This window comes from Aeribacillus sp. JST-2, assembly GCF_056032925.1.
The window spans coordinates 56,876-114,546 of the sequence record NZ_JBVVUU010000006.1; the positions used below are offsets into that span (position 1 = coordinate 56,876).

The window sequence follows — 57,671 nt, forward strand, 5'->3', positions numbered from 1 at the left end:
AAACGCATCCATCATGCCGCTTAAAATGCTTAAATAAACCTCTGCCATTTCAATGGCCTGTTTATTTTCAATGATGACATCTTGAAGAAGATCTTGGTCATCCTCGTACATTTTTAAATAATTTAACCTTAACAGCCGCTCCATCACAATGTTGTTCGCTTTTAAAGAAGTTGTAAAATAAACTAAGCTTTTCTCCAAGCTGAGCAATGAAAAAAGTTCTTTATTTTTCATTGACTGATGGAGTTCTTTTTCGACTTCCCCTGTTTTTCGATTAATTTGTTTTAAATATCTTAAATAATAAGATGATGTCAAATACAAAATTTGGAAAGCAAATCTTGTTTTCATAAAGGTGTAAAAACCTTTTACTTTGTTTCTGGCAAACTGCTCAAAAATCGGGTTTTTCTCCAAGCATACGGTAATAAAACAATGCTCCGTTATAATCATGCCGATCGGGATCGTTTCATAAATTGCATGGTCAAATTCGTCTATTGTCACGATTGGAATATCGACAATAATCAATACATGGCTGTCTTCTTTTTCAATCCGCGATCTTTCTTCATCGTCCAATGCGTCTTTAAAAAAATCAATCGGGACTTGCAATTGATCAGAAACAAAACGGATTTCTTCCTCCGTCGGCGCAACCATGTTGATCCAACAACCATTTTGAATGTCAGTCAGTTCCTCCAGCTGGCCGTCAGGTTTTGAAACATAGATGTTCAGCATGCTCTAACCTCCTTTATTAGAGGCATATTGGCATACTTTAAAGAGCGCATCGCTTACGAACAGCGCCCGTTAAAGCATGCAATATGCCCGTCATTCGCCTATTCCCGTCAGGATCTATAAAGGCACCGCTATTCATAAACGATTTTCACGCTCCTTTTCCGCAAATGATCAATCCCAATCTATCATACTAATTTTGGCTAAGCGTGTATATAGGATTGCAGCAATTTTATATAAAATTAATATTAGACGGACGCGTTTTTGCGAAACGTTCCTGCATTAAGAGGGATCAAACATATTGTCTTGATGATAAACTTATCAAGGAAAAAAGCATTGGCTCCGTTTTGTCATTTAACGCTCATTCTTTGCCGTACTTGACAAAATGAACATTTTTTCAAAAAAAATCGAGCACCCAAACTGGGGCCCGATGAGGATGGAATAGTCAATTTTTCCTCGCTCTAACATAAAAACGGGGCTTTTAGAAGCTAGTCGCGATGGGGAGTTTCTCCTTTTTCAAACAACACTTTATATTCACCATATCCTTCTTCTTCCAATTTATCTTTCGGAATAAACTTTAAAGCGGCCGAATTTATACAATAGCGAAGTCCTGTCGGTTCCGGACCGTCTGGAAACACATGGCCTAAATGAGAATCCGCCGTCTTGCTTCTCACTTCCGTACGTATCATTCCGTGCGAAGTGTCCAATTTCTCCACAATTTCAGCATGATGAAGCGGTTTGGTGAAGCTCGGCCATCCGCATCCTGAATCAAATTTGTCTAAAGAACTGAAAAGCGGTTTTCCGGAAACAATGTCGACATAAATCCCTTCTTCTTGATGATTCCAATATTCATTTTGAAAAGGCGGTTCCGTCGCGTTGTTTTGCGTGACTTCAAATTGTATCGGGCTCAGCCGTTTGCGAAGTTCTTCCCGGTTCCACCTTCCCCAATGTTTTCGGATAAAATCGTCCCGTCCGGAAGCTTGCCGATATCGTTTATAATGATAAGGATTTTTTTTGTAATAATCTTGATGATACTCTTCAGCAGGATAAAATGGTTTGGCAGGCAATATTTTGGTGACAATCGGTTTTTGGAAGCGACCGCTTTTTTCTAAGTTTTCTTTCGATTGCTCCGCCAGCTTTCGCTGTTCTTCTGAATGATAGAAAATCGCAGTTTGATAAGATTCACCGCGATCATAAAACTGCCCTCCGGGATCTGTAGGATCTATTTGCTGCCAGAAAATTTCCAAAAGCTTCTCATACGGAAAAATGCTTGGATCAAACGTAATTTGCACAGCCTCGACATGTCCTGTTGTATGTGCACAAACTTCTTCATAGGACGGATTTTCTTTATCGCCGCCAGTGTACCCAGACACCACTTTTTTGATGCCCGGCAATTCGTCAAAAGGCTGAACCATGCACCAAAAGCATCCACCGGCAAAAGTCGCTAATTCATAACGGCCGTTTTGTTCCATCATTCAATGCCTCCTTATCATAAAGATCCACCAAGTCAATCAATGCAAATACGGAAAACTTGACAGCAAATGAAAAATATTTTAATTTAAAAGTTAACTTAGTAAAATGTTAACCAAACGTAATTTTGGAGGTTCTTTTTATGGATGAACGAACACAATTAATGTTTCAAATGGAAATGCTGCTGCGAAACGTTTACCGAAAATTGAAAAACGAAGTGAATAAGCTCTATGGAGATGAAATTACCCGAAATGAGTTTCTCATTTTAAAAATTCTCGGCGAACAAGGCCAAAAAAAGACAACCGATTTATCAAAATATTTGGAAGTATCCGCCAGCCACATTACCGCTGTGACCGATTCATTGCTGAAAAAAAAGTGGATTACCCGCACCCGTTCCAGGGAAGACCGGCGAATGATTATGATCGATATTACCCCTTTAGGAAAAGAAATGTTAAAAAAGTATGAACAAAAAAAATCAGCATATATTCAAAAGCGTTTACAACATTTATCAAACGAGGAATTAGAAAAAATCATCGTGTTGATGAAGAAAATGTTAAAAGATTAACTTTCCTCCCCTTTCAGTGCATGTTCCGTAAACAGAATCGACAAAACGATGCGAAGAGGCCAATGCAGACGATAAACCTTTGCATCGTTTCTTTCTTCTAAAGATTGCCCAATATCGTGTATGTTTACACAAAGATTCTCCGCCTCGCCTTTTTCATACATGCTGCCGGCAAGGATGCGCAGGGTCAGCAAGACACCGAAAAAAAGGGACGCCATTTACTTCGCCGAACAACCACTTTCGTCCCCCAGCCATTTTCTTTCATTTTCTTTTCCTTGCAAACATGAAAAGCCACTACTTCCTTATTATGAGCTTTTGCCAGCGATATTTCAATCATTGCACCTAAAATGGGAAGTTTTCCAGCTGTTGAGGAAAGCGGAGCCGTCAAACCGATTTTCCAAAAACGAACCGGAAAATGCCGAGCCCTTAAAAAACACCAAGGCGAATGCCGGTCAATCAACAAAAAAGCAGGTAGAAGGATATAAAAAGGGCAACCCTTTTTTTTGAAGTTTGGATCACCCCGGTAGAAACATTTCAATTTTTTTGTTCGCGCAGATGAAGAGTATATACAGCAACACTGAGAAACAAGGCGCAATAGCCAACATTTATATAAACTTTATCTAAATTATAATCCAAATTCCCGCCAAGGTATTGTTTATATGCCATCCCGCCAAAATAGACAGCAAGAAGGAACATGACAATGCTGGCAATGGAATAAATCTTTTTCAAGAAAATCACCCCTACTCCAATTTCCCTAGCTTTTAAAAGGCTTTTCTCTATCAAATAATTTTCTCTTATTTTATCATTCCAGTCAAGTTCTTAAGCCGGAATGGAAGTTTTTCTCCCAATAGAATTTTCGCCAACATCTTTGCCAATCCGCTATAATGAAAAGTGAAAGGAGACGAAATATGCACATACCTGAAGAATTTCATCGAAAAATGAAACATCTTTTAGGGGAAGAAGCTGAAAAATTTTTGGCTGCTTTACAAAAGCATCCCGTTAAAGGGCTTAGGATTAATCAGCTCAAGACAAAGAAGGAGTCTTTTTGGCCAAACGCCCCATTTTCGCTTTCCCAAGTCCCTTTTTGTCAAGATGGATTCTACTTTGATGAAACAAAGGATGAACCCGGAAAACATCCGTATCATGCGGCAGGTCTTTATTACATTCAAGAGCCAAGTGCAATGCTTCCAGCACAAATCCTTGGGGCAAAACCCGGGGAAGCGGTTTTAGATTTATGCGCGGCTCCGGGAGGAAAAACGACGCAAATTGCTGCCATGATGAACAATAAAGGCATCTTGGTTTCTAATGAAATCAATGCGAAGCGGGCAAAAGTTTTGTCAGAAAATATCGAGCGGCTAGCGATTACGAATGCAATCGTGATGAATGAACGCCCGGAAAAACTTCCCCAACAATTTCCAAACTATTTTGACCGAATCTTGGTCGACGCGCCTTGCTCCGGTGAAGGAATGTTCCGCAAAGATGAAACGGCCGCTCAGTTTTGGAGCAGTGAACATGTCAAAAAATGCTCGTTTACCCAAAAAGAGCTGCTCCACATCGCTTACAGAATGTTAAAACCGGGCGGGACAATCGTTTATTCCACCTGCACGTTTTCACCGGAAGAAAATGAGCAGGTAATTGAATCGTTTATTCAAACACATTCCGATATGATGATTGCCGAGATTCCAAAAGAGGCCGGTTTTGATAGCGGAAGGGTGGAATGGACAACATCCGGGATGACCGAAATCAGCAAGACGGTGAGGCTTTGGCCCCATAAAATAAAAGGGGAAGGCCATTTTGCCGCCAAATTGATAAAAAAAGGGGTACCCGAAGCCATTCGCATCCCTCTCGCCAAATCGAATGTCAAAAAGAAACATTTGCCCGAATTTGATCAATTTGTTCAATCTTTTCTCAAAACAAAATTAACCGGCACACTCTATTTACGAAAACAACAACTTTATTTATTGCCTGAAAACTGCCCAGATTTTTCTGCCATGAAAGTTCTAAGAGCAGGATTGCATCTCGGCGAGTTGAAAAAGAACCGTTTTGAACCGAACCATCACCTAGCGTTATTGCTTAAACCGGAAGAGGCTCAATTCAGCTACTCACTTTCCTCCAAGGAGAATGAATGGCAAAAATATTTAAAAGGAGAGGCCATTTCCACATCGAAACACCAAAACAGGGGCTGGCTGCTCATGACGATTGACGGCTATTCAATCGGCTGGGGGAAAGAGGTGCAAGGAACGATTAAAAATTTTTATCCGAAAGGACTTCGCAAGCATTTTCCGTAATCAAGCGGCCTTTTAGAGCCGCTTGCTTTTATTGCAGAGGCAGACGGACAAATAATGTTGCCGAAATCACTCCTTTCTTTAAATCTATTGTTTCCGCACGGATTTTCGAACCGTTTTGTAATGTCAACTCATTTAAATCGACGATTACCCGTCTTTTTTGTGAATCAATCACTACTTCCTTCGGCAATTGGTATTGCGACTTAATGTATTTTAAAACATATGCTACAGGAACGGAAAGTTTGCCGACCGATAAATTTTTCACGAGCAAAATGACGTTTCCGTCTTTTGTAACATGCGGTTCAAAAGCCATTATCATATCCAATTCCCTGCCAAAGGCAATAAGTGATCCGTAAAGTTTAACATCTTCATCCGTTATATTCACTTGATATGTGAGGGGCTGATTGTCCGCTTCTTTTTTCAAATAATCATTGATCAATTTTGTCAGCGATTGTTTATTCGTCTCCACTTTGAAAGCAGCAAAATGTTGATCGTCCCATTCCATCTTTTTTTCACTCGGCTTTTCACCCGGCAAAAACAAAAGTGCGGCTGCCGTCAAAAAAAATAAAAAATTAGCACTCAATAAGATGAAAAATGATAATTTCCATTTCTCCATTTCTTTCATTCCTTTGCAGACACATTTTCCAACGTTTCAAACACCTTTTCCGCAATCATTGTATATCCCGTTTCGTTTGGGTGAAAGTCGTCTTTGTACAGCAAGTCCGGGCCGCCTTGTTTTTGAAAAACGTCTTGAACCGGGACAAATATGGCTCCCCCGTCTTCTGCTAAAATATTTTTTGTTCCTTCATTCCACTCTGAAATAATCGTATCGATTTCCGGAAAATCAGGCAGTCCCTCTGCAAACGGATTGTACAGGCCGATAACGGCAATAAGAGCTTTTTTATTGGTAGATCGGATAATGTTCAAAATGTCGCGCATTCGATTTTCATAATTTTGCTGTTCCGACCGGAACGGCTCCAATGTTAATTGAAAAATATTTTCCTGCACGACCTTCATCAAATCGTTTGCCCCGATTGACATCATAATGAGATCGGCATCTTTCAATTCCGTTAAAACTTCTTCCTTATGAAGCGTTTTTAGCAAATTTGTTGTTTTATCCCCCACTACTGCTAAATTTAGAACAGAAACTTTTGATATATTCTCTCTTTTTTCCAACAACGCGCGGACACGGCCAACATAGCCTTCCTTTTTCTTGTCTCCAAACCCTTTTGTCAACGAATCACCGATTGCGACAATTTTGATGTTCCCGCTAAGTTGAAATAACGCTGGATCATGTTTTACGACAGCAACTGCTTTCTTCCGGCTTTCTTCAGGCGTTTCCTTCCGTTCCGCCTTGTTTTCCGCCGGTGCGGCGGCCTTTTGGACACAAGCCGTTAACAGCAAAAATGAAAGGATGATCATCAACATTTTTCTCATGATGCCAATCACCTGTTTATCTTTTCTTTTTATCATATCATAAAAAAAGTTAAGGCTGGCGAAAACCGTTTTGTTTCATAAAATGCCTTTGAAAACAAAATGTTTCCGCCAACCTTAAACATCATTGAATCGCTTTTATATCGTTGATAATCTCTTCATACGGAGGATCTGATACACCGCTGTAACTCTTTAACACAACACCATTTTGATCCACCAGATAAAAGCTCGTTCCGTGTGCGACTTGATCATCGTTTTGAACTTTTTGCACCAAAGTTTTGAAACTGTTTTTTGCAAATTCTTCGATCGTTTTCTGGCTATAACCGGTCAAAAATTTCCAATTATCAAATGAGACCGAAAAATTGCCGGCAAACTGTTTTAATTTTTCTGGAGTATCCACTTCAGGATCTACGCTGAATGAAACAAACTGCACTTCCACACCCGCTTCATCCGCTTTTTCTTGAAGCTGTTTCATGTGAGCCGTCATCGGCGGACAAACTGTTTCACAACTTGTGAAAATAAAATCCGCAACCCAAACTTTCCCTTTTAAATCTTTTAATGAAAACGGCTTCCCATCTTGATCGGTAAATTCAAAGTTTTCCACTTTATAATTTAAAGGGTCTTCAATTTTGCTTCCACTGCATGCCGCTAAAAAAAAGAAACAGATGATAAGTCCAAAAAAGAGTGTTTTTTTCATCGATCGATTCACCTTTCCTAAGTTTCTATCGAGAAGTTTATCAAAAATTTGCACAAGATCAAAGCAAATTCAAAATGGGTTCATAAAAGTTTCAACTTTATCACATTTCTTTACAGCTTGATAGCTTATCAGTCTAATAAAATGCAGCCAGATTATACAAATAAAGCATCGGCTCTTTCCTAATTGTTTTTATAAAATTGAAAAACCCCATACGGTTGGCTGATTCATCTAGTCAACCGTATGGGGAGTATTTAATTATTAAGCATTATGTTTTAATCTGTCTGTTTGATAAACCGCTTCATAATCAGACCATTTTAACACCCGTTTTAAATAGGCGCGAAAGGAGTAGACGGCCTTCGGTTTTTCATCTTGACAAATCATGGTTAAAAACATGTTCAGACGAAGATTTAACATGAAACGGTAAGAGTTATCATCCTCCAATACAGGGATTTCCACAATTTTTACTTTCTGCCCATTTTTCAGCTTGAACTCTAAGCTTTTCAGCAGCAAACTATCAATCCTCTTTTTTACCCGTTTCTTTTATTTTACATCAAAATGGCGGAGAAAAATGTCAAAATATGTTTTCCGCCATTTTTTCCGATTAGATTAACAAATTGAACAAATTGCTGTCTTTATTCACCTCTGTAAATGGAAAACCTTTCTTTTTCATTCTTTCCACAAGACCATGGTAGTCTTCCCGATGTTTCACCTCAATGCCAACGAGCGCCGGTCCGCTTTCTTTATTGTTTTTCTTTGTATATTCAAACCGTGTGATATCATCCGTAGGACCTAGAACTTCATCTAAAAATTCTCTCAAAGCGCCGGCTCTTTGAGGAAAATTGACGATAAAATAATGCTGCAATCCTTCATAAAGCAAAGATCTTTCTTTAATTTCCTGCATTCGTCCGATGTCGTTATTTCCGCCGCTGACAACGCAAACAACCGTTTTTCCTTTTATTTGTTCTTTATAAAAATCAAGAGCAGCGATTGACATCGCCCCCGCAGGTTCTGCAACAATTGCATTTTCGTTGTATAAATTCAAGATCGTCGTGCAAATTTTCCCTTCTGGCACTAACAATAGATCATCTAAAATCGTTTGGCAAATGGAGTAGGTATGATCACCGACCCTTTGCACCGCAGCTCCGTCTACAAATTTGTCGATTTCCGGCAATTCGATCACTTTTCCCGCTTCCAACGATTTGGCCATGGCAGGCGCTCCTGACGGTTCAACGCCAATCAGTTTTGTGTTCGGGGACACACCTTGAAAATAAGTTCCGATTCCGGAAAACAAGCCGCCGCCGCCAATAGAGGCAAATAGAAAATCAATCGGTTCATCGCTGTCATTTAAAATTTCCACTGCAACCGTTCCTTGCCCGGCAATCACGTCTTTATCATCGAATGGATGAATGAATGTCCGTTTTTCTTTCTCAGCGCATTCCATCGCTTTTTTATAGGAATCATCGAACGTATCCCCGACCAAAATAATTTCAATGTATCCCCGTCCGTGCAGTTCCACTTGCGAAATTTTTTGTTTTGGCGTCGTTGAAGGCATAAAAATTTTTCCGTGCACCTTTAAAGCTCTGCAAGAATAAGCGACACCTTGCGCATGGTTCCCCGCACTGGCGCAAACAACCCCGTTTTTCGTTTCCTCAGGAGCCAAATGCTTCATTTTGTTATATGCCCCTCTAATTTTAAAGGATCGCACAACTTGTAAATCTTCCCTTTTCAAATACACTTTACAACCATATTTTTCTGACAATCTTTGATTGTATTCCAATGGAGTATGAACAACCACATCTTTTAATGATTGATGAGCTTTTAATATATCCTCTACTTGGACGAATGCTTCAACTTTTGTCATATTCGCCATTGTACACCCCTGCCCTTTAAAAAATTCTTAATTTTAATATTATACCATCGTTTTAAGAATTTTTAAATGCTTCGTTCCATTATGGAAATTTCACCGGCTTTTTCTTTCATAAATAAGAAATCGATGCGGGTACACGTTTTTCGCATCAAGGGTTCCCTCTTTCTCGGAAATAAGTTCCCATTCGGAATAATCGATTTCGGGAAAAAAAACATCTCCTGAAAATTCCGCTTCAATTTCTGTTATGTAAAGCCGATCCGCATATGGCAGCATTTTGTTGAATATATCCGCCCCGCCGATGACGAAAATTTCTTCATGTTCGTTTTCAGCAAACCGCACAAATTCCTCAATCGAATGAAAAACAAGACAGCCTTCGCATGAAAAATGCTCATCTCTTGTTAAAACAATCGTTTTCCGCCCTGGAAGAGGCCGTCCGATGGATTCAAACGTTTTTCGTCCCATTGCAATTTTTTTCTGCATAGTCATCTCTTTAAAATATTTCAAATCGTTCGGAAGATGCCACGGAAGCTTGTTTTCCTTCCCGATCAGCCGATTTTTGTCCATGGCAAACAAAAAGGAAATCATACGCTGACTTCCCCTTTTATGTGTGGATGAGGGTCATACCCTTCAAGCGTAAAATCTTCATATTGGAAATCGAAAATCGATTGAACCTTTCTGTTCAATTTCATTGTTGGGAGCGGTCTCGGCTCTCTTGTCAATTGCAGTTTTACTTGATCGATATGATTGGAATAAATATGGACATCTCCGAACGTATGGATAAATTCCCCGGGAGCGAGATCGCAAACTTGGGCGATCATCATGGTCAAAAGGGCATACGAAGCGATATTGAACGGAACCCCTAAAAAAAGGTCAGCAGACCGTTGGTAAAGCTGACATGAAAGCTTTCCTTCCGCCACGTAAAATTGAAAAAGGGTATGGCAAGGAGGCAAAGCCATTTTCTCAAGATCAGCCACATTCCAAGCACTGACAATCAGCCTGCGGGAGTCAGGATTTGTTTTAATTTGTTCAATGACATTGGATATTTGGTCGATTGTTTGGCCGTCAGCCCCTGTCCAAGAGCGCCACTGATAACCGTAAATCGGCCCGAGTTCCCCGTTTTCATCCGCCCATTCGTTCCAAATGCGAACCCCATGATCCTGCAGATATTTCACATTTGTGTCTCCTTTTAAAAACCAGAGAAGCTCATATATAACCGATTTCAGATGAATTTTTTTTGTGGTAACGAGCGGGAAGCCTTCCGCTAAATCAAATCGCATCTGATAGCCAAACGTGCTGATCGTACCGGTTCCGGTGCGATCTTGCTTTTTGACTCCGTTTTCCAAAACGTATTTACACAATTCCAAATATTGCTTCAAATACGACACTTCCTTTAAATTGTATTCTTGTTGCTGTCTTTTCATTATAATAAAATAAATAGGTCGGGTTGTTAAACATTTTCAACTTGATCTCCCAAATCGCGGTGCTGGTGTGCAATGCGGCTTGCAGCACTTGCTGCGATGGCAGCAATAATATCATCTAAAAACGTGTTGACTTTTCCGCCCTTGCAATTGTTCAGTTCCCGAATAATTCCGAATTTTTCTTTATCCAAATAGCCAAAATTGGTAAAGCCAATGGAACCGTATACGTTGACAATGGATAATGATAATATTTCATCGATGCCGTAAAGAGATTCATCAGTTTCAACGATTTGCTGCAAAGGGTCTGGAAGCAATTTTTTTTCGGCAAGTTGGTCGATCGCAATCCCAGTTAGCACAGCATGGATGATTTCTCTTTTTCTTAAAACTTGTTCAACATGAACTAAACAATCCTCAAGAGTAATTCCGGGGATATATTTTTGCTGGAGGGAAAGAACAATTTCCGCAATGTCTTTCAGTGCAACTCCCCGTTCTTCCAAAAGTTCTATTGCTTTTTTCTGAAGTTTTTCTAACGGAAAACTCATGATTAATTTCACATCCTTTATTATGACATCCAATTTGGTGGAGTATTTGTATCCCAATAAATTCTTCCTAAAGTATAATGGTTTTGAAAATTGTCGTGATAGGTGTGATAGTGAAAATCAAACCAATAGCCTTCTAGCGGCGGATGATCTGTGCGAACATGAAAACGAAGGACATCCTCCCCTGTTGATTGGTCAAAAATGTGAAAAATTTTCTCGCCCTTTCCCGATGATGGCTGCTGGGAAATGGCCAAGTTCTCAAAACGATCATGTTCAGTTTCAAGAAAACCGGATATTACTTCCTCCATCCTTGGCAAAATGAAAGTGCGGAATTCATGCTCAATGACATTCCCAATTTTTCCACCGAATTTTTGAAATGATTGCTTTTCTGCTTCTGACAACAATTGATCAATGAAGCTGATTTCAACGTCTTCAATTGTCGAATCTGCAATTTCCACTTCACCAAATGCAGCTTCAACAGCTTCTTTTTCCGGTGTCGGCGTTTCTTCGGGCGCGTGCTTATTAACCGTCAACACTGCAGGTGGCGTTACGAGTCCAAATGTGGCGATCGTAAAAAGCACTATGAGCGATTTCCTAACCCATTGCTTCATTTCGCTTCTTCCTTCCCGCAAGTTCGAATCATAACTATTATTCTATCATATTTTCGCGAAATGGAAAATCATAGAATTCTTTTTGCGAAATGGGTTTGAAAAATCAATAAAAAGAGGTAAAATAAAATAAGTTATAAAAGTGAAAACGATAGACGGAGGGGAAGCACCAATGTATGAAACATTCTTTATCATCGGCAGCTTTATTACGCTCGCTTATCTAATCGTCATGGAACTTGCGGACTAACAGAAGAAAGGAAAGCGAAGGATCGGGTCAGAGAATTCTGAACCCGTTTTTATTTTTGCTGTTTTTATTACACCGTGTATTTCAACCTTTTTTCACCGCTTCATTTAAAAAAGTCGGCGAACCGGCTTTCGTTTTGTTTTTCAACATGTTCTTTTTCTTTATTTAAAAGAACTATATCGGCAGGAAATGAACAAAACGGATATGGCTGCTGCAAAAAGCAATTGTAGTTTTACCAGCTTCTATTTTGTAAAAATTTGTGCGCACTCGCTGCGGAACGAAGCGCTAAAATTGCGCTTTCATTTAGACGACTGACGGATAAAAAATAAAAAAGGATGCAACATCGCATCCTTAACAATGCTGTTCAAATGCTTGAAGAAGGTTTTCCATCACACCTTCCAGCGTGTTTCCTTCTATATCATGCCTTGGAATGAAATGAACAACCTCTTTCCCTTTTAAGAGCGCAATGGACGGCGAAGAAGGCTCATAACCTGTAAAATACTCCCTCATTTTGGCGGTCGCTTCACGATCCTGCCCGGCAAACACCGTCACAAGATGGTCGGGTGTTTTTTCAGTAACGGCCAAAGCTTGGGTAGCAGCGGGTCGTGCAAGGCCGGCCGCGCAGCCGCAAACAGAATTGACGAACACAAGTGTCGTTCCTTCGGCAGATTCCATAAATTTTTCTACTTCTTCAACTGTTGTTAATTCACGGAACCCTGCATTTATCAATTCATCCCGCATCGGTTGAACGAGTTGGCGCATATATTCTTCATAAGCCATTGACATTAAACATTCCTCCTCAAAAAATTTATACGGAATTTCGGTTCATTTTTGCCGGCTTTCCGTCATTTGCTTCCAAACAGAACCCTTCGCTTCTTCTCCTTTTTCTATCCGTTCGATTGCCATTTTAATTTGCATCTTCACCTCAAATTCAGGATCATCTTCCGCTTCCTTCAAGGCCTCTAATGCAGTTTCATCCCCAACCTCATACAAAAACATCGCCGCCCGCCAGCGCACAAGTTTATTTTTATCTTTCAGTGCCTCTATCATAGCGGGGATTGCTGCCTTATCGCCAATGTCGGATAAGGCATCGCCAGCAGTTCTCCGCACCGTCACGCTTTTGTCTTTCAGAGCTTTATACAAGAAAGGAAGAACAATCGGATCATTCAGCATTCCTAAATAGACGGTCGCAAGCCTTCGAATGGAAGGTTTTTCATCATGCAACGCCTTTTCCAGCACAGGAAGATCCTCTAAAGTCGGATCCATTTGTTCGAGATGGGCAAACCGTTTTTGCCAATCAGGATCATCCAACATGTCGGAAGTGACTTTATAGCTTGGGCGTTTGTACTTTCCTTTCTCATCATCATGATGAATGATCCGATCTTTTATACGTTCCAAACGTTCGGGAGGGTACGCAGCTGAAATTTCCTCGACAACTTCTTTTCCAATGGCATCCAAGTCTCCGTAGCGAACACCTTGTTCTTTCCATTCCCGTTCAAGCACGACGTTTTTCGCATGCATTTGAACTTCCATTACAACCTCCCGAAAACGATCGGGCAAACCGTATCGCCGTTCTTCTTGGCCGTCGGTAAGCTTCACCTGCATCGGCAATCCGCGAAACATTTGGATAAATACTTTTACTTCCCCGTATCCTTCCCGAGGGTGATAAACACCATCCCTTTCTTCCACGGCTTCTCCGAATGAAGCTCGTACTTCCGATAGAATGTTTTGCCAATCATATTTGGCATTGCGTTCAATCGCCAAAAAATCTGCGACATGGTAGACGTTTTTGACACCTTCGATCGCTAAAATGGACTGAATTTCTTCAGGAGCTTCATGAGCATTCATTTTATTGTAATTATTTCTTTTCCCCGCCGGCAATTCTTCATCTAAAATGACTTTCATCGTGTTCGGACTAGGGGTAGGTTCAATTGACTTGATTTTCACATGGTGTCACTCCCTCTTTCCTATCTGCAGTATCATTTTAACATACATCCCGTAAAATATTCTCGTCAAAGAGCTTGAAGTTCACAAAAGCTTTTCGATATATGTAGCAATATCTTTCGGATTTGTTTGCGGAACAAAACGTTCTACCGGATTTCCTTCTTTATCAATCAAAAATTTCGTAAAATTCCATTTAATCACTTTTGTTCCAAACACCCCAGGAAGCTGTTCCGCCAAATATTGAAACAAAGGATGGGCATTGGCTCCTTTGACGTCAACTTTCGCAAAGACCGGGAACGTCACTCCGTAGTTTGTTTGACAAAATTGTTGTATCTCTTCATCGCTTCCAGGTTCTTGCTTGCCAAACTGATTGCAGGGAAAAGCCAATACAACAAACCCTTTTTCTTTATATGTACGATACAAATTTTCCAGTCCTTCATATTGAGGAGTAAAACCGCATTTGCTTGCTGTATTGACAATCAGCATTACTTTTCCTTTATACTGTAGTAGTGAAGTCATTTGCCCGGTGGCTGTTTTCACTTGGAAATCATAAATGGACATACCGTTTTCCCCCTTTTATTTTTTGAATGGACGATTTCTTTACATAATAATCATAGCAAAACTTCAATTGAAATATCATGATAAACTCTCTATAATATTAGCAAAACTTGGTTTGATCCTTTTTTATCCTATTACATAAGCGATCGACTCTCGGAGGTGCAATGAAATGCCGATTAATATTCCTTCCAATTTGCCGGCAAAAGAAATATTAGAGAAAGAAAACATTTTCGTGATGGATGAAAAACGGGCATATACACAAGATATCCGCCCTTTAAATATTGTAATCCTAAATTTAATGCCGGAAAAAGAAAAAACGGAAACACAGCTTTTAAGGCTGCTTGGCAATTCCCCTTTGCAAGTGAACATTACCTTTTTGCGTCCAAAAACGCATACGCCGAAAACGACTGCTAAACAACATTTGGAGCAATTTTATACAACATTTGATCAAATTCATCATCGAAAATACGACGGGATGATTGTCACAGGGGCTCCGGTGGAAAAAATGCCGTATCAAGAAGTGACATATTGGAAAGAACTTACCGATATTTTCCAATGGTCGAAGGAACACGTAACATCGACATTGCATATTTGCTGGGGAGCTCAGGCAGGACTTTATTATCATTACGGGATTAATAAATACATGCTGCCGAAAAAATGCTTCGGTGTTTTTGAACATAAAATTTCCGATCCATCCGTAAAGCTTTTACGCGGTTTTGATGAAATTTATTATGTTCCCCATTCCCGCCATACCGATATTGACACGGAGGCGCTGAAAAAAGAGAAAGATTTGCAGATTTTATCATATTCCGATGAAGCAGGTGTATGTCTTGTCGCTTCTAAAGACGGAAAGTTCATCTTTTTGACAGGGCATCCGGAGTATGATGCAACGACTTTAAAAGAGGAGTATGAACGGGATTTGGCGAAAGGTCTTGACATTGACATGCCGAAAAATTATTTTCCGAATGATGATCCGACGAAAACGCCATATCATCGCTGGCGATCCCATGCGAATTTATTGTTCGTCAATTGGCTTAATTATTATGTATATCAAGAAACACCTTATATTTGGGAATAATAGATATCGATCAACCGGAACAAGACGCGACGTTCTTTCAATGAGGTGATGAAAACATTTATGAGAAAACCGAAAATTTTAATTTTGACTGCGAAATACGGAAATGGTCATATTCAAGTGGCGTCAACATTGGAAAAAAACTGTGCTGAACGCGGGTTGCAAGTGATTGTTTGCGATCTTTACCGCGAATCGCATCCGTTGATCACAGAAATTACAAAATATCTTTATTTAAAAAGCTTTTCGTTTGGAAAACAATTTTACCGTCTTTTTTATTACGGCGTTGATAAAATGTATAACAAAAGAGTGATGAACGTTTACTATACAATGGGGAGAAAGCGTCTGGCAGAAATCATTGATAAGGAAAGACCTGATATTATTATCAACACATTTCCAATGATTGTCGTTCCTGAATATCGAAGACGAACAGGGCATGTCATTCCAACCTTTAACGTCATGACCGATTTTTGCCTTCATAAAATTTGGGTTCACCAAAATATTGATAAATATTACGTTGCCAGTGAAAATGTTAAGGAAAAGCTCGTCAATATTGGTGTGAGCGACGATGACATAAAGGTGACGGGTATTCCCATCCGCAAACAGTTTGAAGAACAAATCGAAAAAAAATCTTTATACCGCAAATATCAATTAGATGAAAACAAGCATATATTGCTGATTATGGCGGGCGCTCACGGTGTATTAAAACATGTGAAAGAAATTTGTGAATCCATGATCGATTCGCAAAATGTTCAAACAATTGTTGTTTGCGGAAACAATCACACATTAAAAGAACGTTTATCCCCTCTCGCAGAACAGCACGGGGATCGCCTGAAAGTGTTCGGATATGTTGAAAGAGTGGACGAACTGTTTCGAGTTGCATCACTGCTTGTGACAAAACCAGGCGGCATAACATTGTCTGAAGCGACTGCCCTTTCAGTTCCCTTAATATTGTACAACCCTGTTCCCGGCCAAGAAAAAGAAAATGCCGAATTTTTTGCCAAACATCATGCAGCCGTCATTGCCAACAATATTGAAGAAATGATTAATGAAATGAACCGGCTGTTGAATGCACCTGACATCATGGCAAAAATGCGGGAAAATATTCACCGGTTGTATCATCCAAATGCAGTCGACACGATTATAGACGATATTTTACAAGAAAGCGAACGAATGATGAAATATCGTCAGGAACAAATTAGTTGACCGTGCCACATTTTCCCATGGCAAAGGAGAAGCTCATATGGCCAAAACCGTTCAATATTCCGCCATTCAAACGCCAGCCTCCCACTCAAAATGATCTGATGGCGGAATTGAAGCGCGGGAATTAAACCCTTTCAATCAATAGCATCCTCTTCCTTTAGGAAAAATGGACTAAAAATGATCATCATCCTAGGAAGGAAATGACTTGACTTACTATATTTTGTTCGTGTATAGTAAATATATCATTTAGCAGAATATATGGCAGCTTTAAGGTTTTGAAACCTTGCTTGTTGCATTATATTCCAGTTAAATGATAAAAATTTTGTAAGCACGGCTTTGTGCGGAAAGTATTAGGAGGAAATTGAATTATGCAACAAAACGGAAAAGTAAAATGGTTTAACAATGAGAAAGGCTACGGTTTTATTGAAGTGGAAGGCGGAGACGATGTTTTCGTTCATTTCACTGCCATCCAAGGAGAAGGTTTCAAAACTTTAGAAGAAGGTCAAGCGGTTTCATTTGAAATCGTTCAAGGAAATAGAGGACCTCAAGCTGCTAACGTTGTTAAATTATAATTGCTGATCGCCATGATCTTCCGATATAAAAAGAGGCTAAAAAAGCCTCTTTTTATTTTTTATACAATTTTTTCCTGATCTGAAAAGCGCCGGTATTTGGTTAAAAACAGGCTCTACTTTTCCGACAGCTGACTGCCCAATTTTTTTATTTTTTCGCCAACCGTGCATTTGTTGATGCAAAAAGAATGGGCGTACGTTTTTCCATATTCTTTTCGAAAATGTGCTTTTAAAAAACAGTTTACGCAATACGTATCCATTAATTCCGTCACTTTTTCAATGATTATTGTGCGATTTTCCATGATCATTCCATCTCCAATGACAAACAGTCGTGTTGCTTTGGGTAAAAATAGGTTGGATGAAAAACAAAAACACTAAACCTCATTTTTTATATCACATTTTTTTCAAACGATCAATCATACAAAACCGGCCGATATGGTATAATTGTGAATTGTTTCATGTTTTTTCAAAAGGATGAGCCTTTCAAATATATCTTCATCCTAATTTTATGTTATATTCGTCTTTTCGCGGAATAATTCCTGCAACAACCGATCATCTTTCGTTCTTTCAAAAAGGAGTGTTGTCAATTTGCTGGAAGTATATATAGACGGGGCGTCAAAAGGCGGAGCAGGTCCGTCCGGTGCAGGCATATACATTAAGGGAGCCGATTTTCAAGAAAAACATTCCATCTTTCTCGGCAACATGGATAATCATGAAGCGGAATTTGCAGCACTTGTCGAAGGACTGAAGATTTGTATAAATAAAAATTACAAATCCGCCTCCTTCCGAACGGATTCGCAGGCTGTCGATCACGCTGTACAAAAGCGATTTGTAAAACATAACCGGTATAAACCGCATCTTCAACAAGCGCTGGCACTAATGGAACAAATGGACCTGTTTTTTCTGAAATGGATTCCGGAAAAACAAAACAAAATCGCTGACGAATTGGCAAAAAAAGCTATTTGGAATCATGAAAAGAGGGAGAAAAAAACATGAAAAAACAACATCTTGCCGATTTGGTGCTGCTCAGCATCGCATTTATTTGGGGATCAACCTTTGTGATCGTTCAGCGAGCCATTGAATTTATTCCCCCAAATTTTTTTAACGGAATCCGCTTTTTGATCGGCAGCCTTTGCTTATCATTGCTGCTCATCGGCCAAAAAAAAGACTCGCTTTTCAACGGTGCATTAATGAAAAACGGAATATTGCTTGGCACTTTTTTATTTTGCGGCTATTCCTTTCAAACCGTCGGCTTAATGTCGACAACCTCATCAAAAGCCGGTTTTATCACCGGTTTAAACGTCATGATCGTTCCATTTCTTGCCTCCTTGATTTTAAAGGAAAAATTAAGAGCAACCTCTATTTTTTGCGCCATCATCGGTACGATCGGTTTATATTTATTGGCCGGAGGAAGCTTCCATTCATTTCAAACGGGAGATTTCCTCGTGTTATTATGCGCATTTGCTTTTGCTGTTCATATTGTTTTAACAGGCGCACTGTCTAAGCAGTTTCCGGTGCTGCCGCTCACGATCATTCAATTGCTGACGGTTTCTTTGTTAAGCTTTTTATCAGCAATGGCTTTTGAACCAACGATTTTTACGATCAGCATTCGCCGACTTTTCACGTTCGATGTTGCATTTGCCTTGCTCATGACATCGTTGTTGGCAACAGCCTATGCTTATGTGGCACAAACGAAATATCAAGCTTTTACTTCCCCTTCCCGGGTTGCGATGATATTTGCGACAGAACCGGTTTTTGCGGCCATCACGGCGTTTTTCTGGCAAGGTGAAAGGCTTTCTGCTACAAGCGCCATCGGCTGTCTTTTCATTTTCATTGCCATGATTTTATCGGAAGCTTTCAAGAACCCTTTTTCGAGATGGAAAAAATCGAAGAGCGAGGCTGCGTAATTTTCCTATTGCATTTTGCTAACAGGGGCTGTCCGAAAAGCGGTTTTTCAGACGAATGTATGAAAAAAGCAAGACCCAGGAATGCAATTATATCAACATTCTTGGGTCTTTTACTTGGAAACATATGACACTAAATGGACTTTTTAGACAGTCCCTGTTTACGGGCAACGTATTCCTTGACCATTTCAACTGTGACAAACTTTCTGACTGGAACAATCCCGGTAGTTCTCGCTAATTCATTGATTTGTTCTGTCACTTGGTTAACAGCATTTACAGAAAAATCCAATCCTTTTTCACACAAGGCAACCGCTTCGTCAATGGCCGCCTCCCGTTTTGTTTCAAGTTGAACAAATTGTTTCACGATTTCATGCTGACGGTTTGCATGTTTTGTGATTTCATGATGGACTTCCGCCATTCATTCTCTCCCCTTTTTTGTTCACGTTATTTCCTTTAGGATAAGTTTTGCAGTTGCTGCAATTTTTCGGTCAACCCATTCATATCGTGCGGTGCTTTTAACGTTTTGATCCTCGCTGTGACAAATTTTTCCGCTTCTTTCATCATCTTTTCCTTTTCTTTGGAAAATTCCCGCTCCATCAATGATTTAAAATGGTGAATCATTTCATTTTCTCCAGCTTTTACCGCTTTTTCAATTCCCTTTTCGAGTTCGTGTTCCAATAGATTGAACAGCTTTTGTTTTTCATTTTGTTCAAAAAACGATTTTGTGTTGCGAAACACTTTGTGCGCTTTTGCGGCATCAATGTGTAAAAAAGCTGACACAGACAAGTTGACATCCAATTCTTCAAGCTTCCGTTCTACTGTTTGGGCAAATGGCACCGAAACATATTTTCCGGAAATCAAGCCAGAGAGTTTTTCATTCATTTGCTGCAAAAGATGGTTGACATGCTTGTCTAGACGCAATGTCGTCGCATTGAGTTCTTGCCGCAAGTAAATTTCCAAACTGTTGATCAATTCTTGAAAACATTCCATCAACACTTTTTTTTCATTGCCTCTGGCATTCATAAACCGGCTCGGTTCATATGCTTGTTTGAACAGCTCAGGCAGTTTGTAAACAATCCGCTGCTTAACATAATAGTTCAGTTCTTCCGCTTCCTGCTGAAGCGATTTGATATATTCATCTATTGGATATGAACGGATCGTTTTTCCTATTTCGATGAGTTGTCTGTTCAATTCATTTCCTTTGGCTTCCCGTTCATTTTCATCAAGCCGCATTAACTTGACCATTTCCGCCATTTCGTTAACAGCTGCTTGAAACTCATATTCTGCTGCCTGTATAAAAACCGTCATCAGTTCATGTTGAATAAAATGATCGAACGACTCTAGGAAAAGGGAAAACTCATCGGCCGCCGCCTTTGCTGTTTTTCCTTCCATCGCATATAGACTTGAAACTTGGAAAAGCTTCGGATTCCTGATTGAATGACGATTCAGCATTTCTTCCACATAGTTTCTGACGTCTCTTGCATCTTGTTCATTTTCGGCCAGATCAATCGCATTAATAATAAAAAACATTTTATCGAATGTAAAAGCGTCTTTGACAAGGCCGAGCTGGTTCAAAAATTGTTGATCCCCTTTCGAAAATGGATGGTTGAAATACGTTAAAAAGATAATTGCGTCCGCATGTTTTATATATTGAAAGTCAAGATCCGTGTGACGCCCGTGAAAAGAGTTGGCGCCCGGCGTGTCGACGAGGGTTATGCCCTTCCTTGTCAAATGGCAATCATAATAGATCACCACTTCTTCAATTAAGCAAGCGATCTCTTCCTTGGCGACAAACCTTTCAAGGTCATCAATGGAAATCGTTTTGCTCTCCGGCTTGTTTTCCCGTTCATAATAGCGGATCCCCTCAAGAAATGTTTTCAGCCGCCTTTCCGTCATGACATTTCCGGTTTGTTCTAAAGACGTGATGAGCGCTTTTTGTAAGTCGGCGAAATGATCCGCTCGGATGGAAAATGGTTTTAATAATTCATTAATTTCTTGTAAAATTTTTTGTTCCGTTTTAAAAGCAACTTCAACACATCCGTGTTTTTTTTCAGCCGTTACGCCGGTCAATTTGTTGATGACAGCTGTCGTAGGCGTTGGCGAAGCCGGGAAAATTTTCTCCCCGATCATTGCATTCAGAAAACTTGATTTCCCCGCGCTGAACGCTCCGAAAATGGCGATTTGGAATGTGCGGTTTTCCAATTGCAAAAGTTTATCCTTTAGTCGGCCGGCTGAATGGTCAAGGCCAGCTTCCGTCAAAATGATGACGCTTTTTTTCAATTTTTCAATGACTTTTTCCCGGTTATGCTGCCTTTCTTTTTCAATGTTATTTAGCTTCTCAACAGAAATTTCCTTTTCTTCATGAAAAGCTAATCGTGCTGTCAGTTCATCTTCCTTTAACATCCGCTTTGTCAGATTGGCTGAGATCCATTGATCGACATCAATGTCGGATACATCGCTCGGATGATTCAATATTCTTTCCAATTCTTCAAATGCTTTGTTTAGTTTTTCCTGTTCTTCAAGCGCTTTAGACCATTTGATCATTCTTGCGGTAAGCTCTTCTTTCTTTTGCAGCGCCCGTTCTTTTTCTTCCTGATTTTTTAAAACCAATGCTTCTTTCAAACGTTCTCGCAAAGAGAGCGCTTCTTTTTTGCAAAATTGCTGGATGGCGTTCGTAACTTCTTTTCCGTATTGGAGCACATACTGTCCATTTAATTCCGCTTGCGGTTTGATGACAGAAAGGAGCATTTCTTCGCTTATTGGAAGTTTTAATGCAAAAATTTGCTTTAGAAGCGCTTCATCTTCAAGTTTCAGTTGTTCATAATACGTCTTGAGCATATTCGATAAATGCCAGCCAATTTGCGTTTCGACGTTTTTATTAATTTCTTCATGAAATTCGGATAATGTTTTTTGTTTTATTTCTTCTGTTTTTCTTTTGGCAAAAAACCAGCCTGCTTTAAAATCTTTCTTTTGCGTTTCAATCACTTTTTCAGCTTTCTCTCTTGTAGAAAAAGGCATAAGATTTGCGTTTTTCAACAAAGATTCCAGTTCTTTGTCAAATGCAGTTTCAAATTGGCCTATTTCTTTTTGAAATGCACGGAGTTTTTGTTCGGTCTCTGCAATCTTTTCCTGGCCGCTTGACAACAAATGTTCTACGTTTCGCCAATCTTCAAGAGAAAGACCGAACTGATTGGCCTTTTTATCAGAAAGTCCCTCTTTCATTTCCTTAAAAAGGATTTTGGCTTGTTCCACCATATTTTCCTGAATGAGTCTCGTTCGGTCAAAAACCATCTCCATGAATCGTTTTTCAAGTTGGCCATATTGATTGAAAGGATGATTCGCAAATTTTAAGGATGTATAAAAAATGTCGTCTTTTCTGATGCCAAGAGCTGTCAACGATGCTTCTATATTGTCCTGATATGCTGAAAATGCAACTTCCTTTTCGTTATGTTTATCAATTTGGTTTATGACAACGATCAGCGGCTTATTCATCTCTAGCAATTTTTTTAAAAAGGAAAAGTTCAATTCGGACTGAACGTGGTGATAATCGGCTACGTAAACGATGCAATCTGCCAAATGTAGGGCCGATTCCGTCCTTTTGCGATGGTCGTCGTCCGTTGAATCTATCCCCGGAGAATCGATGAAAAGCAGATGATCATGGATGGTGAAATGAGGGCGCTGAATCAACACTCTTTCAATATTTGCGCCTTGCTTGCAGAGCTTTCGGATAAACTCATCGGTTAACTCCTCTTTCCACTCATATATTTTTCCGTCCATAAAATAAGCGGCAGTGGCTGTTTCACCTTTTGCGAGCATGACAATATTGGAGCTTGTCGGCAGCGGGCTTGACGGCAATACAGCACCGTTAACAAGCTTATTCAATAATGTTGATTTTCCTGCGGAAAAATGGCCAACGAACGCTATGTGCAATTGCTGATTCAGTTCTTTTTCAATCAATTCTTTCCATTTTCGTTTATACGAGACATTTATTTCTTCAGGAAGAAGCTGAAAAATGTGAATAAAACTTTTAACGAAATCTTGTTGTTTGATCGTTCCCATATCGATTTCTCCTTTTCCCAACCATTCCATTTATGATTTTACCACACCCTTGGTCCGGAAAGGGAGGAAAAATAAAAGAGGACCGCGATGCCGCCAGCCCCTTGGATATGTAACATTTCTATATGCTCGCTTCGATTTTTTTTAACACATAACCGATGATAGCCCCATAAATAATGACGGTGCAGCCTACAAATACCATCGTCATGATTTTCCACAATCCCTTCATGAGAATGATTTTCATCCTTAATGAAAGATTACCATAATTGAAAATCATTTTCAATCATTTTTTTGGAATTTTACAACAAAATCAATGTTTAGCGGCATCCTAATGCCACCTCTTGAACAAGCCTGTTCAAATAAGCGCTAAAAGGCCCACAGAATTCGAAAATTCTGTGGGCCTTTCGCAAACCGCATTCCAAGATTATTTTGTTAGTTCGATTAACAAATCGCCTGTTTGAATCGTTTCCCCGCTTGCCACATGAATTTCTTTTACAACACCGGAAAATGGCGCTTGAACCGTCGTTTCCATTTTCATTGATTCAGTTATCATTAAATGGTCTCCCTTGTTGACTTTTTCGCCTTTTTCGACCAAAACTTTAATGACTGTGCCAGGCATTGTGGCGCCAATATGCTCCGGATTTTGCGGATCCGCTTTTACCCGCTGCTGTACGGTTGATTTGATGCTTTCATCTTTAATGATCACTTCACGCGGCTGGCCGTTTAACTCAAAATAAACAATTCTTGTTCCATCCGCCTGCGGCTGGCCAATGGACACAAGCTTAACGATTAACGTTTTTCCTTTTTCGATTTCCACTTCAATTTCTTCACCCAAACGCATTCCATAAAAGAAAGTGGGCGTATCAAGAACTGAAATATTTCCAAATCGTTCAAACGTTTTAATATATTCCGTGAACACTTTCGGATATAGTGCATATGAAATCGTATCGCAGTTGGTTGGTTCATGATGCAAAAGCTGTTCCAGTTCTTCCTTTAAAGATTGGAAATTAACCGGATCCAACAGTTCTCCAGGTCTGACCGTGATCGGCTCGCGCCCTTTTAAAATCACTCGCTGCAGCTCTTTCGGGAATCCGCCATACGGCTGGCCCAAATAGCCCGAGAAAAATTCAACAACGGAATCAGGGAAATCAAGCGATTCGCCCCGTTCGTATACATCATCTTCCGTTAAATTATTTTGCACCATAAACAATGCCATATCACCAACAACTTTGGAAGAAGGCGTTACTTTGACAATATCGCCAAACAAACGATTGACTCTGCTGTACATTTCTTTTACTTCTTCCCAACGATCGCCCAAACCGACCGCTTTCGCCTGCTGCTGCAGGTTGCTGTACTGACCGCCGGGCATTTCATGCACATAAATTTCGGAATGAGGAGCCTTCATGCCGCTTTCAAAATCGGCATAATATTTTCGCACTTCCTCCCAATATCGGGAAAGCTTTTCCAAAGATGACACTTCCACGTTCGGTCTTCGCTCCGTTCCTTCCAGCGCATAATATAAAGAATTGGCGCTCGGCTGTGAAGTCAGTCCGGCCATGGAGCTTAACGCTGTGTCAATGATATCGACACCTGCTTCAATCGCTTTTGCATATGTGTAAATGCCGTTGCCGCTTGTATCATGCGTATGCAAATGAATCGGCAAATCGACCGTCTCTTTTAAGGCAGATATTAATTCATAAGCAGCCTGAGGTTTCAAAAGTCCGGCCATATCTTTAATGGCTAAAATATGGGCTCCTGATGCTTCAAGCTCTTTGGCCATTTGTTTATAGTAATTCAAATCGTATTTTCTTCTTGTCGGATCAAGAATATCACCGGTATAGCAAATCGCAGCCTCAGCAATTTTTCCTGAGCTTCGTACCGCATCAATGGCAAGAGTCATACCTTTTACCCAGTTTAAGCTGTCAAAAATACGGAACACATCGATGCCTGCTTCCGCAGATCTTTCCACAAATTCCTTAATGACATTGTCAGGATAGTTTTTATATCCGACAGCATTCGAAGCCCGCAAAAGCATTTGCAATAACAAGTTCGGGACATGTTTCCGGACGATTTGCAGTCTTTCCCACGGGTCTTCTTTTAAAAACCGGTATGCTACATCAAATGTAGCTCCTCCCCACATCTCAAGCGAGAACAACTCTGGAAGAAGTCTGGCCGTCGGTTCTGCAATCTGTTTAATATCGTACGTTCTTACGCGCGTGGCAAGCAAGGATTGATGGGCGTCACGAAATGTCGTATCAGTCAACAAAACTTGTTTTTGCTCTTTTACCCATTTGACCAATCCTTCCGATCCTTTTTCCTCCAATATTTGTTTTGTTCCGTTTGGAATCGGTTCTGATAACTTTATTGGCGGAATCGGCGGCTGGCCAAACACAGGTTTTTTCTTCTTGCCGATGCCGGGGAACCCGTTTACCGTTACATTTGCGATATAGGTAAGCATTTTCGTACCGCGGTCGCGCTGTTTCGGAAACACGAACAATTCCGGGGAAGAATCAATAAAGGATGTATCGTATTCTCCTGATAAAAATTTTTCATGCTTCACGACATTTTCCAAAAACGGAATATTGGTTTTAATGCCGCGTACACGGAATTCTCGCAAATTTCTCAACATTTTTCTGGCAGCTTGCTCAAACGTTAAAGCCCATGTCGAAACTTTTACAAGCAAAGAATCATAATAAGGAGTAATGACTGCACCTTGGAAGCTGTTTCCTGTATCTAACCGGACGCCAAATCCTCCGCCTGACCGATAAGCCATAATTTTTCCTGTATCCGGCATGAAATTGTTCAGTGGATCCTCCGTTGTAACCCTTGCTTGAATGGCATATCCCCATGTTTTAATGTCTTCCTGTTGAGGAATTCCGATTTTCTCGCTGTGAATGGAATGGCCTTCAGCTACTAAAATTTGTGTTTGCACAATATCAATTCCGGTGATCAATTCCGTGATGGTATGCTCAACTTGGACGCGCGGGTTTACCTCAATGAAATAAAATTGGTCGCCAGAAACCAAAAATTCAACTGTTCCTGCATTGACATACTTGACATTTTTCATCAATCGAACCGCCGCTTCACAGATCTGATCCCTTAATTCCTTTTTAAGAGAAACGCTTGGTGCCACTTCCACCACTTTTTGATGGCGGCGTTGAACAGAACAATCCCGTTCATAAAGATGGACAATGTTGCCTTCATGATCGCCGATAATTTGCACTTCGATATGCTTCGGATTTTCAATCAATTTTTCCACATATACTTCGTCGCTGCCGAATGCGGCTTTTGCCTCTGATTTTGCCCGTTCATAAGATTCCTTGACGCCCGCTTTCGAACGGACAATCCGCATCCCGCGGCCTCCGCCGCCGAGGGCAGCTTTGATGATGAAAGGATAACCGAATTTTTCCCCAAATTGAACGACTTCCTCCAAGCTTTTGACCGGCCCACTGCTTCCCGGGATCACCGGAATACCGGCTAGTTCCGCTTGGTGTCGTGCTTTTACTTTATCCCCGAACATATCCAAATGCTCTGTTTTTGGGCCGATAAAAATGATGCCTGCTTCTTCGCACTTTCTTGCAAATTCGATATTTTCAGATAAAAAACCGTAGCCGGGATGAATCGCATCCACATCATGTGCTTTTGCAATTTCAATGATGCCGTCAATGTCCAAGTATGCTTCAATCGGTTTTTTGCCTTCGCCAATTAAATATGCTTCATCCGCTTTATATCGATGATACGAGCCGGTATCCTCTCTGGAATAGATGGCAACCGTTCTGATATTCAATTCATTGCATGCGCGAAATACACGAATTGCGATTTCACCGCGGTTGGCTACTAAAACTTTTTCGATTTTTCTTTGCGACATATAAATCCCCCTTTGGTTACATATACATTTCGATGAAAAATACATATATATTTTGAAGGTGTCCTGCAAAACAACACTTCGCGGGACACCATCTTAAGCTTTCAAAAAACGTCTCTGCCAACTTTCTCTTTTTTATACTGTTCACGGTAATTAACAAACATGGAAACATTCACCAACAATCCCGTCGAAAGCATCAAAACTAAAAGCGAAGATCCGCCGTAGCTGATAAATGGCAAAGTTACTCCCGTAATCGGGATCAGCCCGGTCAACCCTCCGAGATTAATAAACGTTTGAATGCCAATCATGCTTGAGACACCGACAGCAATAAGAGTCCCAAACGGATCCTGGCATTTTCTAGCAATAAACAAACCTTTCAACACAATGTACCCTAAAAGAACAAGAACAAACAGAACACCGAAAATACCTAATTCTTCCGCTATCACAGCCATGATAAAATCTGTGTGCGGCTCCGGCAAGTAGCCGTACTTTTGTATGCTTTCCCCAAGCCCTAAGCCTTTAAGCCCTCCGGAACCGATCGCTATATAGGAATTGACGAGCTGATAACCTGCACCATCTTCATATTGAAAAGGGTCGCTATACGCAGTAAGCCGAGAGAGGCGCTCTTTATTGAAAATGTCATCGGCATTCAGCAAGATCAGCGGGCTTAAAAGCAGCAAGAAAAACAGGGAAAGAATGATCAGCTTCACCATATTTTTTATACCCATCCCTGAACAAGCAATAATGGCCATTGCAATCATCCAAATGATGAAAGCTGTGCCAATATCAGGCTGTAGGATGACAAAAACACAAATCAATACGGTGAAAATGACCGGAGGCAATGCTCCTTTGCCAAATTGCTTTATGTACGCCTGTTTTTTTTCATAAACTGCCGATAAGTAAATGATGGAGGCAAGCTTTACAAATTCAGCCGGCTGAATCGCTCTCCCAGCAAATTTAAACCAGCTCTGCGCCCCTCCTGCGACATGTCCAAACAAAAAAAGCAACCCCAAAACACCGACTGATCCGAAAAAAAGAACTCTTAAAAATTTTCCGTTCAAATACGCCCTGTAAGGAAAAAACATCATGAACAAAAAGGCCGCAGTGGCCAAAAGCAAGGAAATCAACTGTTTTTTAAAAAAATAATCACTTGATGTTTCATATCTCGTAACCGCTGTAATCATGCTTGAACTGTAAATCATAATCAATCCGAATCCGCACAATAAAAAAACGGCTAAAATCAGCGAATAATCGTAGCATTTCAACATTTTCTTGAACATGTTCATCTTCCTTAACGTATGCTGCTCTTCTTGCTGTCTGAAAATGCAGTCACTGCATATAAGAGAATTTTTTTTCTATTATACTTTGAATAATCATTTTTCACAATCCTTTTAAAGTCGGATTGTGCTGGAATACATTGATAAAACAAAAGCTCAAACCGATTTCAAAGCGATTTGAGCTTCTTCTCTATTTACGTACAAATGCCTCATGCAAAGCGGACAATTCACGCTCAAGCGTGTCAAGAAGCGCTTTCCCTTCCTGCTCTTCAATTAGTCCAAGTCTTACTGCAAAGTCAATTTCACGGGATAATCCGAACATTTGTGTATCTAAAACCTCTTCGTAAAGAGGGCATTGAGGCATTGTCAAATTGTCCATTTGCACTTGGATTAATTTCATAATTTTATCTGCATCCGCCTTTAAAAGCGAAAGAGCTTTTTCTCGATGGCTTATAACGGTATCAAACGATGCCACTTGAATCCCTCCGTTCCCGTTTAAGGAATCCCTTTTCTATCTATTTATATTAAAGGTTATAGACTAAAATTGCAAGGAAACTAACGCCGCCTCCCTTCCCATTTTTGTATTTTTTCTTTTATTTTGTTCATATATATGTTATCGCGTCCCAAAAAATACGCAGCTTTGATCTTAATAAAGAGACAAAAATCATTTCATTTCTTTTTTAACAGCGATGTGACAAAATGACAGAAACCGCTTATACTTTTATCAGGAGGGATGTCCATGAGTGATATTATACAAATTAAAGGGAATGTAAAATATTCCATTACCCTTGATCCCGGTGTGTGGATTTTTGATGACCGCCGCATTGATTTAAATACATATTTTGATTTCGGCCAAAACACAAAAGAGGATATGAAGGAAGATTCGATTGAAAAAACGGCTAAGCAATGGCAACGGGAAATCCAGGAAGGTGCTGTTTCTCCGCCTACTTTAAAAACAGAGCGGAAATTTGAAAAGGAAAAAGTTTTGACCGGCACGTTCGCCATGCCTTTCGAACCTTTTTTAAACAATGCCGAACCGTTCGATGAGGCGAACACGGTCGTGTTTGAAACAGAAACAGGAGAAGTGAAAGTACCGTTGGAAAAAGCAAGAAAATGTATTTTCGGCTTCAGCAAAGATGGAAAACCATTAAAGGAAGACGGACCGATCCACGTCTATTTTGGGGATGGCTCAAACAAAGACAATCCGATTAAAAAGGTCAAATCCATTATCGTACAGTAAAAAAGTTTGCTGCCGCAAGAGGGAGGAATTTTTTCTCTCTCTCCTGCGGGTTGTCTTTCTACAGCAAATCGGCTGCCAGCTGGGCCAATTTTGACCGTTCTCCTTTAATCAGTTTCACATGTCCGGCAATGGACTGATCTTTAAATTTCTCAACGACATATGTTAAACCGTTATTGTATTCATCCAAGTACGGATGGTCAATTTGTCCCGGATCCCCCATCAAGACGATTTTGCTGTTATCCCCAACCCTCGTTAAAATCGTTTTGACTTCATGTTTCGTTAAGTTTTGCGCCTCATCGATAATGATAAATTGTCCGGGGATGCTCCGCCCTCTGATATAGGTCAATGCTTCCACCTCAATTGAACTCATTCCGGCCAAAATGGTGTCAAGTTCTCCCGCTTTTTTTGTATTAAATAAATATTCCAAATTATCCCAAATCGGCTGCATCCACGGCCTTAATTTTTCTTCCTTTTCACCCGGCAAAAAACCAATGTCTTTTCCGACCGGAACAATCGGCCTTGCGACGAGCAGCTTTTTATATTCTTCCAAATCTTCTGTTTGCATGAGCCCCGCAGCTAAAGCGAGCAAAGTTTTTCCCGTCCCCGCTTTGCCAATTAACGTGACGAGCTGAATATCGTTCCGCATTAAAAGTTCAATCGCCATCGTTTGCTGCACATTTCTCGGTTGGATTCCCCAAACTTGTTCGTTGTGGAAAACGAGTTTTTTTAAACGCTTTCCGGTCTGGTCCACAATTCCTAGTGCTGAAGATTTACCTCCGAGCGCATCCTTCAAAATAATAAATTGATTGGGATAAAACGGATGATTGGTAATTTCAGAAAGCAAAAGCTCATGATGTTCATAAAATCTGTTTAAATTTTCCGTGTTTATGTAAAGATCTAAAAAACCAGTATAAATATGATCAATTTCTACCACTCGATCGCTTAAAAAATCCTCTGTATGAAGGCCGATCGCATCGGCTTTCACCCGAACTAACGCATCTTTGCTGACTAAAATAACCGTTCTTCCGCTCTCTTTCGCTTCCTCTTCTAATGCAAGGTTTTTGGCAACTGCCAGAATGCGGTTATCATTTGTTTTTTCAACAAAAATATCTTGCAATTCATGAAATGACCGATGGTTCAGCTCAATTCTGAGGAAACCTCCGTTCGGCAGCGGAATTTTCTCATGCAATTTTCCTTGTTCCCTCAGTTGATCAATAATTTTGGAAACTTGACGGGCGTTTCGACCAATCTCATCCATATATCTTTTTTTTGAATCGACTTCTTCCAGCACCACTGCAGGAATGACCACTTCATGTTCATCAAAAGAAAAAATCGAATTCGGTTCTTGCAGCAAAACATTCGTATCCAATACATACACTTTGCCCAATCTTTTCTCCCCCTCATCATATGGTTTGGAGGCTTCGTTTGCAGTTTGTCGTTGCTAAAATATATGTCTTGATGAATAAAGTTAGAAGGTTCATTAAACAATAAACAAAAAGAAAACTTTCATAAGGGCTGAAAAAGGAGTGAGTCGATGCGAAACTTTGTCATTTCCATCATGTTTATCAGCGCATTTTTTGCCGGCTGTTCGGTTAATGATAATGCCAGACAAAATGAAGATAAAAATCAACAAATCGTAACGGTTAAAGATTCTGTTCGCGAAAACGTCGACCGTAAAACAGGGCAAGAAATCGCCCGCCATTTAGCCGATTTGGCAGAACGGGTGCCTGATGTAAAAAATGCAACCGCCGTTGTATTGGGCCAGTATGCCGTCGTCGGTATTGATGTAAGACAAGACCTGGACCGGTCCAAAGTAGAATCCATCAAATATTCTGTTTCTGAATCGTTAAAGCAAGATCCATACGGAGCAAACGCCGTGATTGTTGCTGATCCTGACACGAATGAGCGCATTCGCAATATGGCGGAGGAAATACAAAACGGCCGGCCTGTAGGGGGAATTCTCGATGAATTGGCGCAAATCGTGGGAAGATTGATGCCTAGCGTGCCGAGAGATGCCATAGATGATCAGAACAAACAACCGCTGAAAGAGGAAAACGATCAACTTCCCAATTCAAAACAACAAGAGCTGAACAAAGAGCAGCGTGATCAATCAAAACAATGAGAAAACATCAACGCTTGAACCTTTCGGGTTTAAGCGTTTTTTCTTCACCGTTTTTATTTTTTTTCGTTCTTTGCGAGAAATCATGGTATACTTTGAAAAAACGATGGTTGAAGAGGGATGAGAATTGAGATGAAAGTGAAATGTGTGCTTTGCGATAAAATTGAAACAATCGATGATTGGTCGCAAGAGGCAAAACGCCTTCGCAACAGACCAATCCATACCTATATGTGTCAAGAATGCCACGATCGCATTGAAGCGAAAACAAAAAGGAGATTAGCTACAGGAAAGTTTCGGCTTTACCGTGAAAAAAAACGACAAGATCTTTAACGGCACGAAACAAGCGTATCTTTTCTAGTCGGAAGTTAATCAGTGTTTTCAGCCATCTCCTTGAGGGAATGGCTGCCGGTTGAAAAAACGTTTTTCCTTTTCAGGTGTGAAACGTTAGAACAGTATAATGTTTTTTCAAATGAATTTACAGAAGCGGATAAAAAAACAGATGGCGGCAAATATCCGTCCATCTGTTTTTATTTTTCCATTTTCTATAAAAGCTACAAATTCTTCTCTTTTTTTTTCGACTGATGAAGGCGGATTTTGTAAATGCTTAAGATTAAAGCCGCAACAACGAGGCCTTCGGCAACCGGAAGAAAAATTGCTAAAAATGTAAGCAGCGTGCAGCCTAAAATAAGAAAAAGATAAATAATCGCTGATTTTAAAATTGGGAGTTTTTTGGCAAAGCCTAATTTGTAAACGATGATAGATAAAACTAAAATGGTGAGATACAAGCACCACATTCCCACATCATGCTGTTCATGAACGCGGTATAGGCGCGCAAAAAACGACAATCGTTCAATGACTTGCTCTTCTGTCACTGCGCCTAATGCCCCCTTTCCCGGCCTTTTATTAGTTTTGGCCTGCCAATTTTTTTCTTTTGGCGGCTTTTTCCCTTTCAGTTTTATTTAATATTTTTTTTCGTAAACGAATCGATTGAGGAGTGACTTCACAATATTCATCATCATTTAAATATTCCAGCGCTTCTTCCAACGACATAATCCGCGGTTTTTTCATGCCGACAGTTTGCTCTTTTGTTGATGAGCGCATGTTCGTTTGCTGTTTTACTTTACAGATATTGACAACCAGGTCATTTTCCCTGTTATGTTCGCCGACGATCATGCCTTCATAAACTTCTGTTCCCGGTTCAACAAAAATGGTTCCCCGATCTTCTGCTTGCTGAATGCCGTATGAAGTAGCCTTGCCAGTTTCCATTGCAATCAACACGCCTTGACGTCTTCCGCCGACTTGGCCTTTTTGCATTGGTTGATAACTTTCAAAGGAATGATGAATGATACCATATCCTCTTGTCAAAGACATAAATTCAGTCGTATATCCGATCAATCCGCGTGAAGGAACCATAAAAATCAAGCGTACTTGTCCATTTCCGTTATTGATCATGTCAACCATTTCGCCTTTTCTTGCACCTAACGATTCCATAACGGGCCCCGTATATTCTTCAGGTACATCTACTTGCACCCGTTCGACTGGTTCGCAAAGAACGCCGTCGATTTCTTTTACAATCACTTCCGGTTTTGATACTTGAAGCTCGTATCCTTCCCGCCGCATGTTTTCAATTAAAATGGATAAATGCAGCTCGCCGCGTCCTGATACAATCCATTTGTCCGGAGAATCCGTCGGTTCCACCCTTAACGAAACATCTGTTTGCAGCTGCTCATGCAAGCGCTCTTCGATTTTTCGGGCAGTGACAAATTTTCCTTCCCTTCCGGCAAAAGGACTATTATTTACTAAAAAGGTCATTTGCAATGTCGGTTCATCAATTCTAAGAACAGGCAGTGCTTCCTGATGATCGACCGGGCAGACTGTTTCCCCGACATTAATGTCTTCCATTCCTGAGACAGCTATCAAGTCTCCTGCCTTCGCTTCTTCAATCTCGAGCCTTTTTAAACCTTTAAAGCCGAACATTTTCGTAACGCGGAATTGTTTTACGCTTCCGTCAAGCTTCATCAACGCTACCTGCTGGCCGACCTTCATTTTTCCCCTAAAAATTCTTCCAATGCCGATCCGCCCTACATAATCGTTATAATCCAATAGCGCCACTTGGAATTGTAAAGGTTGATCGCTGTTATCCACCGGCGCAGGGATATATTGAATAATGGCATCAAAAAGCGCCTCCATATTGTCATCTTGTCTATTAGGATCTAAGCTTGCCGTCCCGTTTATGGCCGAAGTGTAAATAACCGGAAATTCCAACTGTTCATCATTCGCATCAAGTTCAATGAAAAGTTCGAGTACTTCATCCACTACCTCTTGCGGCCGGGCAGATTCTCGATCGATTTTATTGACAACGACAATCGGCGTTAAGTTCTGCTCCAACGCTTTTTTCAAAACAAATCTTGTTTGCGGCATGCAGCCTTCATAGGCGTCAACAACAAGCAAAACGCCGTCAACCATTCTCATGATCCGCTCCACTTCTCCGCCAAAGTCAGCGTGGCCTGGCGTATCTAAAATGTTAATGGTCGTTCCTTTATACTCAATTGCGGTATTTTTGGCCAAAATCGTGATTCCCCGTTCACGCTCTAAATCATTTGAGTCCATTGCCCTCTCCGCCACTTGCTCATTTTCCCTAAACGTTCCAGATTGACGAAGCAATTGATCAACAAGCGTCGTTTTTCCATGGTCAACGTGGGCGATGATGGCAATATTGCGTAAATCGTTGCGAACTTTCACAATAACATCTCCTATTTTTCAAACTAAACCTACGATATTATATCATAAACAATGTAGAAAAGCGGAATATTTTTCGTTAAACTAAAAGAGGAATGTTGAAAGGAAAATCTTTTCAAAAAGATTGCCGAATTGTAGCCAAGGAGGACTTATCATGAAAAAAGTGAATTGGTTTTTTCTAATCTTGTCCATCATTGCTGCATTGCTCATCGTGTTCATAGGCTTTGCCATCGGTGCGGGGAATTTGATTGCCGTCATTCTTTGTGCCATCGGGATTATCATTGTCTTTGGCATCGGCTTTGCCCAAAAAAAGAAAATGCGGGAAAATGGAACTTTGTAGATAGCGTATTTAGAATATGGTTCGCCTGAATATGTCTTTTATATGGCGAAGACCCACAGATATTCCGCTGATCTGTGGGTTTTTACCGCTATTGGGCAACATCTTGAAAAAGGGGATAAATCCATCCGTTTTAGGAAAGGATGAAAGCAGGGAATCCTTTTATTGTGAAAAGATTGCTTTTGTGAACGTCCGTTATGGTTTGGAAGGATAACCATCCGCTTGCAAATAGCGCTCTTTTATCACTTGGCGATGATGACGTTCATGCCCTGCAATGATGAATGCAATAGCTCGAGGCGTCACTTCAAATCCGTTTGCCTTTCCACGCCGCAGCCAAGCTTCCTTATGCAAACTTTTCAACAACAAGACCGTTGATTGACGAGAAATGGAAAATTGATTTAACAGTTCTTCTAAAGCCATTTGATCAAATAAAGCCTGTTCAACATACGCTCTTTCATCAAAGCCCGGAATCGGCGCAGTCTCACCGCGTGCTATTGAAAGAAGCCGATACCCCATAATCCGCTCCGTATCGACAAGATGTCCGATCACTTCTTTAATGCTCCATTTTCCTGAATCATAGCGGAATTCGGCTTGTTCATTGGTAAGATCTTTCAGCATTGCAACCGTTTCTTTTTCCTCTAAAGTTAAAATGTCCAATATATCGCCGTCCGGAACCAATTTTAAATATGGTTCATAATATGGAGCATATTCATTAGTATTTGGACGCAAGATCATTTCGATCGCTCTTTTCCTTTCAAATTTTTATTTTCAAAATGACAGGTTCGGAACAATGGCAAATAATGCTCTTTACGATTCATATTTTCCTTTTATAAATGTGTCAATGATTTCTTGATGGATTGTTTTATTTGCTGCAAATATGCTTTGCTTTTCCAACAAGTTGACAGGCTTCCCGTCCAATTTGGTTGTAATACCGCCTACTTCTTCCACCAACACCATTCCTGCTGCGAAATCCCAAGGGGCTAATCTTAATGTAATGTAGCCGTCCAATTTTCCGCTGGCAACATAGGCAAATTCAAGGGCAGCCGATCCAAATGACCTCGTCCCTCTCACCCGTTTAACTAGCGGGCTTAAAATAGACTGGTCAATGCGGCGGTTTTCCACCACCCATGTGGGATTCAACCCAATTATGGACTCCTCCACTTTTTTCGTGCGCAATGGCTGAAGCTTCGTGTCATTCAAATAGGCGCCTTGCCCTTTTATCGCATGATACAATTCATCATGGACGACATCATAGATCAAACCGATTTTGCCAATGCCGTTCTCAAAGATTCCGATCGAAATGCAAAAATTACGCTGTTGATGGACAAAATTCATCGTGCCGTCAATCGGGTCGATAATCCAAACTACGCCATCAAGTGATGAAAGTTCGTGGCCGCTTCCCTCTTCGCCTAAAATATGATGGTCAGGGTATGTGTCTCTGATGTTGTTCCAAAAATATTGTTCCACTTCCCGATCTATGTTTGTCACAAGATCGTTTGGATCTGCTTTTGTTTCAATGGTTAGCGGTTCCTCAAACGATTGACGGATTTTTTCCCCAGCTTCCATCATCCATTTTGCAGCCGTTTTATGTATTTCACGCCAAACCATGTTTCAACCTACTTTCTATAAAATTCGATTGCTTATAGCATACTGTAAAGAACTGGCGAAAATCAAGCATTCGCCATTGGGGGTCAACTCCCAGAATTCCTCCCTTTAAAAAAGGAAACAGCGGGTTGTATGATTCCTTCTTTCTCGCAACGTTTCTTCTTTTATGTTAAAATGTGGACAAGTTTGCTGAAAAGGAGGACTTTTATGGATTTCACACCATTTGTACAAGAAGATTTTGCCGTTTTTCAAATTGACGGTTTAGAAGCAAGAATGGATGCTCTGAAAAAGCGGATCCGTCCAAAGCTAGAAGCGTTGGGAAATTATTTCGCCCCGACCTTATCCAGTTTAACGGGAGACGAAATGTTTGCCCATGTCGCCAAACACGCCCGCAGAACGATCAATCCTCCGAATGATACTTGGGTTGCTTTTGCCAACAGCAAACGAGGCTACAAAAAGCTGCCCCACTTCCAAATCGGCCTTTGGGAAACACATGTGTTTATTTGGTTTGCAGTTATTTATGAATCGCCTGTAAAAGAAAAAATCGGAGAAGCGTTTTTAAAACATATCGATCAAATCCAAAAAGAAATTCCTGGCGATTTTGTTTGGTCCACTGACCACACAAAACCGCAGGCAGTCAAACAACAAGACTTGTCGGACGAAGATTTAACATCCATTTTTCGTCGGCTGAAGGAAGTAAAAAAAGCGGAGATGCTCTGCGGGATCCATCTCCCAAAAGAGCATGCGCTATCCCTTAATGCCGAACAGTTTTTAAAAAAGGCAGACGAAACTTTTCAAACATTGGCGCCACTCTATCATTTAGCACAGAAAAGCATCTAATCCAGAAAGGTCAGGATGTTGAACATCACTGACCTTTAATTTCCTTTAGGGATTTGAATCCAGTCACCATCTTCTCCCTGTCTGCCCGCCTTTACGACCGGATAGGAAGAATATCCGCTTGATTCTTCAAATTCTTTAAACATCTTTTTTTCTTCCGCTTTGCTAGGAACAATTTTTTTAAAGCGGCGGTAAGCTTTGATGAACTCTTCCCGCCGTACACCTTTTTCATACGCTTTCTCGATGCATTCAAAAAATTTGATGACATCGATGATTTCTTGTGTTGTCAGATCATACGAAAATGGATATGAATAATTCATACGGCACCTCTCTGCTAATTTTACATGGACCATCTATTGCGGATTTGTTCCGCTTCTTGAATCATGTTTTGAAAAAGTTCTGCTACAGTTGGAATATCTTTAATGAGTCCCATCGACTGTCCCGCCCAAGCGAAGCCTTCTTCGATTTTGCCATCATATATGTATTTTTTGTTCGCTTCGCCGCTAATGTAATCTTTTAGTGCTTCATAATCACCGTAGTTCTGTTCAATTTGCAAAATTTTTTCTGTCCAGCTGTTGCGGATCGCTCGCGCCGGTGCGCCAAGGGAGCGCTTAATGATGACTGTGTCGTGCTCTGAACCGTTTACCAATGCTTGTTTATACAACGGATGCGCATGTATGCACTCTTTTGTTGCAATAAAACGCGTGCCCATCTCAATTCCTTCCGCGCCTAGAGCCAACGCCGCCATAAGGCCTCTCCCATCGGCTATTCCTCCAGAAGCGACAACGGGAATGGAAACGGCATCCACCACTTGAGGCACGAGAACAAACGTCCCGGTGTCGTTCCTGCCAAGATGCCCGCCGCCTTCCTGTCCGACCACCATGACGGCATCGGCGCCGAGTTCTTCTGCTTTTACCGCTTGTCTCCGAGCTGCAACGAGAACAAGCTTCTTAACTGGCACACCTTTTAATTGTTCAAAAATCGGTGCAGGATTTCCCCCTGTCATCGTAATGACCGGCACTTTTTCCTCGATCGCCACGTCCAGCATTTCGGAAAAAGGACGTCCGTGCTGGCCAATCGCAAAATTCACTCCAAACGGCTTATCTGTTTTTTCTTTTACTTTGCGAATTTCTTCTCGTAATGCTTCCGGATTAGGAAGCGACATGGCGGTTATCTGGCCCAACCCTCCCGCATTGCTGACAGCGCTTGCCAAGTCAGAATAAGCCAAATACGCAAGCCCCCCTTGAATAATCGGATATTCAATTCCTAACAAATCAGTAATTTTCGTTGAAAATTTCATGATAATCCCTCCCATCATCTCTATTATCCACTTTTTCCATCACCATTTGCAATCTCATTCTTTGCAATTCATTTTGAAAATGCTATAATTCATTTGTTTTTAATTTAATCGAAGCAAAAAAGTAGGTGAATAGATCATTGTCTCAGCATGAAACACCTTTGTTTACAGGGCTCGTCAAACATGTCATGAAAAATCCTTTGCAATTCCATATCCCCGGCCACAAAAAAGGGGCTGGGATGGATCCTGACTTTCGTGAATTTATCGGCCATAATGCTTTAGCGATAGATTTGATTAACATTTCTCCTTTAGATGATTTACATTCTCCTAAGGGGATTATTAAAGAAGCGCAAAAATTGGCAGCAGATGCTTTCGGCGCCGATCACACCTTTTTCTCCGTACAAGGAACCAGCGGTGCGATCATGACGATGATTATGTCTGTATGCGGACCCGGCGACAAAATCATTGTTCCGAGAAACGTGCATAAATCCGTGATGTCCGCCATCATTTTTTCCGGAGCCATTCCCGTTTTTATTCATCCGGAATTTGATAAAAATCTAGGGATCTCCCATGGCATTTCAACAGAATCAGTCGAAAAAGCGATTGAGCAAAACCCGGAAGCAAAAGGTCTTTTTGTTATAAATCCAACATATTTTGGCATTTCTGCTGATTTAAAGAAAATTGTGGACATTGCCCATTCTTACAATATTCCAGTCTTGGTTGATGAAGCACATGGGGTACACATACATTTTCATGACAAACTCCCCTTGTCTGCGATGCAAGCAGGGGCTGATATGGCCGCCACAAGCGTCCATAAATTAGGAGGTTCAATGACACAAAGCTCGATATTAAATATGCGCGAAGGACTCGTCTCCCCTGACCGTGTGCAATCGATTTTAAGCATGATCACAACCACTTCAACATCCTATTTGCTTCTTGCATCTTTGGACGTTGCAAGAAAACAGCTCGCCACAAAAGGGTATGAACTTTTGGACAAAACGATTGAACTGGCCAATAAAACGAGAAAATTGATCAATCAAATTGACCATTTATATTGCGTTGGCGAAGAAATTTTAGGAACCAACGCCACTTATGATTTTGACCCAACAAAATTAACCATATCCGTTAAAGAACTCGGGTTAACGGGCTATGACGTTGAATTGTGGTTGAGAGACCGATACAACATTGAAGTCGAACTTTCCGACTTATACAACATCCTTTGCATCATTACACCTGGAGATACCGAAAACGAAACAGCCATTTTAGTAAATGCGTTGAGAACGTTGTCGGATGAATACCGCCATCAAGCAGACAAAAATGCAAAGCCTTCCGTTTTGCTGCCTGATATTCCGGTACTGGCGCTCACGCCTCGAGACGCTTTTTACGCTGAAACGGAAGTAGTTCCATTTGAAAAGTCAGCTGGAAGAATTAGTGCAGAATTTGTGATGGTGTATCCGCCGGGAATTCCTATTTTTATCCCGGGGGAAATCATCACGGAGGACAATCTGCGCTACATTCAAAAAAATTTGGAAGTTGGCCTCCCTGTCCAAGGACCTGAAGACGCAACCCTTTCTACGATAAGAGTAATCAAAGAACATAAAGCAATCAAATAATTGAAGGTGATCCATTTTATGAGTGGATCACCTTTTTTTAAAAGAATTCAGTCAATTCCTTCTGCTTCTATTTTTCTAAATCCTATGCTTGGCTAACTGTTTCTTGTTGAGATTTGCGGACTTTTGTTTTCTACATTTTTGGCATGTTCCATATAATGTTGTCACTTTTTCGTCATCAAAAAAGTGAATGGTTGAATTGCAATGCTGGCAGACAATGGTTCCCATCTTCTTTTTCCCCTTTACATAATAATGTTTGATTTCATAATTAGGATGTATTTATTCTCTTTTTATTTAATAATATTATGTTATATTAAATTCATCAAGAGTTAATTGTATGTCACATTTTTCTTTTTTACGAATCAAAATGAAATCCCTTTCAAACTGTAAAATAAAGGGTTTAACAGAACCCCTAATAAGGAAGCAAAAGCTGGAATATCTCTCTGCTTCATTATATGCCTGAATCAATAGCCTTTTTTCAAAATTTTTTTGACTGAAAGTTTAAATCCATAAATTATTTTTCAATTGTGTAACAATTGCATGACATTCTAATGAATTGAAATGATCTATGTTACAATGACGTTAATTAAGTGTACGGAAATATTGCTTGATAAAGGAATTTCTGCAGAATGAAAGAAGGTGGTTTTTGGTGAAACATGTGGCATTCACAATATCCATTGCCTTTCTCCTTTTATCAACATCATGCGCTACAGCAAAGCAGAATAAAATTCCTAGTGAAGTTCAAACAGATGGGAGACAGATTCTTTTTTTTACGAACCAAGAAGTCATGGATAACGAAGCTGTTTATTATGATGCATTATTGGATTTGCGCAAACAGTTTCCAGAAGAATTCAAAAACATGATCGTTTATCAAGAGGGGCATTCAGTAGTGAAGAAATTTGACATCAACACTTTCCCTGCGATTGTTGTGATTGATGATCACAATGTAGTATTTCACATAGAAGGTTCGGTAGCAAAAAAGGAAGATATCGTTCAACCTATGGAAAAACTGTTATCAAAATAGTTTCCTAATGTTTCAAGAAGAAAGAGTTGAGAAGCCAAAAACAACCATTTAATTTGTCTCGTTAACCATTCAAAACCTATCCCCTTTATGCAATACAAGAAGAAGAAAACTTGGAAAACCTCCTGGCCGCACAAATTGGATGGGATATAACAGTTTGCTGATCAGTATATGGAAAAATTGAATTAGAATGAAGCCCAAAACGGTACCGTTTCGGGCTTCATTCATTTTTTGCGAAAAGGAGGCTGTCTCATAAGTCGATTTTTCGACATGAGAAGACCCCCTTTTTCACGTTGTTTTAATATTTAGGACAAGCCCGAATGCGAACATCATCTCATTTATAATTTATATTTTTGAATCGTTTGGTTCAATTCATCGCTAAGAACGTTTAGATTTTCTGCGAGTTTTGCCCCTTCTTCCATGGCGTTGATTTGTTCATGGACAGAAGCGGTAATTTCTTCAGCGGAAGCAGCCGTTTGCTGGGAGACGGCTGATATGTTTTGGATCGCTGAATTGATGTTTTCACTCTGAGATGTAATGTTTTCGATTTCTGCACTTAACTGTTTAATGGCTTGTACCGCATCATTGACCTTTGTATGAATATTTTTAAATTCTGAGTCCGTTTTAGCAACCGCATCACTTAATTGGTGCGAATATTGCATTGTTTCAGACATTGCCATAACAGTAGATTCCGTGTCCTTTTCAATTTGGGCTATCATTTCTTGAATTTGTTTTGTAGCCTGATTCGATTGTTCGGCGAGTTTTCTTACTTCCTGCGCAACAACGGCAAAGCCCTTTCCATGTTCTCCTGCTCTCGCCGCTTCGATGCTTGCATTTAAAGCTAATAAATTCGTTTGCTCGGCAATTGCGTTAATCGTATTTGTAATGTTGGAGATATTTTGAATTTTGTTGTATAAGTTGGTGATTCCAATGCTGATATGATCCGCTGCTTTGGCCGATTCATTATTTGATTTTTTCAGCACCTCAACCATTTTTTCCCCGTTAATGGCAGCCTGTTCAGAAGAAAGGGTGGCATCTTTCATCAACTCATGCTGTTTATTCATTTTCTCAACAGAGTTCATTAAATGTTCAATGTTTTGGCTAATGTTTTCCGTATCAGCCGCTTGCGTGACCATTCCATTTGTAATCTCACTAAGGGAATTTCCCATTTCTTCGCCGCCGGCGGATATTTCTTCAGATAACGCTGACAAACTGCTTGAAGTACCTACTAAATGATCTCCCATTTCTTGCAATTTTTGAATCATCAATTTTAACTCTTCTACCATACGGTTGAACGCTTTGCCCAACTGGCCAAATTCATCTTCAGACTCAGGAAGCTTTTTCACATTTAAGTTTCCGTCGGCAATTTCCAAAGAAACATTGGTGATTGTTTGCAAAAGCCGCAATTTGCCTCTCGTGAAATAATAAAAAGCGATAATGCAAATAACGGCGATGGCAACAGAAATGGCAACCGTATACCATCTCAACACTTGCAATCCTTCGTAAAATTCTTCCGTATAAGCGCCTATGCCAATGTTCCAATCCCATGGTTCAAAGTAGGTCATATACGCTATTTTTTCACGTTCAAAATTTTCCCCTTTATTTTTCCAAGTGTATGTATAAAAATGGCCTTCTTCACTTTTCGCTTGCGCCGCTTTAATGAGCCCGTTACGAACTTCCACTGCTTTTTCATTTGTTTCATTGCTGCCGATGGGGCTCAGCGGATTTAGGGATACTTCCCGATTTGATTTAACGGCAAAAATATAGCCATCTTTTTTATATAAAAACGGAGATTTTGTATAGTCGTATTGATCGCCGACTTTCGGACCGTTTAAGATGACACGGGCTTTTTCCTGCGCCTCTTCCAATGTCAGTTTTCCATTTTTTACATCTTCATCAAGCATTTGCAAAACGGCAACCGCCGTGTTGGTTAAATGTTTTAAGTCCAATTTTCCGCTTTCTATTAATTCCCTTTTAGCAAAATAATAGCTTGTCACCCCGATCGCTGTGCTGATGAAAACTGTCATGATAAAAATAGAGAATAATAGCTTAAAAGAGATTTTTTTCAATGAGTTCTTTTTCTTCATTTTTTTCACCCTCAACTAGTATCGTTCTTCTTTAAGATCAGCCAACCGTTGTCCTATTTACTTTTACCTAGTTATTTGGTATTTACATCCATTTACCAAAACCATTTTATCATAACATTCATAAAGGTTTAATAGGCTAAAAAGCATTAATATAAAATTCATTTTTTTCTTTCAATTAATCCGAATGTCTTAGCCGAAAGATTGAATTCTGTAAATTTTTTTACAAAGCGGCTAATAAATAGCTGTTTTTTCCTATTTAAATGATCGCTGCCACCCATTTTGTACATGTTTAGGAATAAAGTTGCAAAAACAAATAAAAAAAGGCAACTTACGCAAATTAGCGTTAAGTTGCCATGAAACTCATTGAAAAAACTATTTTACAATATGGATTGGTGTTCCAAGAGCTACTTCCGATGCTTCCATTACCATTTCGCCTAACGTCGGGTGAGCATGGATGGTCAAGGCAATATCTTCAACCGTCATGCCTGCTTCAATGGCCAGACCAAGTTCTGCAATGATGTCAGACGCATTTGCTCCGGCAATTTGAGCACCGATGACGAGACTGTCTTCTTTCCGTGAAATAATTTTCACAAAACCGTCTGTTGCATTAAGAGACAATGCACGTCCGTTTGCAGCATACGGGAATTTGGCTGCCACCACTTCAATGCCTTCTTCTTTTGCCAGTTGTTCAGTATAACCAACGCTTGCAAGCTCAGGTTCAGAGAATACAACAGCAGGAATGCCGTTATAATCAATTTCTGAAGGGCGGCCCGAAATTGCTTCAGCTGCAATTTTTCCTTCGTAAGATGCTTTATGTGCAAGAGCCGAACCTGGAACAATGTCGCCGATGGCATATATGTTCGGGACATTTGTTCGGCATTGCTTATCAATTTTGATGTATCCTTTTTCGTCCATTTCAATGCCGACTTGCTCAAGGCCAAGTTCATCCGTGTTTGGACGGCGGCCAACAGTAACAAGTACATAGTCGGCTTCGACAGTTTGTTCCTTTCCTTTCGCTTCAAAAGTCACTTTTACGCCATTTTCTGTTTCTTCGGCATTTTTGGCCATCGCATTCGTATGAATTTCGACATTTCCTTTTTTCTTCAAGGCTCGTTTCACTAAAGACGACATTTGTTTTTCAAATCCAGGAAGAATATCGTTTGTCCCTTCGATGATGACAATCTCAGTTCCAAAGTTGGCAAAAGCAGTTCCGAGTTCGATGCCGATAACGCCTCCGCCAATGATGACCATTTTTTTCGGCACTTCCTGCAAGTTTAGTGCACCTGTTGAATCAATGACGCGATTGGAATATTGAAAGTTCGGAATTTCAATTGGCCGCGAGCCCGTTGCAATAATGGCATTGTTAAATTTATACGTTTGCGCGGAATCATCGTTTATAACGCGGATTGTATTTTGATCGACAAAATACGCTTCCCCTTTTACAATTTCAACTTTATTGCCTTTTAAGAGGCCTTCCACTCCGCCTGTTAGTTTTTTTACAACACTTTCTTTCCATGCTTGCACTTTTGAAAAATCTAACGTGACATTTTCAGCTTGGATGCCGATGTCACCTGATTCCTTTGCCTCTACGTAGCGGTGCCCCGCGCTGATGAGCGCTTTGGAAGGAATACAGCCAACATTTAGGCAGACACCGCCTAGGTTTCCTTTCTCAACAATTGTCACTTTTTGACCTAATTGTGCAGCGCGAATTGCTGCAACATATCCCCCAGGACCCGCTCCAATGACGAGGGTATCCGTCTCAATTGGAAAATCGCCTACTACCATCCCTTTACGCCTCCATTAGTAATAATTGTGGATCTTCTAACAAACGTTTAATATGATTCAACGCATGTTGAGCTGTTGCCCCATCGATCATGCGATGGTCAAAGCTTAACGAAAGTGCCAATACTGGTGCAGCAACAATTTCGCCGTTTTTCACAACAGGTTTTTCTGCAATACGTCCAATGCCTAAAATTGCTACCTCTGGATGATTGATGACAGGAGTAAACCACTGTCCGCCAGCAGAACCGATATTAGTAATTGTGCAGGATGCACCTTTCATTTCGTTCGGTGCCAATTTTCCTTCACGTGCTTTCGCTGCCAATTGTTGAATTTCATTGGAAATCTCGAAAATGGATTTTCTGTCAGCGTGTTTCACAACCGGAACTAGCAGACCTTTTTCTGTATCAGCTGCAATTCCGATGTTGTAATAATGTTTTTGGATCACTTCTTCCGTGTTGTCATCAATGGACGTATTGAGTACAGGGAATTTTTTCAATGCTGATGTCAAAGCTTTTACAACATAAGGCAGATATGTCAGTTTAATGCCTTGTTCTGCAGCAATTGCTTTAAATTTCTTACGGTGAGCAACGAGTTCGGTTACATCGACTTCATCCATTAATGTTACGTGCGGCGCAGTATGTTTGGAGTGAACCATCGCTTTGGCAATGGCTCTGCGGATACCGCTCATTTTTTCACGAGTTTCAGGGAAGTCGCCTTCAAGATCAACCGCAGTTGCTTTTGGTTCTGGTGCTGCATCATTTTTGACCTCTGCTTTTTGATCAGCTTGCGGGCCGCCGCTGACAAAAGCATCAATATCTTCTTTCAGCACTCGGCCGTTTTCTCCTGATCCTTGTACTAAGCGGATATCGACACCTTTTTCCCTTGCATATTTGCGGACCGATGGCATCGCAATGACCCGGCGGTTCGGATCAACATCTTCCTGCCCTTGAGCCGCTTCTTCTTTAACCTGCTGCTTTTCTTCGCTTTGTTCATTTTGGGCAGGCGCTTCGTCGTTGGAATCGCCGCCTTTAAAGGTGAGATTTTCATATCCCGGCGCATCAAGCGTTACAAGCACTTGTCCAACTGTTGCCACTTCACCTTCGTTCACTTTTAATTCTAATACTTTTCCTTTGACAGGTGAAGGGATTTCAACAACTGCTTTATCATTTTGCACTTCGCAAAGGACATCGTCTTCATTAATTTCGTCTCCTGGTTTGACAAACCATTTTACGATTTCACCTTCATGGATGCCTTCGCCGATATCCGGCATTTTAAATTCAAAAGCCACGCAATTCAACCTCCCGAATGTTTGTTGATTTGTGAAAAAGAGGGGAAAATAGTGATGACCTCGACTCTCTTTCCAATTAGAAATTCAATACTTTTCGAGCAGTTTCTAAAATGTCTTTGCGATTTGGAAGCCAAACGTCTTCCGCTTGAGAGAATGGATAAACCGTATCTGGTGCAGCTACTCTCAAGACCGGAGCTTCTAAGCTCAAAATAGCGCGCTCATTGATTTCTGCAACGACACTTGCGGCAACGCCGGCTTGTTTTTGCGCCTCTTGGACAACGATCGCGCGATTTGTTTTTTCAACAGAAGCAATAATTGTTTCAATGTCAAGCGGGCTGACCGTGCGTAAATCAATGACCTCAGCGGAAACGCCTTCTTTTTCAAGTTCATCCGCAACTTTTAGTGATTCATGCACCATTGCCCCATAAGTGATGATGGAAATATCCTTCCCTTCCCGTTTTACATCCGCTTTTCCAAGAGGAATGACATATTCTTCTTCTGGCACTTCTTGACGGAATGAACGGTACAGTTTCATGTGTTCCAAGAAGATGACAGGGTCGTTGTCACGGATAGCCGAAATAAGCAATCCTTTTGCATCATACGGAGTAGATGGGATGACAACTTTAAGGCCAGGCTGCTGCGCCATTAATCCTTCCAAACTGTCGCCATGAAGTTCCGGTGTGTGAACGCCGCCGCCGAATGGAGAACGAATGGTAATCGGTGCATGCCAACGGCCTCCAGATCGATAGCGCATGCGAGCCATTTGTCCTGAAATCGAATCCATGACTTCATAAACGAAACCGAAAAATTGTATTTCAGCCACTGGACGAAAACCTTGCGTGCTTAAGCCGATCGCAAGCCCGCCAATTCCTGATTCCGCAAGGGGCGTATCGAAAACACGGTCTTGACCAAACTCTTTTTGCAAACCTTCTGTTGCACGGAATACTCCACCATTGACACCGACGTCTTCCCCAAATACTAAAACATTTTCGTCTCTTTTCAGCTCTGTCCGCAACGCATCAGTGATTGCTTGAATCATTGTCATTTGCGCCATGGTCACTTCGACTCCTTCTCTTTATATATTTCATATTGTTCTTGTAAATTGTATGGCAAGTTGCCTTCTTCAAACATGATGGAAATCAAATCCGTTACTTTTTGTTTTGGCGTTTCATCCGCTTTTTTAATTGCTTCTTTAATTTCTTCTTTCGCTTGTTCGATCACTTTGCTTTCTTCCTCTTCACTCCATAAGCCTTTTGATTCTAGGAAAAGGCGGAAGCGGACAAGCGGATCTTTTGCTTCCCACTCATTATCAAGTTCTTTTGAACGATATCTCGTTGGATCATCCCCAGCCATTGTATGCGGTCCGTAGCGATAGCACAAAGTTTCGATTAAAGTCGGTCCTTCTCCGTTAATGGCTCGTTCACGCGCTTCGCGCACTGCAGCATATACAGCAAGCGGATCCATACCATCAACTTGAACTCCCGGAATCCCTGCCGCAACTGCCTTTTGGGCAAGCGTTTCTGCAGCCGACTGCAGCTCAACAGGCGTTGAAATCGCAAAGCGGTTGTTTTGGACAATGAAAATAGCCGGCGCTTTAAACGCACCCGCAAAGTTGATTCCTTCATAAAAATCTCCTTGTGAAGTGCCTCCGTCACCTGTGTACGTAATGGCTACCGCTTTTTTGCCGCGTTTTTTCAAGCCTAAAGCCACACCTGCTGTTTGGACATATTGCGCCCCAATAATAATTTGCGGGGATAATGCATTGACTCCTTCAGGCATTTGGTTTCCATGGAAATGTCCGCGTGAATAAAGGAACGCTTGATATAACGGCAATCCGTGCCAAATTAACTGCGGTATATCACGATACCCAGGAAGGACGAAATCTTCTTTTTCCAAAGCGAAATGTGACGCGATTTGCGATGCCTCTTGACCGGCAGTAGGAGCATAAAAACCTAAACGTCCTTGACGGTTTAACGAAATGGAACGTTGATCCAATACACGGGTGAAAACCATTCTCCTCATTAATTCTTTCAATTGATCGTCAGATAAAGAGGGCATAGCTGCTTCATTCACAACTTCCCCTTTTTCATTTAAGATTTGTAACGTCTGAAACTGATTGCGAATTGCTTCAAATTGCTTTTTGCTGTCTACAACAACATTTTTCGCTTTTGCTGCCATGCAACACACCTCTTCCTTTCTTTTTTTGTGCTGAAACCCATAAACCTTTCACAGCATTAGATTACCCTACTTTGCCCGTAATGACACATAATTCCAAACAGATGCTTTATTTTTGGCAAAAGGTATGCGGCAATTTTTTTGACAAACTGTATTAATCTTTTTTCATAATCAAGTATTACACTTTTTTTCATAACCAGTGTACACTTTTTCCCAAAATACGTCAATCCATTTGTATACTTTTAATTTAATGAATAAAACGCTTTCATTATTCCGACTCGATTATTAAGTTTTTAATCTGTACTAATACAACAGATTGTTAAACTTAACTATTACAGATACAGATGAAACCGTTTTTCAGGTGAAATGTTTTCAAGTATTGGCGCAGGTGCGCATACAAACTGCAAGCCTTCTCATATGCTGACATTTAGGTGATGATCCCGGGATGATCCCGTTTGCTTCATTATCATTTACGCATTTATATTGGCATTTTCGGAAATCAGCTTATAAACTTTATGGATTGCTTAGCTCATTTTTGCTCCTAAAGGCTCTTCCCACATTTCCCCTTTTCGTCTTGTCATGATCTGTTTCTCTTTTGTCTCTTTTTCTTGAATTCGATATAATGGAATATGGCTAAATTGGTTCAGGAGTGATTTCAAATGATTACAATGAAAGATATTATTAAGGACGGCCACCCTACATTAAGAAAAGTCGCAGAAGAGGTGAATTTACCGCCCTCTGAAGAAGATAAGAAAATTTTGGAAGAGATGCTGGAGTTTTTAAAAAACAGCCAAGACCCCGAAATATCCGAAAAATACGGTTTAAGACCCGGGATCGGCTTGGCCGCTCCGCAAATCAATGTGTCGAAGCGAATGATTGCCGTTCATGTTACAGATGAAAAAGGGAAGCTTCATTCATATGCGCTCTGCAATCCGAAGATTGTCAGTCATTCCGTTGAAAATAGCTATTTAACGAGCGGTGAAGGGTGTCTTTCTGTTGATAAACCGATTCCCGGATACGTCCCCCGACACGCAAGGATACGCGTGAAAGCTGTTGATATGGACGGAAATGAAGTCGATCTTCGCTTAAAAGGGCTTGTTGCCATCGTATTTCAGCATGAAATTGATCATTTAAACGGAGTGATGTTTTACGATCGAATCGACAAAGAAAATCCTTTTAAAGAGCCGGAAAACGCCGTTGCGATCGAACGATAGAGCAATTTGTGCAAAAAAGCGCCCCAATGTTCTTTTCATTCGGGGCGCTCTTTTTCTGCGTTGTTTGATCAGAAGAATCAAGCATGTTTTATTAAAGCAATCAATTATAGGAAGCCTAACTGTTTCACTGCATGGTAAATTCCATCATCGTCAACAGGTTTCGTTATGAAATCTGCCAATTGCTTCACATCCTCGACGGCATTCCCCATCGCAACGCCTGTTCCGGCATATTCAATCATTTCAATATCGTTTAACCCGTCTCCAAAGGCAACAACTTCATCCCGGCTGATGCCGGCCATTTCGATCATTTTTTTAATCCCTTCTGCTTTGGAACCGCCATTTGGGAGGACATCAGTGGAAAGATCATGCCAGCGGACAAATTTAATGTCTTCCCGTTGGTTAAAGCGTTCTTCTTCCCCTTCTTTGCAAAATAATAAAGCCTGATAAATCATTTTTTCCCGGTAATATTCTGGTTCATATTCAGGATGTGTCAACTGCAAACTTGCCAAGCTTTCATGAATATATGGATGATCCTTCGTGTTTGCCCGCATTTCATCATCGCTCATAAAGACAAGCGGAAAGTTCGCATTTTCCGCCGCCTGTACCAAGTCTTCCAAAGCTTCAACCTTTATTGGATTTTCATAAATGACCTTGTCTTCATAGACAACAAATTGTCCGTTGTAGCTGACAAAAGAATCGATGTTTAGTTCCTCCCTTATTTTTTGAAACATGAACGGACCGCGGCCAGTCGAGATTGCGACGGAATGGCCGGCCTTCTTCAAGCGGGCGACAGCTTCGATGGTGGAATCCGGCAATTTTTTTTCGAAATCCAACAATGTGCCGTCTATATCAAAAAAGAAAAATTTTTTCGCCATAATCTAACTCCTTTTATCAATTTTCGTTTTTAAACTTACCGTATATGATGAAAACGCTTCATGTCAATACACCTTTTTTCCATCATTACCCATAAAAAAATAAAAGAAAATAGCATATAATATACTTAAATAAAGAACGGAACTTTTAAAAAGGACAAGTAATCCTTTTAAAGGAGGGAGGTTACATGCTAAAACGTTTAAAGAAAAAAATTAAAAAACAATGGAAACAATTGTTGCGCAGAAAATTGATCGCTTAAAAACGAGCCGGGCTAGTAGCCCGGCTGTTATTTTGAATATGCTTGGCTTTATAAGGAGAATCGAATATAATAGTAAAAGCTAGTGAAAATGCGGAAGGTTAGGTGAGAGATAACAAATGATGTTTAAAGTTTTTTATCAAGCAAACCCGGATGAGCCGCCAGTTCGGGAAAGAACAAAAACATTTTTTATTGAAGCGGAATCAGAACGGGAAGTTCGTGCCAAATTAAAAGGACACACCATCAATATTGAATACATTCAACCCATTGACGACACGTTTTTGGAGTTTGAGAAACAAAACGGGAATTTTAGGGTATTGGAGAACTGATCATCAATGAAATTTTTAAAAAATGACCAAGTTGCGGCGTTCGCTCTTGGAGGATTGGGCGAAATCGGGAAAAATACGTACGGTGTGCAATTTCAAGACGAGATTATCCTGATTGATGCTGGGATTAAATTCCCTGAGGACGAACTTCTAGGCATTGATTACGTGATTCCGGATTATTCTTATTTAATAAAAAATCAAGATAAAATTAAAGGGTTGTTCGTAACGCACGGTCATGAAGACCACATCGGCGGAATCCCTTATTTGTTGCGGGAAATCAATATTCCAATATATGGCGGTAAACTAGCGATCGGGCTTATCCGCAACAAACTCGAAGAACACGGTCTTTTAAGACAAGCCAAACTGAATATTATAAAAGAAGATGATGTCATTCAGTTTCGAAAAACAGCCGTCACCTTTTTCCGGACGACTCACAGCATTCCAGACTCATATGGAATTGTTGTGAAAACGCCTGCCGGGAATATTGTTCATACGGGTGATTTCAAATTTGATTTTACGCCTGTAGGAGAGCCGGCGAATTTAACGAAAATGGCAGAAATCGGGAAAGAAGGAGTCCTTTGTCTTCTTTCAGACAGTACAAATAGCGAAATACCTGATTTTACGATGTCGGAAAGACGGGTTGGCGAAAGCATTCATGACATCTTCCGCAAAGTGAGCGGCCGTATCATTTTTGCAACCTTCGCATCAAACATACACCGCCTTCAACAAGTAACAGATGCTGCGGTGAAGAACAATCGTAAAATTGCTGTTTTCGGACGGAGCATGGAAGCGGCTATTCAAATCGGACAGGAATTAGGCTACATCCGCTGTCCGAAAGATACGTTTGTAGACGGTAATGAAATCAACCAGCTGCCTGCCCATCGCGTGGTCATTTTATGTACTGGCAGTCAAGGAGAGCCGATGGCTGCCTTATCGCGGATTGCCAACGGATCGCACCGGCAAATTCAAATCATTCCCGGCGATACCGTTGTCTTTTCATCCTCGCCGATCCCCGGCAATACTTTATCTGTTTCAAGGACGATCAACCAGCTTTTCCGCGCTGGAGCTGAAGTTATTCATGGGTCATTAAATGACATCCATACATCCGGCCACGGCGGCCAGGAAGAGCAAAAATTGATGCTCCGTCTCATGAAGCCTAAATTTTTTATGCCGATCCATGGGGAATATCGAATGCAAAAAATTCACGCGAAGCTGGCGGTTGATTGCGGTGTCCCTGAAGAAAATTGCTTTATTATGGACAACGGCGATGTACTTGCCATGAACCAGAAAGAAGCGGCAATCGCCGGAAAAATTCCTTCAGGTTCCGTTTATATTGACGGGAGCGGCATCGGCGACATTGGAAATATTGTGTTAAGAGACCGCAGAATCTTGTCAGAAGAAGGGCTTGTTGTAGTCGTCGTCAGCATTAACATGAAGGAATTTAAAATCGCTGCAGGCCCTGATATTATTTCCCGAGGCTTTGTCTACATGAGGGAATCAGGGGATTTGATCAGCGATGCTCAAGATTTGATTACAAAACATTTAAACAAAGTGATGGAAAGAAAAACGACGCAATGGTCAGAAATTAAAAATGAGATTGCCGATACGCTCGCTCCGTTTTTATATGAAAAAACAAAACGGCGTCCAATGATATTGCCGATTATTATGGAAATCTAAAAAAGCTTCGGACATATTTCCGAAGCTTTTTTATTTCCTTACACTTTCTTTTCAAAACGCTGGATATCGCTGTCCGCTCCAATAACAATTAAAATATCTCCCTCTTGAATTACTTCGTCTGCCTGAGGTGAAACGATGATTTCGTTTTTCCGTTTGATAGCGACGATATTGATTCCGTATTTGGCCCGGATATCCAACTCCATGATGGAATGTCCCGTTATATTCTTGTTTGCGGCAATTTCCACAATGCTATGCTCTTCCGACAATTCCAGATAATCCAGCACATTATTGGAAAGAAGGTTATACGCCAGCCGCCTTCCCATTTCCCGTTCAGGATGAACAACAGTATCAGCGCCTATTTTGGATAATACTTTCTCATGATAATCATTTTGGGCTTTGACCGTTATATGTTTCACGCCCAATTCTTTCAAAATAATGGTTGTTAAAATGCTTGCTTGAATATTGTCGCCGATCGCAACAATTACGTGGTCAAAATTCCGGATACCTAAACTTTTTAAAACGGCTTCATCTGTCGTGTCGGCAACCACTGCATGCGAAACAATATTAGCAAATTCGTTGACGCGGTCTTCATCAATATCTATCGCCAATACATCAGCTCCTTCTTCACTTAATGTACGGCAAATGCTGCCCCCAAACCTTCCTAATCCAATCACAGCAAATTCTTTGTTCATCAGATTCCTCCATTCTTACAAGTCTATTCTATTTTACCATACAAGCCAGATCTGATTATCTAACCGTTCATTTCTTGGTGCGATTCAACGGAAAGCTTTAACAATTTTTGCATCTCCCCTATCCCTCTGCAATTTGACAAAGGATAAGAAAAGACGACATGTTTAGGAAAAACTTGTTCGACAATCGGACGGAATTTTTTCCCGCCAAGGACAACTACTTGATCGACATCGTACAAGTTTTTTTGCAGCGCCTGTTTTTTTAATTGGCCAATTGTGATAATGTTTGGATGATTTTTCATGCTAAATGAGACATCATAATTTTCTGGAACAATGTCATCTGGAAGCAAAAAGCCATGCTTCGCAGACAAAATAACCCACTCCTGAAAAAATTCGTTTGCATACCGTTGACATAAGCCGTGAAAAATGCCGATATAAGCATCTTTGGCCAAAACCGCCCCGACCTCTGGCTCTTTTTCCCAAATTTTTTTCCTTCCACAAGGGATGATGCAAATTCTTCTCATAGTGAAACCACCCCAACGTTATTGCAGCGGTTCATTCAGTTCCGCATTTGTCTTTTCCAACACATGAATAATATCTTCATGATAGACCACATCCGCCCAATGATCAAACTCCGTTGGTTCTTTGTTGATGATCACAAGCTTGGCTCCTGTCTGTTTTGCATAAAGAGGAATTTGATTGGCAGGGCTGACGGTTAAGGAAGACCCAAGCACGATCATCAGATCGGCCTTTTCACATTCCGTTTCGGCGTTCTGAAAGGCTTTTTCCGGAAGCATTTCACCAAATAATGTAATGGAAGGACGGATAAATCCTCCGCAGCAGCATTCATAATGTTCATGTATGTATACATGATTAGGATATTTTTTACCGCAATTTTGACAATGAAATGTTTGAATCGTCCCATGCAGTTCAATGACGTTTTGATTGCCGGCTAAACGATGGAAACCGTCAATGTTCTGGGTGATCACGGAATGTAGCTTTTCTTCTTTTTCCCAATCCGCCAACAGCAAGTGGCCGCGATTCGGCTTTTTGTTCCCGTATAGTTGAACACGTTCTTTGTAAAATTCGATAAATTCCTGCCTGTTGTTCTGCATCGCAGCCACACTGGCCAGTTTGCTAGGATCTTTGCTGCGCCATAACCCGGTTTTGGATCGATAGTCTGGAATGCCGCTTGCAGTTGATATCCCGGCGCCAGTGAACACAACGGTATATTCGGATTTTCTGATCAGTTGTGACAATTCGCTGATCATCGCGCACTCTCCTCTTCCAAAACATTTCAAGATGACATCGCTTTATGAATAAAATCAACAAATTCATCGACAATTTCCTTTCGAAACCGGTCGGGCCGCTCAAGCATCCACAAATTCCTTTTAATCGAAACATTTTTAATTTTCACTTCATGAAGAAAACCGAACTGAAGCTCCCTTGCAACTGTAATTTTCGGCAAAATGCCGATTCCAAGCCCGGATTCAATTGCTGCCTTTACCGCCTGTGTACTGCCAAGTTCCATATAATGATTCATTTGATCCAATAGTCCATATTTTTTAAACATATTTTCGATAATAAGCCTCGTTCCGGAACTTTTTTCCCGCCAAATCATATGTTCTTTTGTCAAATCTTGGAGGTCAATTTCCGCCCGGTTCTTCCACGGATGATCCTTGCCGCATACTAAAATAAGCTCGTCATCGACAAGCTTCTTTCTATGAAAATGATCATCTTCCACAATTCCCTCGACAAATCCGATATCAATTTTCCGGTCAACCAAGCGGTTGATAACGCTTGGCGTATTTGAAATCGAAAGGGAAAGTTTAACGTCGGGGACTAGTTTTTTAAATTGTCCCAGCAAGCTTGGAAGCAAATATTCTCCGATCGTCAACGTCGCTCCTACACTTAACTGGAAATTTTTATCCCCTGTCATTTGCTTGACAGCTTCTCTAGACGTTTGAATTTCCTCAACAATGCTTTTGGCCAACGGATATAAAACTTTCCCGGCATTTGTCAGCGTCATCTTGCCGTTAGAACGGTCAAACAGCGGAGCGCCGTAAAAATTTTCAAGCTGATGAATTTTTCTAGTCACTGCAGGCTGTGAGACATAGACAAGTTTAGCCGCCCGGCTTATGCTGCCTTCCTCAACTACTAGGCAAAACATTTTTAAACTTTCCAAATCCAATTTATTTCCACATCCTTAAGAGTTATGCGCTAAGGAACAATTTCATGCTAACACCGATAAGCAAAACTGACAACAATTGAACGATCCATCTTCCTGATACTTTTGAGGACAAAATGGCACCGGCTTGCGAACCGAATAAAACACCTGCTCCGCCCCATATACTTGCTTCCCAATGAATATGTCCCAATCCGATTTGACTGATCGCCCCCGTCATTGAATAAACAGATAATGTAAACAAAGAAGTTGCTGCTGCCTCATGCGGGGAAAGTTGGAACAAATAAATAAGCATCGGCACAAGCAGCCAACCGCCGCCTATCCCGAAGAAATTCGAGAGGATCCCCATCACAAACCCGATGAATACTAAAAGAACCCTTTTTTTGAACGCAAGCGTCAAAGCAGCTTTTCGACCTTTTTCCTGATGTTTTGACGTATTTTTTAGCAGTAAATAAACCCCTAACAACAGTAAAGCACAGGCAAAAAACCATTGAAAAACATCTGGCGATATCAATTTTAAAAGCCACGTCCCGAAAAATGTACCCGGAATGGCGCCTATTATGATCGGAGCCGAAAACGAATAATTGACTCGTTTTTTTAACATAAAATGAACCGAACCAGATAGCGAATTTATAAAGACGACAAAAAGCCCGCTGCCGGCAGCCATTTCCGGAGGCAGTTTCAATAACAGCAACAAAGCTGGAACAAACAAAAATCCACCGCCCGCGCCTACCAAGACCCCGAAAGCGCCTGATATTAGTCCAATCATAAAAAATATAAACATCTCCATGATCCGCGTCCACCTCTTCCTCTTACTTCAAGGGTACCAACGGATCAAGAGAGAGTAAAATAAAGATTTAACATGGGGTATAACAAAACGTTATAGTGAATGATTTTCCCGTTGAGAATCAGATCCGACCATCTTGGCCAATGATTCATTTTCAAGTTTTCTTTTTTTTCGTCTTTCCGCTCGGCTTTTTGCCGATTCATACAGCTTTTTTTCGATCTCGCTCTCAGGAATCACCTGCGGAACTTCTACTGGTTTTCCGTTTTGATCAACTGCCACCATTGTTATAAATGAAACTGCACATATTTTTCGTCTGCCCGTCAGCAATTCTTCCGAAAGGACTTTCACAAATACTTCCATTGAAGTTCGGCCGGTATATGTGACAAAAGCCTCCAAAGAGACAGCATTTCCTTCGTGAATCGGATAAAGAAAATCAACAGAATCAGTGGAAGCCGTCACAACTTGCCTTCTGGAGTGCCGCATGGCTGCAATGGCTGCCACATCATCGATGTATGCCATTAGCTTTCCGCCAAACATTGTGCCAAAAAAATTGGTGTCGGGGGGAAGGACAATGCTTGTTTTAACTACATAAGATTCTTTGCAACGTTTCGGCTGAAGCATATTGTTTCTCCCTTCTTTTGGCTAAAGCCTTGTCTCTTTTATTATAATCTAATTTATGAAATTTTTTTTAACTTTTCACCACTTGCACTTTGTTGTAAAAAGATATACAATAAAAATCGAAATGATTACGATTTACAATCAGATAAAACGTTAGGAGGAACATGATGAAAAAAAAGCTGTTTACGCTTCTTTTCTTTATCGTTATTTTCATCTTTGCCGCCAGTGGCTGCGGTCAAAATGAACAAAATGCAGACGAAAATGAAGGAAAGGACAAAACCGAAAGCAAAGTGGATGTTTTCACGACCATCTTTCCGCTAACAGATTTTACTCAAAAAATCGGCGGAGATTATGTAAATGTCGAAAGCATTTACCCTGCGAATGCAGATGCTCATACATATGAACCTACATTAAAAATGACCGAAAAAATAGCGAAAGCGGACTTGTTTATCTATACAGGTGAAAATTTTGAAGCTTTTGGCGATAAACTCAATCAAACATTAAAAGACGGCCATGTAAAAATCGTTAAAGCAGCTGAAGGAATCAAACCGTTAGAGGCCCACGAAGAAAGCGAGCATTCTAGTAAAGAAGAACATGCGCATGAACAGGAGGGGCATTCA

At 40.7% G+C, this 57,671-nt stretch carries 59 protein-coding genes and 1 pseudogene (2 of these 60 running past the window's edge); 18 read left to right on the top strand and 42 right to left on the bottom strand.

Features of this window, described 5'->3' with window-relative positions; genetic code table 11:
• Both AC0KTX_RS05175 and msrA read right to left on the bottom strand, forming a co-directional pair.
• Positions 1–723: the 5' portion of a magnesium transporter CorA family protein gene (locus tag AC0KTX_RS05175; RefSeq protein WP_474251173.1), read on the bottom strand. The gene continues 216 nt to the left of window position 1, outside the view; the window shows 723 of its 939 coding nt (coding positions 1–723); it begins with the start codon at positions 721–723; its stop codon lies beyond the left edge, outside the window.
• A 482-nt stretch (positions 724–1,205) separates the two neighbouring features.
• Positions 1,206–2,192 carry a peptide-methionine (S)-S-oxide reductase MsrA gene (gene msrA, locus AC0KTX_RS05180; protein ID WP_474251174.1) on the bottom strand — a complete coding sequence of 329 codons (987 nt, stop codon included), beginning with the start codon at positions 2,190–2,192 and terminating at the stop codon, positions 1,206–1,208.
• A 137-nt stretch (positions 2,193–2,329) separates the two neighbouring features.
• On the opposite strand from msrA, the gene AC0KTX_RS05185 reads away from it, so the two are divergent.
• Positions 2,330–2,752: a MarR family winged helix-turn-helix transcriptional regulator gene (locus AC0KTX_RS05185; RefSeq protein WP_474251175.1), complete on the top strand. Its 423-nt coding sequence runs from the start codon at positions 2,330–2,332 to the stop codon at positions 2,750–2,752.
• Here AC0KTX_RS05185 and AC0KTX_RS05190 read toward each other — a convergent pair.
• A complete protein-coding gene (locus AC0KTX_RS05190; RefSeq protein WP_474251176.1) occupies positions 2,749–2,967 on the bottom strand; it encodes a hypothetical protein in 219 nt (72 codons plus the stop codon). The two genes, AC0KTX_RS05185 and AC0KTX_RS05190, sit on opposite strands and share 4 nt — an antisense overlap.
• A gap of 316 nt (positions 2,968–3,283) precedes the next feature.
• Positions 3,284–3,478 (bottom strand): protein YpmT, encoded by a 195-nt coding sequence (ypmT, locus tag AC0KTX_RS05195; RefSeq protein ID WP_474251177.1) that lies wholly within the window; start codon positions 3,476–3,478, stop codon positions 3,284–3,286.
• A 179-nt stretch (positions 3,479–3,657) separates the two neighbouring features.
• Here ypmT and AC0KTX_RS05200 point away from each other — a divergent pair, with 179 nt between their 5' ends.
• On the top strand, positions 3,658–5,037 hold the full coding sequence (locus tag AC0KTX_RS05200; protein WP_474251178.1) for an RsmF rRNA methyltransferase first C-terminal domain-containing protein: 1,380 nt from the start codon (positions 3,658–3,660) through the stop codon (positions 5,035–5,037).
• A 28-nt stretch (positions 5,038–5,065) separates the two neighbouring features.
• Here the strand turns inward: AC0KTX_RS05200 and AC0KTX_RS05205 are convergent, their stop codons facing one another.
• The 12 genes from AC0KTX_RS05205 to AC0KTX_RS05260 form a co-directional block, all read right to left on the bottom strand.
• Positions 5,066–5,650 (bottom strand): YpmS family protein, encoded by a 585-nt coding sequence (locus tag AC0KTX_RS05205; RefSeq protein ID WP_474251179.1) that lies wholly within the window; start codon positions 5,648–5,650, stop codon positions 5,066–5,068.
• Between the two features lie 5 nt (positions 5,651–5,655).
• Positions 5,656–6,471: an SGNH/GDSL hydrolase family protein gene (locus AC0KTX_RS05210; protein WP_474251180.1), complete on the bottom strand. Its 816-nt coding sequence runs from the start codon at positions 6,469–6,471 to the stop codon at positions 5,656–5,658.
• 121 nt (positions 6,472–6,592) lie between these two features.
• Entirely contained in the window at positions 6,593–7,165 is a 573-nt protein-coding gene (locus AC0KTX_RS05215) for an SCO family protein (protein ID WP_474251181.1), read from the bottom strand.
• 258 nt (positions 7,166–7,423) lie between these two features.
• Positions 7,424–7,675, bottom strand: coding sequence for a DUF2535 family protein (locus tag AC0KTX_RS05220; protein WP_474251182.1), 252 nt, complete (start codon positions 7,673–7,675; stop codon positions 7,424–7,426).
• 91 nt (positions 7,676–7,766) lie between these two features.
• Entirely contained in the window at positions 7,767–9,035 is a 1,269-nt protein-coding gene (gene ilvA, locus AC0KTX_RS05225) for a threonine ammonia-lyase IlvA (protein WP_474251183.1), read from the bottom strand.
• A 90-nt stretch (positions 9,036–9,125) separates the two neighbouring features.
• Positions 9,126–9,617: a dihydrofolate reductase gene (locus AC0KTX_RS05230; RefSeq protein ID WP_474251184.1), complete on the bottom strand. Its 492-nt coding sequence runs from the start codon at positions 9,615–9,617 to the stop codon at positions 9,126–9,128.
• Positions 9,614–10,408 (bottom strand): thymidylate synthase, encoded by a 795-nt coding sequence (locus tag AC0KTX_RS05235; RefSeq protein WP_474251185.1) that lies wholly within the window; start codon positions 10,406–10,408, stop codon positions 9,614–9,616. The genes AC0KTX_RS05230 and AC0KTX_RS05235 overlap by 4 nt, the downstream gene beginning before the upstream one ends.
• Positions 10,409–10,479: 71 nt before the next feature.
• A complete protein-coding gene (locus AC0KTX_RS05240) occupies positions 10,480–10,992 on the bottom strand; it encodes a phosphatidylglycerophosphatase A family protein (RefSeq protein WP_474251186.1) in 513 nt (170 codons plus the stop codon).
• Between the two features lie 20 nt (positions 10,993–11,012).
• A complete protein-coding gene (locus AC0KTX_RS05245; RefSeq protein WP_474251187.1) occupies positions 11,013–11,600 on the bottom strand; it encodes a YpjP family protein in 588 nt (195 codons plus the stop codon).
• Between the two features lie 592 nt (positions 11,601–12,192).
• The gene (locus tag AC0KTX_RS05250) at positions 12,193–12,627 is read right to left on the bottom strand and encodes a BrxA/BrxB family bacilliredoxin (protein WP_474251188.1); all 435 of its coding nucleotides are present in this window, start codon (positions 12,625–12,627) and stop codon (positions 12,193–12,195) included.
• 39 nt (positions 12,628–12,666) lie between these two features.
• On the bottom strand, positions 12,667–13,788 hold the full coding sequence (locus AC0KTX_RS05255; RefSeq protein ID WP_474251189.1) for a conserved virulence factor C family protein: 1,122 nt from the start codon (positions 13,786–13,788) through the stop codon (positions 12,667–12,669).
• A gap of 81 nt (positions 13,789–13,869) precedes the next feature.
• A complete protein-coding gene (locus tag AC0KTX_RS05260; protein WP_474251190.1) occupies positions 13,870–14,346 on the bottom strand; it encodes a glutathione peroxidase in 477 nt (158 codons plus the stop codon).
• A gap of 166 nt (positions 14,347–14,512) precedes the next feature.
• On the opposite strand from AC0KTX_RS05260, the gene metA reads away from it, so the two are divergent.
• From metA to cspD, 3 genes are all read left to right on the top strand, one after another.
• A complete protein-coding gene (gene metA, locus AC0KTX_RS05265; RefSeq protein ID WP_474251191.1) occupies positions 14,513–15,421 on the top strand; it encodes a homoserine O-acetyltransferase MetA in 909 nt (302 codons plus the stop codon).
• 60 nt (positions 15,422–15,481) lie between these two features.
• A complete protein-coding gene (locus tag AC0KTX_RS05270; RefSeq protein ID WP_474251192.1) occupies positions 15,482–16,621 on the top strand; it encodes a diglucosyl diacylglycerol synthase in 1,140 nt (379 codons plus the stop codon).
• 365 nt (positions 16,622–16,986) lie between these two features.
• The gene (gene cspD, locus AC0KTX_RS05275) at positions 16,987–17,190 is read left to right on the top strand and encodes a cold-shock protein CspD (RefSeq protein ID WP_063389667.1); all 204 of its coding nucleotides are present in this window, start codon (positions 16,987–16,989) and stop codon (positions 17,188–17,190) included.
• Positions 17,191–17,303: 113 nt separating this feature from the next.
• Here the strand turns inward: cspD and AC0KTX_RS05280 are convergent, their stop codons facing one another.
• Positions 17,304–17,489, bottom strand: coding sequence for a zinc-finger domain-containing protein (locus AC0KTX_RS05280; protein ID WP_474251193.1), 186 nt, complete (start codon positions 17,487–17,489; stop codon positions 17,304–17,306).
• 286 nt (positions 17,490–17,775) lie between these two features.
• Between AC0KTX_RS05280 and AC0KTX_RS05285 the strand changes: the two genes are divergently transcribed.
• Both AC0KTX_RS05285 and AC0KTX_RS05290 read left to right on the top strand, forming a co-directional pair.
• Positions 17,776–18,183, top strand: coding sequence for a reverse transcriptase-like protein (locus tag AC0KTX_RS05285; RefSeq protein ID WP_474251194.1), 408 nt, complete (start codon positions 17,776–17,778; stop codon positions 18,181–18,183).
• On the top strand, positions 18,180–19,094 hold the full coding sequence (locus AC0KTX_RS05290; RefSeq protein ID WP_474251195.1) for a DMT family transporter: 915 nt from the start codon (positions 18,180–18,182) through the stop codon (positions 19,092–19,094). Before AC0KTX_RS05285 ends, AC0KTX_RS05290 begins: the two co-directional genes overlap by 4 nt.
• A gap of 130 nt (positions 19,095–19,224) precedes the next feature.
• Here the strand turns inward: AC0KTX_RS05290 and AC0KTX_RS05295 are convergent, their stop codons facing one another.
• From AC0KTX_RS05295 to AC0KTX_RS05315, 5 genes are all read right to left on the bottom strand, one after another.
• Positions 19,225–19,509: a DUF2533 family protein gene (locus AC0KTX_RS05295; protein WP_474251196.1), complete on the bottom strand. Its 285-nt coding sequence runs from the start codon at positions 19,507–19,509 to the stop codon at positions 19,225–19,227.
• 35 nt (positions 19,510–19,544) lie between these two features.
• Complete coding sequence (locus AC0KTX_RS05300; protein WP_474251197.1) at positions 19,545–23,150, bottom strand: dynamin family protein; 3,606 nt, start codon at positions 23,148–23,150, stop codon at positions 19,545–19,547.
• 421 nt (positions 23,151–23,571) lie between these two features.
• Entirely contained in the window at positions 23,572–27,015 is a 3,444-nt protein-coding gene (pyc, locus tag AC0KTX_RS05305; protein ID WP_474251198.1) for a pyruvate carboxylase, read from the bottom strand.
• A gap of 101 nt (positions 27,016–27,116) precedes the next feature.
• The gene (locus tag AC0KTX_RS05310; protein ID WP_474251199.1) at positions 27,117–28,292 is read right to left on the bottom strand and encodes an FtsW/RodA/SpoVE family cell cycle protein; all 1,176 of its coding nucleotides are present in this window, start codon (positions 28,290–28,292) and stop codon (positions 27,117–27,119) included.
• Between the two features lie 187 nt (positions 28,293–28,479).
• A complete protein-coding gene (locus tag AC0KTX_RS05315; RefSeq protein WP_474251200.1) occupies positions 28,480–28,764 on the bottom strand; it encodes an Fpa/YlaN family protein in 285 nt (94 codons plus the stop codon).
• A 264-nt stretch (positions 28,765–29,028) separates the two neighbouring features.
• On the opposite strand from AC0KTX_RS05315, the gene AC0KTX_RS05320 reads away from it, so the two are divergent.
• Positions 29,029–29,529 carry a peptidyl-prolyl cis-trans isomerase gene (locus AC0KTX_RS05320; RefSeq protein WP_474251201.1) on the top strand — a complete coding sequence of 167 codons (501 nt, stop codon included), beginning with the start codon at positions 29,029–29,031 and terminating at the stop codon, positions 29,527–29,529.
• A gap of 58 nt (positions 29,530–29,587) precedes the next feature.
• Here the strand turns inward: AC0KTX_RS05320 and AC0KTX_RS05325 are convergent, their stop codons facing one another.
• Positions 29,588–30,916 (bottom strand): PhoH family protein, encoded by a 1,329-nt coding sequence (locus AC0KTX_RS05325; protein WP_474251202.1) that lies wholly within the window; start codon positions 30,914–30,916, stop codon positions 29,588–29,590.
• 147 nt (positions 30,917–31,063) lie between these two features.
• Here AC0KTX_RS05325 and AC0KTX_RS05330 point away from each other — a divergent pair, with 147 nt between their 5' ends.
• Complete coding sequence (locus AC0KTX_RS05330) at positions 31,064–31,651, top strand: YhcN/YlaJ family sporulation lipoprotein (protein WP_474251203.1); 588 nt, start codon at positions 31,064–31,066, stop codon at positions 31,649–31,651.
• Between the two features lie 129 nt (positions 31,652–31,780).
• Positions 31,781–31,978 (top strand): YlaI family protein, encoded by a 198-nt coding sequence (locus AC0KTX_RS05335; RefSeq protein ID WP_474251204.1) that lies wholly within the window; start codon positions 31,781–31,783, stop codon positions 31,976–31,978.
• 221 nt (positions 31,979–32,199) lie between these two features.
• Here the strand turns inward: AC0KTX_RS05335 and AC0KTX_RS05340 are convergent, their stop codons facing one another.
• Positions 32,200–32,520, bottom strand: a complete 321-nt coding sequence (locus AC0KTX_RS05340) for a YlaH-like family protein (protein WP_474251205.1) — start codon at positions 32,518–32,520, stop codon at positions 32,200–32,202.
• Positions 32,521–32,551: 31 nt separating this feature from the next.
• Positions 32,552–34,390 (bottom strand): translational GTPase TypA, encoded by a 1,839-nt coding sequence (typA, locus tag AC0KTX_RS05345; RefSeq protein WP_474251206.1) that lies wholly within the window; start codon positions 34,388–34,390, stop codon positions 32,552–32,554.
• Between the two features lie 151 nt (positions 34,391–34,541).
• On the opposite strand from typA, the gene AC0KTX_RS05350 reads away from it, so the two are divergent.
• A complete protein-coding gene (locus AC0KTX_RS05350) occupies positions 34,542–34,727 on the top strand; it encodes a DUF5325 family protein (RefSeq protein ID WP_474251207.1) in 186 nt (61 codons plus the stop codon).
• 192 nt (positions 34,728–34,919) lie between these two features.
• On the opposite strand, the gene AC0KTX_RS05355 is transcribed toward AC0KTX_RS05350, so the two are convergent.
• Positions 34,920–35,459, bottom strand: a complete 540-nt coding sequence (locus AC0KTX_RS05355) for a DinB family protein (protein ID WP_474251208.1) — start codon at positions 35,457–35,459, stop codon at positions 34,920–34,922.
• A 72-nt stretch (positions 35,460–35,531) separates the two neighbouring features.
• Positions 35,532–36,332, bottom strand: coding sequence for an inositol monophosphatase family protein (locus tag AC0KTX_RS05360; protein WP_474251209.1), 801 nt, complete (start codon positions 36,330–36,332; stop codon positions 35,532–35,534).
• A 204-nt stretch (positions 36,333–36,536) separates the two neighbouring features.
• On the opposite strand from AC0KTX_RS05360, the gene AC0KTX_RS05365 reads away from it, so the two are divergent.
• On the top strand, positions 36,537–37,169 hold the full coding sequence (locus AC0KTX_RS05365; protein WP_474251210.1) for a YktB family protein: 633 nt from the start codon (positions 36,537–36,539) through the stop codon (positions 37,167–37,169).
• Between the two features lie 35 nt (positions 37,170–37,204).
• On the opposite strand, the gene AC0KTX_RS05370 is transcribed toward AC0KTX_RS05365, so the two are convergent.
• Both AC0KTX_RS05370 and AC0KTX_RS05375 read right to left on the bottom strand, forming a co-directional pair.
• Positions 37,205–37,486, bottom strand: a complete 282-nt coding sequence (locus AC0KTX_RS05370) for a UPF0223 family protein (protein ID WP_474251211.1) — start codon at positions 37,484–37,486, stop codon at positions 37,205–37,207.
• 20 nt (positions 37,487–37,506) lie between these two features.
• Positions 37,507–38,466 (bottom strand): NAD(P)H-dependent flavin oxidoreductase, encoded by a 960-nt coding sequence (locus AC0KTX_RS05375; RefSeq protein ID WP_474251212.1) that lies wholly within the window; start codon positions 38,464–38,466, stop codon positions 37,507–37,509.
• Between the two features lie 137 nt (positions 38,467–38,603).
• On the opposite strand from AC0KTX_RS05375, the gene AC0KTX_RS05380 reads away from it, so the two are divergent.
• Positions 38,604–40,076 carry an aminotransferase class I/II-fold pyridoxal phosphate-dependent enzyme gene (locus AC0KTX_RS05380; protein ID WP_474251213.1) on the top strand — a complete coding sequence of 491 codons (1,473 nt, stop codon included), beginning with the start codon at positions 38,604–38,606 and terminating at the stop codon, positions 40,074–40,076.
• Positions 40,077–40,208: 132 nt separating this feature from the next.
• On the opposite strand, the pseudogene AC0KTX_RS05385 reads toward AC0KTX_RS05380, so the two are convergent.
• Positions 40,209–40,301 (bottom strand): annotated as a pseudogene (locus tag AC0KTX_RS05385) (GapA-binding peptide SR1P); the annotation flags it as partial.
• 421 nt (positions 40,302–40,722) lie between these two features.
• Between AC0KTX_RS05385 and AC0KTX_RS05390 the strand changes: the two are divergent.
• Positions 40,723–41,097, top strand: coding sequence for a hypothetical protein (locus tag AC0KTX_RS05390; RefSeq protein ID WP_474251214.1), 375 nt, complete (start codon positions 40,723–40,725; stop codon positions 41,095–41,097).
• A 335-nt stretch (positions 41,098–41,432) separates the two neighbouring features.
• Here AC0KTX_RS05390 and AC0KTX_RS05395 read toward each other — a convergent pair whose 3' ends face one another.
• The 5 genes from AC0KTX_RS05395 to pdhA all read right to left on the bottom strand — a co-directional run bounded on the left by AC0KTX_RS05395 (position 41,433) and on the right by pdhA (position 48,429).
• Positions 41,433–43,181, bottom strand: a complete 1,749-nt coding sequence (locus tag AC0KTX_RS05395; protein ID WP_474251215.1) for a methyl-accepting chemotaxis protein — start codon at positions 43,179–43,181, stop codon at positions 41,433–41,435.
• A gap of 372 nt (positions 43,182–43,553) precedes the next feature.
• Positions 43,554–44,966: a dihydrolipoyl dehydrogenase gene (gene lpdA, locus AC0KTX_RS05400; protein WP_474251216.1), complete on the bottom strand. Its 1,413-nt coding sequence runs from the start codon at positions 44,964–44,966 to the stop codon at positions 43,554–43,556.
• A 4-nt stretch (positions 44,967–44,970) separates the two neighbouring features.
• Complete coding sequence (locus AC0KTX_RS05405) at positions 44,971–46,251, bottom strand: dihydrolipoamide acetyltransferase family protein (RefSeq protein ID WP_474251217.1); 1,281 nt, start codon at positions 46,249–46,251, stop codon at positions 44,971–44,973.
• Positions 46,252–46,327: 76 nt separating this feature from the next.
• Positions 46,328–47,305, bottom strand: coding sequence for an alpha-ketoacid dehydrogenase subunit beta (locus AC0KTX_RS05410; RefSeq protein WP_474251218.1), 978 nt, complete (start codon positions 47,303–47,305; stop codon positions 46,328–46,330).
• A gap of 2 nt (positions 47,306–47,307) precedes the next feature.
• The gene (pdhA, locus tag AC0KTX_RS05415) at positions 47,308–48,429 is read right to left on the bottom strand and encodes a pyruvate dehydrogenase (acetyl-transferring) E1 component subunit alpha (protein ID WP_474251219.1); all 1,122 of its coding nucleotides are present in this window, start codon (positions 48,427–48,429) and stop codon (positions 47,308–47,310) included.
• Between the two features lie 656 nt (positions 48,430–49,085).
• On the opposite strand from pdhA, the gene def reads away from it, so the two are divergent.
• The gene (gene def, locus AC0KTX_RS05420) at positions 49,086–49,640 is read left to right on the top strand and encodes a peptide deformylase (RefSeq protein ID WP_474251220.1); all 555 of its coding nucleotides are present in this window, start codon (positions 49,086–49,088) and stop codon (positions 49,638–49,640) included.
• A gap of 104 nt (positions 49,641–49,744) precedes the next feature.
• Here the strand turns inward: def and AC0KTX_RS05425 are convergent, their stop codons facing one another.
• Positions 49,745–50,515, bottom strand: coding sequence for a Cof-type HAD-IIB family hydrolase (locus AC0KTX_RS05425; RefSeq protein WP_474251221.1), 771 nt, complete (start codon positions 50,513–50,515; stop codon positions 49,745–49,747).
• 373 nt (positions 50,516–50,888) lie between these two features.
• Between AC0KTX_RS05425 and AC0KTX_RS05430 the strand changes: the two genes are divergently transcribed.
• On the top strand, positions 50,889–51,098 hold the full coding sequence (locus AC0KTX_RS05430) for a DNA-dependent RNA polymerase subunit epsilon (RefSeq protein ID WP_474251222.1): 210 nt from the start codon (positions 50,889–50,891) through the stop codon (positions 51,096–51,098).
• A 6-nt stretch (positions 51,099–51,104) separates the two neighbouring features.
• A complete protein-coding gene (gene rnjA, locus AC0KTX_RS05435) occupies positions 51,105–52,772 on the top strand; it encodes a ribonuclease J1 (protein WP_474251223.1) in 1,668 nt (555 codons plus the stop codon).
• A gap of 38 nt (positions 52,773–52,810) precedes the next feature.
• Here rnjA and AC0KTX_RS05440 read toward each other — a convergent pair whose 3' ends face one another.
• The 6 genes from AC0KTX_RS05440 to AC0KTX_RS05465 all read right to left on the bottom strand — a co-directional run bounded on the left by AC0KTX_RS05440 (position 52,811) and on the right by AC0KTX_RS05465 (position 57,054).
• Complete coding sequence (locus AC0KTX_RS05440) at positions 52,811–53,464, bottom strand: potassium channel family protein (protein ID WP_474251224.1); 654 nt, start codon at positions 53,462–53,464, stop codon at positions 52,811–52,813.
• 59 nt (positions 53,465–53,523) lie between these two features.
• A complete protein-coding gene (locus AC0KTX_RS05445) occupies positions 53,524–53,985 on the bottom strand; it encodes a DUF6884 domain-containing protein (RefSeq protein ID WP_474251225.1) in 462 nt (153 codons plus the stop codon).
• Between the two features lie 18 nt (positions 53,986–54,003).
• A complete protein-coding gene (locus AC0KTX_RS05450) occupies positions 54,004–54,732 on the bottom strand; it encodes an NAD-dependent protein deacylase (protein ID WP_474251226.1) in 729 nt (242 codons plus the stop codon).
• A gap of 26 nt (positions 54,733–54,758) precedes the next feature.
• A complete protein-coding gene (locus tag AC0KTX_RS05455; protein ID WP_474251227.1) occupies positions 54,759–55,652 on the bottom strand; it encodes a LysR family transcriptional regulator in 894 nt (297 codons plus the stop codon).
• A 22-nt stretch (positions 55,653–55,674) separates the two neighbouring features.
• The gene (locus AC0KTX_RS05460; RefSeq protein WP_474251228.1) at positions 55,675–56,436 is read right to left on the bottom strand and encodes a sulfite exporter TauE/SafE family protein; all 762 of its coding nucleotides are present in this window, start codon (positions 56,434–56,436) and stop codon (positions 55,675–55,677) included.
• 90 nt (positions 56,437–56,526) lie between these two features.
• Positions 56,527–57,054 (bottom strand): acyl-CoA thioesterase, encoded by a 528-nt coding sequence (locus AC0KTX_RS05465; RefSeq protein ID WP_474251229.1) that lies wholly within the window; start codon positions 57,052–57,054, stop codon positions 56,527–56,529.
• Between the two features lie 164 nt (positions 57,055–57,218).
• Here AC0KTX_RS05465 and AC0KTX_RS05470 point away from each other — a divergent pair, with 164 nt between their 5' ends.
• Positions 57,219–57,671, top strand: partial view of a metal ABC transporter substrate-binding protein gene (locus AC0KTX_RS05470; protein WP_474251230.1) — the start only. 528 nt of this gene lie beyond the right edge of the window; 453 of the gene's 981 nt are visible here — the first part of the coding sequence; the start codon lies at positions 57,219–57,221; its stop codon lies off the right edge, out of view.

What these genes read in the sequence shown, in the direction of transcription:
- AC0KTX_RS05230 (WP_474251184.1), bottom strand. Translation starts at nt 9,617, where the DNA reads ATGATTTCCTTTTTGTTTGCCATGGACAAAAATCGGCTGATCGGGAAG.
- AC0KTX_RS05445 (WP_474251225.1), bottom strand. Translation starts at nt 53,985, where the DNA reads ATGAGAAGAATTTGCATCATCCCTTGTGGAAGGAAAAAAATTTGGGAA.
- AC0KTX_RS05355 (WP_474251208.1), bottom strand. Translation starts at nt 35,459, where the DNA reads ATGATCTTGCGTCCAAATACTAATGAATATGCTCCATATTATGAACCA.
- AC0KTX_RS05365 (WP_474251210.1), top strand. Translation starts at nt 36,537, where the DNA reads ATGGATTTCACACCATTTGTACAAGAAGATTTTGCCGTTTTTCAAATT.
- AC0KTX_RS05460 (WP_474251228.1), bottom strand. Translation starts at nt 56,436, where the DNA reads ATGGAGATGTTTATATTTTTTATGATTGGACTAATATCAGGCGCTTTC.
- AC0KTX_RS05440 (WP_474251224.1), bottom strand. Translation starts at nt 53,464, where the DNA reads ATGAACAAAGAATTTGCTGTGATTGGATTAGGAAGGTTTGGGGGCAGC.
- AC0KTX_RS05310 (WP_474251199.1), bottom strand. Translation starts at nt 28,292, where the DNA reads ATGTTCAAGAAAATGTTGAAATGCTACGATTATTCGCTGATTTTAGCC.
- AC0KTX_RS05425 (WP_474251221.1), bottom strand. Translation starts at nt 50,515, where the DNA reads ATGGCGAAAAAATTTTTCTTTTTTGATATAGACGGCACATTGTTGGAT.
- AC0KTX_RS05360 (WP_474251209.1), bottom strand. Translation starts at nt 36,332, where the DNA reads ATGGTTTGGCGTGAAATACATAAAACGGCTGCAAAATGGATGATGGAA.
- AC0KTX_RS05245 (WP_474251187.1), bottom strand. Translation starts at nt 11,600, where the DNA reads ATGAAGCAATGGGTTAGGAAATCGCTCATAGTGCTTTTTACGATCGCC.
- cspD (WP_063389667.1), top strand. Translation starts at nt 16,987, where the DNA reads ATGCAACAAAACGGAAAAGTAAAATGGTTTAACAATGAGAAAGGCTAC.
- lpdA (WP_474251216.1), bottom strand. Translation starts at nt 44,966, where the DNA reads ATGGTAGTAGGCGATTTTCCAATTGAGACGGATACCCTCGTCATTGGA.
- AC0KTX_RS05350 (WP_474251207.1), top strand. Translation starts at nt 34,542, where the DNA reads ATGAAAAAAGTGAATTGGTTTTTTCTAATCTTGTCCATCATTGCTGCA.
- AC0KTX_RS05215 (WP_474251181.1), bottom strand. Translation starts at nt 7,165, where the DNA reads ATGAAAAAAACACTCTTTTTTGGACTTATCATCTGTTTCTTTTTTTTA.
- AC0KTX_RS05410 (WP_474251218.1), bottom strand. Translation starts at nt 47,305, where the DNA reads ATGGCGCAAATGACAATGATTCAAGCAATCACTGATGCGTTGCGGACA.
- AC0KTX_RS05300 (WP_474251197.1), bottom strand. Translation starts at nt 23,150, where the DNA reads ATGGGAACGATCAAACAACAAGATTTCGTTAAAAGTTTTATTCACATT.
- AC0KTX_RS05185 (WP_474251175.1), top strand. Translation starts at nt 2,330, where the DNA reads ATGGATGAACGAACACAATTAATGTTTCAAATGGAAATGCTGCTGCGA.
- AC0KTX_RS05280 (WP_474251193.1), bottom strand. Translation starts at nt 17,489, where the DNA reads ATGGAAAATCGCACAATAATCATTGAAAAAGTGACGGAATTAATGGAT.
- AC0KTX_RS05320 (WP_474251201.1), top strand. Translation starts at nt 29,029, where the DNA reads ATGAGTGATATTATACAAATTAAAGGGAATGTAAAATATTCCATTACC.
- rnjA (WP_474251223.1), top strand. Translation starts at nt 51,105, where the DNA reads ATGAAATTTTTAAAAAATGACCAAGTTGCGGCGTTCGCTCTTGGAGGA.
- pyc (WP_474251198.1), bottom strand. Translation starts at nt 27,015, where the DNA reads ATGTCGCAAAGAAAAATCGAAAAAGTTTTAGTAGCCAACCGCGGTGAA.
- AC0KTX_RS05190 (WP_474251176.1), bottom strand. Translation starts at nt 2,967, where the DNA reads ATGGCGTCCCTTTTTTTCGGTGTCTTGCTGACCCTGCGCATCCTTGCC.
- AC0KTX_RS05210 (WP_474251180.1), bottom strand. Translation starts at nt 6,471, where the DNA reads ATGAGAAAAATGTTGATGATCATCCTTTCATTTTTGCTGTTAACGGCT.
- pdhA (WP_474251219.1), bottom strand. Translation starts at nt 48,429, where the DNA reads ATGGCAGCAAAAGCGAAAAATGTTGTTGTAGACAGCAAAAAGCAATTT.
- AC0KTX_RS05260 (WP_474251190.1), bottom strand. Translation starts at nt 14,346, where the DNA reads ATGTCCATTTATGATTTCCAAGTGAAAACAGCCACCGGGCAAATGACT.
- AC0KTX_RS05200 (WP_474251178.1), top strand. Translation starts at nt 3,658, where the DNA reads ATGCACATACCTGAAGAATTTCATCGAAAAATGAAACATCTTTTAGGG.
- ilvA (WP_474251183.1), bottom strand. Translation starts at nt 9,035, where the DNA reads ATGGCGAATATGACAAAAGTTGAAGCATTCGTCCAAGTAGAGGATATA.
- msrA (WP_474251174.1), bottom strand. Translation starts at nt 2,192, where the DNA reads ATGATGGAACAAAACGGCCGTTATGAATTAGCGACTTTTGCCGGTGGA.
- AC0KTX_RS05295 (WP_474251196.1), bottom strand. Translation starts at nt 19,509, where the DNA reads ATGGCGGAAGTCCATCATGAAATCACAAAACATGCAAACCGTCAGCAT.
- AC0KTX_RS05335 (WP_474251204.1), top strand. Translation starts at nt 31,781, where the DNA reads ATGAAAGTGAAATGTGTGCTTTGCGATAAAATTGAAACAATCGATGAT.
- AC0KTX_RS05395 (WP_474251215.1), bottom strand. Translation starts at nt 43,181, where the DNA reads ATGAAGAAAAAGAACTCATTGAAAAAAATCTCTTTTAAGCTATTATTC.
- AC0KTX_RS05250 (WP_474251188.1), bottom strand. Translation starts at nt 12,627, where the DNA reads ATGTCAATGGCTTATGAAGAATATATGCGCCAACTCGTTCAACCGATG.
- AC0KTX_RS05370 (WP_474251211.1), bottom strand. Translation starts at nt 37,486, where the DNA reads ATGAATTATTCATATCCATTTTCGTATGATCTGACAACACAAGAAATC.
- def (WP_474251220.1), top strand. Translation starts at nt 49,086, where the DNA reads ATGATTACAATGAAAGATATTATTAAGGACGGCCACCCTACATTAAGA.
- AC0KTX_RS05375 (WP_474251212.1), bottom strand. Translation starts at nt 38,466, where the DNA reads ATGAAATTTTCAACGAAAATTACTGATTTGTTAGGAATTGAATATCCG.
- AC0KTX_RS05290 (WP_474251195.1), top strand. Translation starts at nt 18,180, where the DNA reads ATGAAAAAACAACATCTTGCCGATTTGGTGCTGCTCAGCATCGCATTT.
- metA (WP_474251191.1), top strand. Translation starts at nt 14,513, where the DNA reads ATGCCGATTAATATTCCTTCCAATTTGCCGGCAAAAGAAATATTAGAG.
- AC0KTX_RS05330 (WP_474251203.1), top strand. Translation starts at nt 31,064, where the DNA reads ATGCGAAACTTTGTCATTTCCATCATGTTTATCAGCGCATTTTTTGCC.
- AC0KTX_RS05450 (WP_474251226.1), bottom strand. Translation starts at nt 54,732, where the DNA reads ATGATCAGCGAATTGTCACAACTGATCAGAAAATCCGAATATACCGTT.
- AC0KTX_RS05430 (WP_474251222.1), top strand. Translation starts at nt 50,889, where the DNA reads ATGATGTTTAAAGTTTTTTATCAAGCAAACCCGGATGAGCCGCCAGTT.
- AC0KTX_RS05465 (WP_474251229.1), bottom strand. Translation starts at nt 57,054, where the DNA reads ATGCTTCAGCCGAAACGTTGCAAAGAATCTTATGTAGTTAAAACAAGC.
- AC0KTX_RS05240 (WP_474251186.1), bottom strand. Translation starts at nt 10,992, where the DNA reads ATGAGTTTTCCGTTAGAAAAACTTCAGAAAAAAGCAATAGAACTTTTG.
- AC0KTX_RS05270 (WP_474251192.1), top strand. Translation starts at nt 15,482, where the DNA reads ATGAGAAAACCGAAAATTTTAATTTTGACTGCGAAATACGGAAATGGT.
- AC0KTX_RS05205 (WP_474251179.1), bottom strand. Translation starts at nt 5,650, where the DNA reads ATGGAGAAATGGAAATTATCATTTTTCATCTTATTGAGTGCTAATTTT.